Raw genomic sequence first — 43,032 nt, forward strand, 5'->3', positions numbered from 1 at the left:
TATCCCCACTTCCTCATCAACTGACAGTTGATATTGGTCGGGGGACGCAATCTTTTTGTCCGGCTATTCATCCCAACACTGACCTGAGTACAGGTACAGTGTGGGGCTTCTAGCCGTTCAAGCTAAAAATATTAATTTTCCGGCTATTGCTGATGAATAATGAATTTGGTAGCTGGCAAGAATGGCTGACAGTATTTACCTATCTAGGTTTTACGGTCTTTATTATCTGGCGCGTGTTTTCCACCCAGAAGAATTAAAAAAGCTGCATATCCTTTCACCAAGGCCTTTTTGCTCAAAGGGCAAAACAAGCGAGAAATAATATCATGTTCGCATAATTAGTTATGATTTCTACAGTCGTTGCACCCCACACGCTATCCGGCTCCACGCAGGTGAACCCCAAGACCGCACTGGCTCCCCAAAATCTCCCCTCCCCGCAAGCAGGAGGGGAGACGAAGCGACGATTGTCGGGGTGGGGTTCTTCGGGTTTAACAAGTAATCAAGCGAACATGATATAACTCCTGTACAGACGCGATTAATCGCGTCTCCTAACTCAGCACTTTTCAGATCCCTTTAAATCCCATACCTTGTTCTACTTGAGTTGCAACTTTACGAGAAATCTGAAAGCGAACACCAACTTGGCCTAGGAATATGCCAACTAAAATCAAGCTACCACCAATATATTGAGCTAAGGTAGGGACTTCACCCAGTACCAAATAAGCTGCCAAGATTCCCACAATTGGAGTAAAGGAGCTAGCTAAAGAAGCCGTTGAGACAGTAGAAGCTCTCAAGCCCTTGAGCCAAAATGATTGACCTACAACCACAATTACAGCAGCATAAACAAGCATCCACTGCCACAGGAAAGGTGAAAATACATCCATAAAATGGTCGCTGCCATAGAGAACTAAAGCACTAAAGAAAAATATTACAGTTCCTAGAGCAGTACGAAAGATACTAAAGATTCCCACTGGGATATCGGAAAGCCATTCTTTAACAATAATTGTTGAAACTACTGAAGCTATAGCTGCGATCGCCGCCAATAATTCCCCAATACCTAATCTTAAAACACTCATGTTGATCGTAGTCGTCTCTGAGGGTTGCAGGAAAATAGTTAGAGTAACGCCGACAAATGCAGCGATCGCTCCTACAACTTCCCAACGATTTACCCGTTCCCTGAGTAACCAGACTGATAAAGCCATAGCCAGAGGTGGTTCCAAGCGTCCAATCAAAATAATATTGTTGACCCCTGTTAATGCTAATGCCTGGAAAATTAAGCCAGGGACAAGCGCTCCTGATAAAATAGCGATCGCTATCAGTGCCAACCAATCTTTCTTTGACAGTTGGTGCAAAGCTTTTTTGTTCCACTGTCGCCTATAAATAGGTAACATAACTATCAAGGCACACAGATTCCCTACGAATAAAACATTACATAGAGAAATCGGATTTCGACCATCCATGAAATGTTGAGCGCCAATTTGTGTCAGCTTGCGGGTAACTGCACTAGAGGCTCCAAAAATCAAAATTGCTAGCCAGAGATAGGTTTGGCCGGGAATTTTATAGATAAAAGGATGCCATCTTCTCGGTCTGCTCATAATAATACTGCTGCAAAAAATACTCTTTACTATACTCAGCTGACTTGGGTAATTTAAGGTGAGATGAATCTGAGAAAACACTTAAAGCAGGCTGAGATTGAAAATATCAGAGTTTCCTGAGAATCTGCTGAGTCTAAACTAAATTTTTATAAGGAATAAATTCAGACAATTAGTAGATTAGTTTCACTTGAGCTTCAGTAGCAGATGAGATGCTTTAGTTCATCGGGAAACTTCAACACAAGGAAAAACAAATGAAAATTGCTTCTTCTCTGCTCACAGGTGTTGCTCTTGTTGGTATGCTAACAGTCTGGGATGTTCCACTTAAAATTGTGAGTCCTTCACTGGTGCAAGCATCAGCCGCAGAAAAGAAAGATGCTACAGGTTTGACTACTCAACAAAAGATTGATTTAGTCATCAAGCATAAGGGTCAGTTTGGTGGTGGTGATGAACTACGTCGTTTCTTTTTTGGCGATCTTGAACCGCTAGGTATTCAACCCGGTGGTGCAGGTATGGTGGTTAATCTTTACAATAAAGCCAATAATGTGACCTTTTCTTACTGTTCTACCTTTGATGTAGTAGTTGCGGTTAAAAAAGGTAAAGTAACAAAGTTTGAAGCTGATGAGGTCAAGTAATTCTTAGTTGTAAGTAGGTAGATAGGACTTACGCATTGACAATAAATACCAAATATGGATTAAGGTTAAAAACCATATCTTTCGTAAGGGCACAGCAAAAGCTTAGCCCCTACAGCATGGTCTATTTACGATCGCAGGATAATTAAGAAAAGCCTGAAAACTTCCTCAAGATAGGTAATGCACATCACGACGCATTTGTACAGTGCGTAAGTCCTAGTAGACATAAATAATTGAAGAAGAATTCAGTAGTCAGAATTAAGACGCTCTCTACGAGACGCGGACTCGCACTAAGTACAGTTTTGCGTAAAAGCGTAGCGTTTCCAATGCAGGGGAACGCATTGGCATTGCATTGAGATGTATTAACAATGCAAGCCGACGCATTAACAAGGCCGCCGACGCATTAACAAGGCCGCCCACGCATTAACAAGGCCGCCCACGCATTAACAATGCAAGCCGACGCATTAACAAGGCCGCCGACGCATTAACAAGGCCGCCCACGCATTAACAAGGCCGCCCACGCATTAACAATGCAAGCCGACGCATTAACAAGGCCGCCCACGCATTAACAAGGCCGCCCACGCATTAACAATGCAAGCCCACGCATTAACAAGGCCGCCGACGCATTCATTGCCATTGCAGGGTATTGCCAAATTTAATTCGCTACGAATTAAGGAAATGCTGTACTAAGCGATAGCGAGTGCGTCTCTAAGAGTTGCTATGCCGTTGGTTTTACGCTCCGCCTCCGGCTTTGCTCCTGACTCTTGAATTCTGTTCGATAAAAACTAATTTGTAACTTTTGACGAAAGGTCAGATATGGAATTTAGAGATGCTATCTTGTTGTTACATCCAGTGATCGCTGTCCTCGTAGTATTTCCTTTAATTGGCGTCATTGTCAACCGCGCTTTACAAGTCCGTCAACGCCGATTGCAAACTTTAGCCACAGGTAAGAGTAAAATTCCCGCCACTGTAGGACAAGAGCATACCCAGTTGGGTCGCTGGCTAACTGGATCAGTTGTAGGTATTATTTTAATAGCGTTTGCCTACGATATTTTTAGTAATATTTTAGACAATCAAGTTTGGATTAAAGCACCATTTCAGGTAGTCTTTATCGGGTTATTGTTTGTGGCTGCGATCGCTTCTCTGTATTTACTCTATCAGGCAAAGCAGAAAAACTGGCGTGGCATATTTGCAACCCTCACAGGAATTGCATTAGTAGTGCTTGGATGTCAAGATGGTATCTACCGCAAAACTGACCAATGGTATATCTCTCACTATTATTATGGGCTAACCTCTGCTCTGCTGATGATTTTTTCACTCTCCATTTTGCCAGACATTTATAAAGATAAGACCAATCGCTGGCGCAACGTTCACATTATTGTTAGTTGCCTCGCTCTCTTACTATTTATCGGGCAGGGGATAACAGGAACGCGCTCATTATTAGAAGTCCCACTCACTTGGCAAGAACGCTATATCAATATGCTTTATGAACAAAAATGTGATACTAAATCTTGTACAATCCAGCCACTATCTCTACCTAAAAATCAATAATGAATAGAACTAACAATATTTTCAATTCCCTAGACAAAACTAAAAGTGAAGCAACCCACAAAGATTTGGATAAATCTTGATCCTTTTTCATTGCAATTACGCCTAACCATTGGGATTGCTACATTTTCAACTTTAATATTAGGTAGTTTTGCTGCATGGACTAGTTGGAAAATGCAGCAAATTTTGATTGATAGTCGGAAGCATAATATAGAAGAAATCACTGAACGCTTGCCGCGCGATGTGCAACTTTACAGTGAAATGATGCAACCAGAAACTGGATTGCAAAAGGCTATTAATAACTTGGGAAATACCAATTTATTTTTATGGTTAAAAAGTCCTGATAATAAAATTTTGATAAAATCTGCTACTTTGGATTTCTTATCTAACTCTACGGTGACTGAGTTAATGTCCCTTAGTAATATGCAGATTAAACCACAAATTTACAAAGTTAATCAAAGGTACTTTGTTATGAGTAGTGGTTTTTTGCAAGTGCAGGGTAAGTATCTGGGTAAGCTATTTGTAGCACATGATATTACTCGTGAACAGACAATGTTTATGGCAATGCTGCAAAGTTTGAATATTAGCTGTATTTTGGCAATTATTGTAATAATAACTATAAGTGCATTTTATATTAGGCGTTCTCTACAACCACTGCGCCAGCTAAGTCAGATGACTTCTGTGATTTCTATAAAAGATTTAGGAAAAGCACAACTATATGTTGATAATGCACCCAGCGAAGTCAAAGAATTAGCTCAAACTTTAACCATGTTGTTATCGCGCCTCTCGCAATCTTGGGAGCAAGAACGAGAATTTGTGAGTAATGTTTCTCACGAGTTACGCACACCATTAACGATTGTACATGGTTACTTACAAAGCGTCTTGCGACGGCAGAATAACTTAACAGAAATTCAACAAGAAGCTTTAGAAACTGCTGCCTCAGAAGCCGAACGTACCATTCGCTTGCTACAAGATTTACTTGATTTAGCACGAGCAGATAGTGGGTATTTGAATTTTCAGATGAAATCTTATGTGTTGAATGATTTAGTTGAAGAAGTCGTGGTGATGGCGCAAAAATATAGCGCTCGCTTAATTACAATTGAATCAACAACTTATCCTATTGGCGTTAAAGTAGACTACAGCCGTTTTAAACAAATATTGCTCAATTTAATTAATAATGCTATTAATTATTCTGAAGCTAATACGCCTATAATTTTAAAGTTAAATCAGGTTCATAACAAAGCGATTATTCAAGTTTGTGACAAAGGTTATGGTATTCCTTTACAGCACCAAACACGTATTTTCGAGCGATTTTACCGCGTAGATGAATCCCGCTCTCATGCTACTGGCGGTTGTGGTTTGGGTTTATCCATTGTTAAGACTCTTGTAGAGGGTATGGGTGGTAGTGTATCTGTGCAATCAAAATTAGGAGAAGGGAGTGTGTTTACCATCACTCTACTTACATAGCTAGTCAAAGTCAGGTTAAAGTAGCACTTTGATTGTCATCCTATCCGCTTTAAAATTACAAATATGGCAGCAAATATCCTCTTAGTTGAAGATGAAGTTAAACTGGCGCGATTTGTTGAATTAGAACTAAGTAGCGAAGGTTACAATATAAACGTGGCACATGATGGCATCGCTGGTTTAACGTTAGCACGGGAGTTATCGCCAGATTTAGTCATTCTTGATTGGATGCTTCCAGGGCTGTCAGGTTTGGAAATCTGTCGTCGCTTGCGGGCAACTGGGATCTCCATACCAGTAATTTTACTGACAGCAAAAGATGAAGTTAACGATCGCGTTGCAGGTTTGGATGCAGGAGCTGATGATTATGTAGTTAAACCATTTAGTATAGAGGAACTGCTAGCTAGAATCCGCGCTCATCTACGCCGTACTCAAGAAACAGATCAGGATATTTTTCAGTTTGAAGACTTGAGTTTAAATCACCGGACTCGCCAAGTTTATCGGGGTAAACGGGCAATTGAGTTAACAGCTAAAGAGTTTGACTTGTTAGAATATATGCTCTCCCATCCCCGTCAGGTATTTACTAAAGACCAAATTCTACAAAAAGTTTGGGGTTACGACTTTATGGGTAATTCCAATATCATCGAAGTGTACATCCGCTACTTGCGCCTAAAACTAGAGGAAAATAATGAAAAACGCTTGGTTCATACGGTGCGTGGTGTGGGCTACGTACTTCGGGAATAGTCAAAGTCAAAACATTTTATTTTTATTCACATCCTTGGGTTAATATCATTTCCTCTTGCAGGAACGATATTAACCCAAGGATTTATTTAATGAAATCAATTTCTACACCAAAATACCAATTCGTAATACTCTACGTAATTGAGAAAGTTAAATTACATCTGGCTGGGTTTCCCCTTTTATATCTGTAGTCTTATTAGTCTTATTTTGGAGAATTGATATAAGATATGTGCAACAATTAGTCAGTCTTAAGGACGATAAAATTGCGAATAAAAACAAATTTTGAGCAATCTTGGATTGTACGCTGTTTTGTAGCAGTACTGCTTTTCGGTCAAGTGTGGCTACATTTCCTCCAAGGAAAAACGTACTATCGCAAGATTCTGCAACATCTCGTGACCGCAGGGCCAGATTCTATCTCTCCAGTTCTCCTTGTTAGCGGTTTTGCAGGGATGATTTTTACTATTCAGATGGCAAGAGAATTAGTCCAATTTGGAGCTATCAATGCTGTAGGAGGTGCTTTTGCCTTAGCTTTTTGTAAAGAATTGGCTCCAATTTTGACTGCTAGTATTATGGCGGCACAAGTAGGTTCTGCTTTTGCTTCAGAAATCGGTGCAATGCAAGTCACAGAGCAAATTGATGCACTTTATATGCTCAAAACTGATCCAATTGATTATCTAGTAGTTCCTAGAGTAATTGCTTGTAGTTTAATGGTGCCTTTGATGACGATTTTGGCTTTAGTTACGGGCATTTTTGGGGGAGCTTTTGCCGCATCATATTTTTACAAAATTATTCCTGAAACATTTTTAGAATCAGTCAGAAATTTTTTAGAACCGTCAGATTTGTTTATTATTTTGCTAAAAGGGTTTATTTTTGGTGTGCTGGTTGCGGTTATTGGCTGTAGTTGGGGATTAACTACTAAGGGGGGAGCAAAAGAAGTAGGAGAATCGGCAACAAAAGCAGTGGTTACTAGTTGGATATCAATTTTTGTGATGGATTTTTTCCTTTCTGTACTGCTGTTTGAACAGCCTACATTTTGAAGTATTAAATCAGTGAACAGTCAACAGTTATCAGTTATCATGGTCACAAGGCGGGGATTTAATCGTAACTTATGGAGAATTTAGAAAAAGTAAGTTTAGAGTCTAAAAGACTGATTTTACAAACGATTTCGTTGGAACATACAGAAGATGTATTTCGAGAATTTACAAGCGAAATTACTACCTTTATGTATCCGAAACCAGTCCAGAGTCTCAGTGAAACCGAAAAGATAATCAGAGATATGATTCTACAACGAGAAAATCACACTAATTTAGTGTTGGTAATTCTCAAGAAGGATCATTTAGAGTTTTTAGGGATTTGCGAGGTTGGGGCTATTGATACTCATACACCGGAGTTAGGAATTTGGCTCAAAAAATCCGCTCATGGTCATGGTTTTGGTAGAGAAGCAATTCATGCACTAAAAGACTGGGTGGATAAAAATTTGGAATACAATTATCTTTCCTACCCTGTTGATAAAAGAAATATCCCCAGTCGGAAAATTGCAGAAAGTCTTGGGGGTAAAGTATTTCGGGAGTTTCAACAGATTAACAAGAGTGGTTATCTTCTTGATGAGGTTGAATACAGGATTTATAAATAAACGGGGGCGTAGCCATCGCTAAAAAATAGTAGTTTACGATACCGTTTTTGGATAAATAGAAAAAAGCCGATGACTTAAGAAAATTAGCGAAATTCACGAATATATTAACTTATGGATTAGCGCACCCAAGGCCAAACCTGCTAATGAAAAGGTAGAGGCAGTCCAAAAGGCTAGCCCTTCCCTAAGACCTGCCATTTGAAAGTCTATCCTGACTAATATAGTTGCCGAAATGATCAGCAAAGTATCAAGAAATACCCGAAACCAGGCAATCATAATAAAGAATAAGAAAGCTCCTAAGACGGCAACGCCGAAAGACCTAGTATTTGATTTAAGCAAAACATTCAAATAATATGTCATTTTTAGCCAAGGAATGGTCAACGTTACTATTAAAAGCAAGATAGCAACCACAGTCGCCAGCCACACAAACAGAGGAGCGCGTGTTTCAGATATTACCCAGCCCAAACTACTGTAACTAAGCATTACTAGCGCCAGGGACACCCAAGGAACTCTTTTCAAAATTGACATGGGTTAATACTCCTAGTACAGGGTCAACAAGAGGAAAAGGGGCAGGGAGCTCTTAGCTTGGGGGGAAATTCTCATACATAAATTTAGGGCTGCTGAAAGTTTGGACGGATTATTTCTCGTGTTACACATCTCGAAACAAATATTTTTACTTTTGGGCATAAATAAATTTAGGGCTGTTGAAACCCTTGTGGCAGATGAATTACAGTATCTTTACCCCTGATCCCTTCCTCCTGCTCAAGAGCCTCTTAGGTCAAGGTCTTATTCCATTATTTAATCTTATATAAGGCAGATTCTTATAACTATTGACTAATAGCTAAACAATCATTTTCTGCCCACCAAGTGTAGATCGGTGTGTCGCGGTCTGCTAAAACGCCAAAAGTATTAGGTTGCAACACATTTATGCTAATGCCATTTGTTAATTCCACAACATAATTAACATGTGTGCCCAAATACATAACATTGATAAGCCGTCCTTCAAAGCAGTTAGTTGGCAAATTGGGTGGATAAAGCGAAAGCTGTATTTTTTCAGGCCGCACGCTGACTACCACCGCTTGTGATAATTCAGATGGTGTATCTTCAGCGCGGCTAATGATAATTGAGAGTCCCGTTTTTGTGGAAATTTTAATATTAGAGGAGTCTACGGCTACGATTTCACCACTGAATAAATTAGTATCACCAATAAAATCAGCAACAAAGGATGTGCAAGGACGTTCGTAAATTTGGCTGGGAGTGCCAACTTGTTCAATTTTGCCTTGGTTCATCACGGCAATGCGATCGCTCAAAGATAATGCTTCTTCTTGGTCGTGTGTCACCATCACAAAGGTCAATCCCAAGTCTTTGTGTAAATTTGATAACTCCACTTGCATTTCTTTACGTAGTTTTAAATCTAACGCCCCTAAAGGTTCATCTAGTAATACGACAGTGGGGTGATTGACTAGGGCCCTTGCTAAAGCGACTCGCTGCTGTTGACCACCAGAGAGTTGATTGGGAAAGCGCGATCGCAAACTTTCCATTTTTACTCTTCTTAAAGCTTCTTCGACTCTAGTTTCAATTTCCAATTTGGGGATTTTTTTTAACCGCAGTCCAAAGGCGATATTATTCCAAACATTCAGGTGGTTAAATAGAGCGTAACTTTGGAATACAGTATTGACGGGTCGGCGGTAAGGCGGCACATTAGTCATAGATTTACCCTGAATTAACACCTTACCAGCGTCAGCGATTTCAAACCCAGCAATTAAACGTAGTGTTGTTGTTTTACCACAACCGGAGGGGCCTAAAATACTAAAAAATTCTCCCTGTCTGACATCCAAATCTATTCCATGTACTGCTGGTTCTTGGTTAAAAAACTTGAATACATTACGCAGTTCAACATCAAGTGGCTGAAAAGTTGTTATCCCCCTTTGATTCTGCATGACAATTTGAGCCATAATCCTCAGTAGAATGCCGTGATATTACGTGATTTTGTCAGTAGTCTATTGGCAGACTAGATTTTACACTTTGGTTTATTGTATCCGCCAAAAACAATTGTTCAAGAATATACTTGCCCGATTCTTTTATACCCAGTACTGGGCGTGAGTTTAGGGTAATTGTATACAGATAATACCGCTATTGGAATCATTATTTGTCTTATGTCTTTATTCCCATCAATTGGCAGCAAAAAAGATACACGTATTGGCGGAAAACAAAATACACGTACAGTTGGACAGAGTTTCCAGCCGATATTTTTAATTATATTTACTCTATCAATGGTGACAGGAATCAGCGTTCGTTTGGCATATTTGCAAATTACAGAAGGCGAAAACCACCGCAAACGAGCCGAGTCAAATCGAATTCGGATGATCCCCAAACAACCAGAACGAGGCAATATCTTTGACCGCAACGGCAAACTTTTAGCCAGTACTCGCTATCCTCGCTCTGTATATTTGTGGCCGATGGCACATACCAAGCCAGCATGGTCAGTTGTGGGAGCGCGTCTATCTCAAATTCTCGACGTTCCCCAAGAAGAGATTGAAAAGAAACTAGAAGAGGCAGGTGCTAACTCTTCTTCACTCATACGGATTGCTCGTGACTTGAACGAAGCACAAATCACAGCATTAAAGGAGTATCAAAGCGAACTTAAAGATGTAGAAATTTCTACAGAAGCCGTTCGTTACTACCCCCACGGCAAAGAATTAGCTCATGTATTAGGCTATACGCGAGAACTGACCGCCGAGCAGTTAAAAGAAAAGAAGCAGGAAGGCTACAGATTGGGTGATGTGATTGGTCAAATGGGAGTTGAAAAAGCTTATGAGAAAAGTCTGCGGGGCGAATGGGGCGGACAGCAAGTAGAAGTGGATGGTGCAGGTCGGCCACTCCGGGTTTTGGGTGAGAAACAGGCAAAAGCTGGTAACGATTTGCACTTGACCATAGATTTAGATATGCAAAAAACAGCAGAAAAAGCTTTAGGCGATCGCAACGGTGCGATCGTGGCACTTGACCCAAAGAACGGTGCTGTTTTAGCAATGGTATCTCACCCTACCTTTGACCCAAATATTTTCTCGAAGCAGAAACTCACCCAAAAAGATTGGGAAACTGTACAAGGTGCAGATCATCCTTTGGTCAATCGCGCCCTCAGCGCTTTTCCACCCGCTAGCACCTTCAAAATTGTCACCACCACAGCCGGGTTAGAATCAGGTAAATTTTCTCCTAGCACAGTCTTGCAAACCTACGGTTCCTTAAACTTTGGCGGCACCCGATTTGGTGAATGGAATCACGCCGGATTCGGCCCATTGGGTTTTGTCGGCGCATTACAGTGGAGTAGTGATACCTTCTTCTATCAAATTGGTCGCAAAGTCGGCGGCCCAACTTTAATTGAATGGACTCGCAAGTATGGATTTGGTAAAAAAACCGGCTTTGAGTTTGCCAACGAAGAGGCAAAAGGTTTAGTTCCAGATGAGGCATGGAAGCAAAAAGCTTGGAAGATACCTTGGACTGTAGGCGATAGCATTAATATGTCAATTGGTCAAGGTGCTTTACAAACTACACCGTTGCAAGTTGCCATCATGTTTGCCGTGCCTGCTAATGGTGGCTACCGAGTCCAGCCGCATTTGCTTAAAGACAATGAAGAAGCAAAAAGCTGGCGAGAATCTTTAAATATGAAGCCGACAACCATAAGTATTCTCCGTCAGGGACTACGGAAAGTAGTAGCTGAAGGTACGGGTAAGGCTTTGAAGCAGCCAACAGTTCCCCCAGTCGCTGGTAAGAGTGGCACTGCTGAAGCGTGGAAGGGCCGTGTTAAGCAAAATCACGCTTGGTTTGGAGCCTATGCACCTGCTGAACAGCCAGAAGTTCTGATTGTGGCATTTGCTGAACATTCCGGCGGCGGTGGTGGTAGCATTGCTGCGCCGATGATCTTACAAATTATGGAAGAATATTTTCAGCGCAAATATCCAGGTAAGTATCAGAAACCAGCGCTTGATGAGTTAAAACAAAATACTCAAAATTCAGGAAACAGGCGCAGAAATTAGGAAGAGGGGAGATAAGGGTAATTCAAAAAAACTACCCTTACGGGTAATACTGAGATGCGATCGCACGTTATATCCTTGTGAAGGTTACCGAAAAACGATTTATTCAAGGGATATCAACTGAAATGAAAAATAAATTACTTGTATTAATTGCGATCGGACTCATCCTCATTGGAGGTATTATCTACAGTCCACAGCCATCATCTCAAGCTCGCTTGAACATCTGCCTTAATATTTTGCTGTACTCCCGGTTGATCTTTTTTTTCTTGTTTTTGTAGGTTTAGTGTATTTTGTGTTGGAATTTTTGCTTTTTCTCGGACATAGAGGGTAAGAACTTCCATGACTGTCCAATAGTCCTTTTGAGAATTATTAGCGATCCATTCCAGGGTATAAATACCACCTACAGAACCAACTAAATTCCTGTCGTTATTCTCTGCTGCCATTGCTTCAACTGCTTTTGAAAAACGCTCTGATACTAGTTTTTGTTTCTCTGAATTGTAGTTAAAATAAAGTCCAATACCTGCGAAAACTGTAGCTAACAAGCCTAAACCAGATATCCAAGTTTTGATAACCTCCAATCTATAGTTTTGTTTTTCAATGTCAAAGTTCTGATATTTAGTCAAGTCATCTTCAGTAGTATTATCTTTAGGCTGCTGATTAGACATATTAGACACTTTTTTAATCTACAAGACTGCCTCATCAAAATGTTGCTTTTATTGAGACACCTGAGTAGGCTTCAAATTTCTGGCTTTGTAGAACATTTCCAAACTGTCGCGATCGCCTACAAAACGCCAGTGCCACGGCTCATAACTCACACCTTGAACATTATCTTTAGGAAATGACATTTCAAAGCCAAAACGCGCTGCATTTGCTTGCAGCCACCGATAAGCTTTGGTATTGTCAAAGTTAGTTTGGAGATTAGTTGCTGGTACTGACCCGTCTCCAACATCCACAGCATACCCTGTGTGATGTTCGCTATGACCAGGAGGAGCGCTGAGGGCAGCTCGTTCTGCTGGCGTCTGATTTCGCTGGGCACCGACACCAAAAAACAATGGCTCCTGGTCTTTGACTGAGCGAAAGCCAGAAATTGGTACTAATATTACACCTGAACGCCGCGCTGCTGCTACCATCTCCTCAAACTTTTGGGCAGCAGCTTTTCGCATTTTAATGCCCCTATTTGCAAAGATGGTTACTAGTTCTGATTCAGGGGCTTCTGGGTATGCCAGATGCCCTAACAGAGTGTTGAAATTACCAGATTCTGTAGTTGGTGTGGGTGTAGAACTAGTGACCAAGGGTTGAGAATCGGCGGTTTTTTTGGGTGCAGTGGCGAAAAACAAAAAACCGCTAATTAAACCCAGCAAGACAAATCCCGCTACTCCCCCAATCAGCACAATTCGGGGTTGCAACCAAATTTTAGGTGTTGCATCAGGAGTATCGCGTACAGCCACTGGAATATCATCACCAAGGTCATTCGATGAGTTTTGCGGTTTTCCAGAAAACCCAGCCTTATTCAAGGGGAAACTCCTGTTTTTGTGGGATAACCATAACAGATTTTGCACTGGACAAAAGTAAACGTAACAGGTAGCATTTTACATCTGTGGTTCTTAGGCGCAATCTTGATAAACCTTTTAGAACTATACGTCAAGCTGGGAGGATTAGTCCTGGTAGGTTTTATTCTCGGACGCAAACTTCCTGTGACAGTTCCTACACGTTTGGGACAATTTATTTTTTGGGTGGGAGTACCCATAAGCATAGTATCGTTTTTGCGTCAATCTAGCTTGTCAGGGCAAATTTGGATTGCACCTGCGATCGCTTACTTAGCCATTTTACTAGGAGCATTTTTAGCTTGGGTGGGGATTAAAGCACAAGCCTATTTTAAAAATACCGTCCCTCAACCACCAACTCAGGCTAGCTTGATATTAGCAGCAATGTTGGGTAACACAGGTTATCTTGGCTTTCCCATTACCTTAGCAATGGTAGGCAAGGAACACTTTGCTTGGGCGTTATTCTACGATTTGCTAGGTTCATTCCCAGGAACTTATGGCTTGGGTGTGTTACTAGCAGCGCGTTTTGGCGGTGGTGTCCAGAATCATTGGCAGATTACTAGGGTCATTTTAATTAATCCTGCGCTGTGGGGTTTCGGATTTGGCTTGCTATTTCGGCAGGTGACAATTCCTACAGTCGCGGAATTCTGGTTAGAGAAATTTGCTTGGAGTGGTGTAGCTTTATCTCTGGTGTTAATTGGAATGCGATTGGCGCTGCTCAAATCTTGGGGTAGCCTACCACAAGTAGGGATGAGCTTGGGAATCAAAATGCTGCTAGTTCCCTTGATATTGGGTAGCATGTTACCACTGTTTGGAATAACTGGGGCGATCGCAAAGGTAATTGTCTTACAAATGGCCATGCCTCCAGCTTTCGCCACACTCGTAATTGCTGAGGCATTCAATCTCGATCGCGATTTGGCAGTTACTGCCTTAGCTGCTGGGGCTATACTATTGCTGCTTACTCTCCCACTTTGGCTGTGGCTATTTTGATTTTAGATTGATGGACTATGATGCGATTTTTTAATTTAATCGAAAAATATTTAAATTTTGGTCAATATTTTGATAAGCCCAATATTTATCATCACCCTGATGATTTACATTTTTAGTCCATTTTAATTCTGTCAAATTCATAAATTTACTTTGTGTTATAAAAATAGCTCTATTTGCTGTAGACACATAGCAATTATTTTCCACATCGTATTCTCTGCAAACTATTGCTATCATCCGAATGAAACGAGGGTTTTTGAAAAATAATATTAAGTTATTTCAGCGAATTTACTGAAGCATTCTCATTGAGAAGCTGTAATTTTTTCAACGAGTTTCCATAAAATCTCTGTTTTCCTCTCTGCGTTCTCTGTGCCTCTGCGGTTTAAAAGTAATTTCTTGAACCTTATTAGGCGCAGAGAACACAGAGAAAAGAGGAATTATTGTCCAAAAATTTTACCTAGCTTGAAATGGCTAGTCTTATGTTTATAAATAGTTTAGAAGCATTATGCATCCTGTACTGGATGCTGCCCATAATATGGCAAAGCCTCTGACCAATTAGGACACTTGCCCTCTTGCCAATCGAGATTAGCTAATTCCAAAATACTTGTCACCGTTGCTGCTAAACCAGATTGAGCTTGAATCAACTGATAATTAGTGTTCCAATTCGCTAAGGTTTCCTGCCATGCTTCTGGTGTGAATACTCTATCTGACAAACACACTCTTAGTTTAGAAACATCTAGCTCAAACTGATAAATAGCAGCAAAAATTTGACCTCGTTGTGCTGGCATTTCCACAGCAATAGTTTTTGGATTTTGACTTTTGCCTGCTTCTGACCAAGCTACCGCAGCCAAAGTTGAAATCGCAAATACAGGAATATCTAACTGTTGCCCTAAAGTGCGAGCAGTTACAACGCCAATCCGAGTTCCCGTAAAGCCGCCAGGGCCTTTTGCAACTGCGATAAAGGACAAATCTGCCCAAGTTTGCGGTTTGATAAATTCAATTAAATATTGATGCACTAAGCTAGATAAATCACGCCCCAAATTCCAAATTTTAGAGCGATTTTCACCAGCAAAGTTACTAATTGCCAAACCTAATTCTGGTGTGGTGGTATGTAGTGCCAAAGCGTATTTATTTATTGCAAAGTCTTTTAGTTCCGTTGTCAAAGTTACTTAAAATATCTATTTTTATAGAGTTAACGTGATTTATTTAAGCATATAACATAGCGGTTCTTAATTGAATAGACTACGGACAAAAGTCTCAGGGCAAAGGTTTTGCTGTTTCAACAAAATCAGAATGCGATGGCGCTGTTTCTCCCGCCGTAGGCGATCGCAAATATTCGCTTGCTGTTCACTCTCTAAAAGCGATCGCTTTCCTGACATCTCCTCTCTATACCATGAATTCGCGATCGTTGATAAATAAAATCTCATTACAGCAGAAATCATGTATTTGAACCACATCTGATGTAAGGGCACAGCATTGCTGTGCCCCTACCGCCTGGTCTGTTTACCTGAAAATAGCTGTAAGATACACCAATCATTTTCTATCAAGTGGGCACTAATTCACCAGGACGCAATTTCGACCATTTACCCGTTTCTCGCTTAAAGCTTAGACAACCAACAACATCCCATTCCATTTCAATTACATCATCTTTAGTCCGAATGTTGACATTGATAGAAGGTTCATTCGGATCAAAATTTGGTGTTTCTGTCAAGTGAGGCTGTTGGTGCTGCCCTTCTACAGCATGATAGGTAACACATCGGTCTACATAGTGGCAATTCACGCAAATACACATAATAGAACCAACTCCAGGGGCCTTTATTGTTAATCTAACTTAAGCCCAACTGTTATTCATGAGTTGCTGGGTTGATTTTTATTACAATGCTTGAATCGATTCCTTCTACTCTAGCTCCCGAAAATTGGCCTTTCAGCTTGGAATTATTGCCACAACCCGCTTACATGGTAGGTGGCGCTGTACGGGATGCTATTCTTGGCAGAACCCGCGAATATCTGGATTTAGATTTTGTTATACCATCTAAGGCGGTAAAGGTAGCGAGAGCGATCGCTCATCATTACAAAGCTGGTTTTGTGTTACTCGATGCAGAACGACAAATTGCTCGTGTGGTTTTTCCCCACGCCACGGCTGACTTTGCCCAACAGGAAGGAGATAGTTTAGAAGTTGACTTGCACAGACGGGATTTTACAGTAAATGCGATCGCTTATAATCCCCATACGCAAGAAATCATCGATCCTCTGCAAGGTTATGCAGACTTACAACAGGGCATTTTGCGAATGGTATCACCTGCGAACCTAGAAGATGACCCTTTACGGTTAATGCGAGGTTATCGCCAAGCCGCCCAACTAGGTTTTACTATTGAGCCAGCTACCCAAGCCGCAATTCGTTCTTTGGCATCACATATCAGCAAAGTTGCAGCCGAACGAGTTAGGGTAGAAATTGGCTATCTGCTGGCAAATTCTCAGGGTACTCCTTGGATTACAAGTGCTTGGGAAGATGGTTTACTTGCCCCTTTCTTCAAAAACGCCACCCGTGAAAGCTTGCTCAAATTAGCAGCAGTTGACGAAGCAGCTGCCTTACTTACCCAAAATTGGCAACAATTAGGGGCACAACTGCAAGAATATGTCCGCGATAGTATTAAAACTACTTGGTTAGGTATTGCCAAACTTGCTTGTCTTGTCAACCCAGATCCAGAATTAGCAGAAATAGAACTACAGGAACTGACTTATAGTCGTGCCGAAATCCGGTGTGTAACCACTGCCTTGAAACTGTTACCGCAGCTTCAAGTAGTCGATATGTCCTTGCGAGAACAATACTTTTTCTTCCATGACGCAGATATTGTGTTTCCTGCTATGGCAGTCTTAGCTGTAGCACTTGATATTTTGGTAGAGGCGATGTCTGGTGACAAGCCACTACACACAGCAGTGGAAACCAAAGCAAAACGCTGCCTTATTTGGGCACCTTTAATCAACCGCTACCTGAACCCTGATGATCTGGTCGCTCATCCCACTCCACTAGTGAGCGGGAAGGAGTTGATTATAGCATTAGATATTCCAGCTTCGCCAATTATCGGCCAACTGTTGAGAGAAATTGGCGTAGCACAAGCTGAGGGGAAAGTTTCAACACCAACAGAGGCGATCGCTTATGCACGTCAGTTATGTAAACTACCCCACCTGCCTAGCGGCTGAGGTGCGATCGCCTCTGTTGCCCTGAGAATATCAAATAACGTTAGTTGCACCGACCGCCATAACTTCAGACCATTGACTCACATGGTTGTCATCTAAGATTGCTCGCACTCGATAACCAAGCTGAATTTTATGCATCAACAAGATTAATTCACGGTTGAGAAGTCCTTGTGATTTTTGGTTTTCATTAGATGCAGTTTGTATACGAAAGCAGCGATCGCTTTGACGTCGCAATTTTGGAGACTTGCCTTCCATAAGCACCGCTTGTAGTTCGTATTCTTTAGCTTCGGGATATGGTTGCCAGCAAAGTTGCCAGTAAGTTGACCAGCGAATTAACTCTGTAGGTAATTCCTTGATCTCATCCGACAATGTAGAAGTAAGTCCGGTGACTGGAGGTTCTACCACCTGAAGCTGATTGGAAGTGATGTCAGCATTTACAGGGTCTATAAATCCAGGTTTCCCAACCTTCTGTGCGGCACAAGATGAACTGTCATCAAGACTTAGCATCAGTCCGAATATCAAAGTAAACAGCAGAATCAATCGTAGGCATTGTAATTGCACTAGCGGCAAGATTTTCAGATTCATAATTATGCAAAAGTTATTCCTTACCACTCCACAGATGAAATCATGTTGCCGTTGTCAGCATAGATTGTTCGAGAACCGATAGCCGTTCTGGGAGCTACTGTAGAATTAAAGACTGCGCTTTTTTGCCCAACTGCTGATCTCCTGCCAATGATTGAGCGGAATACAACGGAGTTCGGTGCTAGCCCTACCAAATCATCTATCCTGGTTTCAGGGCCATTAGCAACACCATTGACAACTTGTCTACCGCCATGAACTAGAACACGAGGCCCATAGCCAATATTATTACCAAGAGTCAGGCTAGTTGTTTTTAAAGCGTGAAAGACAACATCGTTTGCCATACCAGCAATTTCTCCGACATTAAAAGGTTGACCCTCATCAGCACGCAGGGAAATTCTATTACCTATTTTGTTGGTGAGGGTTGCTAAAGAATCTTCCAGAACGACATTACCGATGATGCGGTTACGGAAGCTCGGATCGCGAGTGACACTCCCACCTATCTGCGGCAGACCTCCGGGGTTAAAAAATGTGACTGGAGCGTAATTTATGCCTTGTACATTTGACAAGTCTGCTCTGGCCAATTCTGTGTAACCTTTGGCCAATGCATCATTGACTTCAATGATGCCTTCAAGCAATGCAACATCGGCTTCTGTCAGGTTTGCCACCTTCCCCAAACTGCCGCTAGTAGCTTCTAGGTTAGTTGTGACGTTTTTACCTGGCAGGACAACTTTACCAGCAGGTAAGGTAACACCAGGGCCAACCCGCGAGAGAAAGTTAACTACCGTGTTTCTTTCTATATTTGCACCATCTATTTCACAGTTGAAGCTGAGAAATGTCTCTGGAATATTGTTGTTGAACTGAGTATGGGTAATCGGGTCGCTAAAAGGCCCGGTTGAGCCTTGAGTCCCGATTTTGGCTGCACCTTTGATAGTGGCCATGTGTGCCATAATTACTCGCGGCCCAATCTTCACTCCCGTTCCCGAAGCTATAATTCTCACTTGGTCTTGGACGTTAGAATCTTCCGCAATGCTAATGGGGGCAATAGTAGCGTTTAACTCGGCAAATGGCGCGACGTAGACTTTTTCACCCAAGCGAATATTTCTTGGATTGCTGATTCTCGCAGTTGGGTCAAGGAAACTAGCTGACTTTGACGGTGCTGTGCTTGGGCATATAGGTAGGTTATGTAAAGTTGGATTACACACCCCAAAAGAAGCAACTGCGGGTTGTTTATGCACCTGTGTACCTATGACAAGCGCTAGGATAATTGCAGCTAAGGCGCTAAAAATTGCGCGAGGTTTGAACATAAAAAACTCCTCACGGTGTTTGAAATATTTGGCTATGGCAGAATCGGAGTTAACGAGTTAGAGATATAGTCAGGTGGGGAGCAGCGCAGGAATTACCAAAAAATCACAATTCCTTGCTCTTGATTCTCAAGATAAGTCTACTCAGAACTTTTTCTAGCCAGAGGTCTAAGCATTCCAAAAACCCGCCAAGTTGAAAAATTTTAGCGGGCTATAAAAGTCGAAGCTGTAACTGTCGTTGTTGCCGAGGCAACCGCCTCCTTGTAGACTGTCTGCCAAGCTTCTGGCCCAGCAGTGGATTGTCCATAGACTTGTGTGCTAAATGCTAACGTTAAGCCAAGTGCAATTAGACCGAATAATATCGTGCGACGTTTAAACATTATTCCTCCATACCTAATAGTTCACCAAGTTAGTTTGGCAAGGTAAACCGAAAAGATAAAGGAATAAACCTTTAACTTTTCCTTTTGCCTATAACCGTCAATTTTGGCTTGATGAAATATTCTTGCTATCAACTAGCATTCTACTATACTACTACTTGCTGTTTAATGCTAGAGCTTTTGATATTGATAAAAATTATGTTGAGCATAAGACTCTTACCCAAGATTAATGAGAAGAAGACAGAATTCAGAATACCCCATACGGGGAGACCGCAAAAAAAGATACCAGCTGTGTTTTAGGATTATTCGTTATATGGCGTTATTCAGCAGTATGGCAGAAGTCGTCAGCAATCCCATAACACCTCATTGCAGGGCGATGTCTATCACGGGCTACGCCTACACAACTTAGCATTTTTATGATACAATTGTACTATAAAGAAATATCCCATGAGTATGCAACGCAAAGTTTCCCAGGCGATGCCCAAAGTTTGTAGTAAATAAATGCGATCTTAGCTAGTTCGTGAATGCAATCATGAACACACAATAGTTGTGTGGTATATGCCAACTTTAGCATTTTGGCATCAATTTATTGTGTGTTTGCTCTTCAATTATCCACGGTTTAACAGTTTACTTTTAATTTTAAAGAGTAATAAACCTCAATCACCGTGGCTTTAAAAGATTCTTGACCTTGATATGGAAGGTAGCAATATGACGAAGAATAAAATTTCTATCGTAGAACTAATCCAAATTCTTGCACAATATCGCAACAATATTATCGTCAATATCAAGCACCTGCAAAAAGATTATCAAAGAACAGGTATCAAGCGCGTTAAAGGTGTGAGAAACGAAAATGGAGAACTGCTTCAGCCTTGGTTGCGAACAGAAAATATAGATAATGCTGAGTATATTGGTATGGGCGAGTTTCAGTTTAATCGCAATACTGCTACTATCAATATGCTTATCAAACGTAAAGTCAAACTTGCCAAATTTGAAGACCAAACCCCCACTATTGAGGTAGCGGGTTTGCTAGTAAATGACCTCAATAGCTTTAATAATTACACAATTGTTAGCGACGGCAAAATCAACGTCAAGTCCTTACAAATCAAAATCAGCAGTAAAAAAGCCTTTGACTTGCTCAAAGAAAAGGGTGTGTTGGATGCAGAAGATTTTGATTTCCGTGCTGAACATACCATTCAATTAGATAACTTGCCGCTTGTCGCTGCAAATAGTAGTTATAGCAGCATTGATGGACTATTCAATGAACTCGCAGAAATTAAAGTACTTACTAGTATTATTTCTGCTCACTTAAGAAAGGAATCAGATGTATTTGTAGCAGGGCAGTTAGATGAGTTGAAAAAGCACTATCTATCTAAAAATGTTTACATCAACTTCCCTACAACTAATGAATACACAGACATCCATGAAGCGCTAGTTAATGGTACTCTTGACTCAAGATTGAGTTATAAAATTGACATCGGTAGTCAAGATATTCTTAACCTCAGCAAGTTTCATTCTGCTAACAAATTTCTGAATAGAATGTATCGTCTTTATGATAAAATCACTGGAGAAATTATCATCAAGCCTACTTTTGCGATCGCATTGAATGAAAATATTGCTTTTAGGCACAGGCTACTATCATCACGCACCAACATTACAAAAGTTGACGAGTTGATGAAACCAATTTGTGATGATTTTCTTGGGCTTGAGCAAAATGGCATAGTCGTAGGTATTCTTAAGAAAGTTGGTGCTGATAGTTTGGCGCAGTTGTTGCAGCATAAACAAGCTGGTAAGCAGATCAGCAAAGAGGAAATGATTGCAGCTTTGACGGCAGCGAATACCAAGTTAGAAGAATATGTAGAGAATATCTACCAACACAGGATATCTCCCTTAGTATTTTACATTGGTTGTAATGGAGTATTGCCAGAAGAAATGAAAGTAAAACCCATGACTGCTGAAGAAGCTGCTGCTAAATACCCAAATTTGCAATTCTCTAAAGATGAGCAACAAGGTACTTTTTTTGCAGTTGGTGATAGTATTATCAGCATCTATGCCAAGACTGAATATTACAGTAAAAAGGTAGCTATCCTAAATCCTTCGTGAACAACAAGAACCCCGACTTCTCAAAAAAGCCGGGGTTCTGTGGTTTTCAATTATCACAAATCAAATAGGATTACTATATAAATAATCTATTTTTGCTTAAAAAACTGGTGATTCTCCCCCGAGCGCCGACTGGATAACTAAATGAGCAATGTCACTAAGCCCCGTCCCAAATTCTGGAATTATAAATAGAAGCATCATTGCAAAAACTCCGAATTGGCTATATTGCAGTGGCTTTAGCTGAGGAAAAATTTCACTGAAAACATGAAAACCATCCAGTGGTGGAATTGGCAGCAGATTAAACAAAAATAAGGTCAAATTGATTTGAGCTGCTAAGTAAAGAAATTCCCCACTCAAAAGTTCTGAAAGACTCGGATTAGAGAGAAATTTAAGCATCCCAATAAATAGAATACCTAAAGCAAGATTCGACAATGGGCCTGCGGCTGATACCAAAATATTACCTAGCTTGCCAGAGCGAAACTTAGATGGGTTGACGGGCATTTGTCCCCAAGCTATACCCATGAGACAGAGAAAAATGATCGATTCCTTACCCATGTGAACTACAGGATTGAGCGTGAGATGACCAGTTTGTTGGGGAGTGTTATCTCCCTGACTCATCGCAGCCAAGCCGTGAGCAAGTTCATGCAAAGTGATGGAGAATATGACAATTACAACGATTCTGAAAAAATGAATCGGGTCTGTGATTAGTGTTTGGATAAACATATATTCTGGCTTGTGGTAGGATTAAAGCTGAAATCTGCACTTTCTGAAGACACGCACGAAAAAGTTATCCAATTTAAAAACTGCAAACCTTGAGAATAAAGGTTGCTCACAAATAAATTAGATAAGTTATTTTTGCGCGGCTTCTAAAACTAGTTAAAAAATCTATGGAGATGCTGGTTGTTGAGAATGAAGCGAATCAGTTGGTTGAAATCAGCTTTTTCTCACCATGATGATAAAATTTATCATCTATACCCATTGCAATACATCGGAAAGCTAGGTAAGACAGTAGTTGTATAATAATTTACTATATTTTGGTGATGCCCCATGTCTGTAATAACAAGCTCGTTATACAAATGTTATTAAACTTACTCAGTAAAAGTCTATAGTAATTATTCGTATATTTTAAAAATTAACTTTATTTATTTTTAGGAGCTTCAATTGCTTGTATAGCTGCAAAATTTCAATATATAGTATAGCATTTTAGGGTGTAAATTTTCTAAAAAATAATACGTAGTCTACATTAAAGTCTTTGTATATAAATTTATTATATTACTAATGATTTATGAGATATTTCAGCTTCATAAACCAACATTTATTTACCACAAACTTTCTAAAATAAATATTACTTAGTTCTTTTTAATACTTAAGTAGCAAATATTATTTACTAAATAATTTAAAAATTAATACAGTCATTAGGCAGGATATCAACGGCTTATTGGTATTATTTTGATGCACTAACGCAATGATGAACAACGATGGATGAGGATCAGCGCCGTTCTTATTGGCGTGCTAATACTGCTTTAATTCGTAATCTTTTAATTGTCTGGGCATTGGTTTCCCTAGTTTTTAGTATTTTGTTGGTTCAACCTTTGAATGCGATACGGTTTTTTGGCGTACCCTTTGGCTTTTGGATGGCGCAACAAGGATCAATCCTGGTATTTGTGGCCTTAATTTTCATTTATGCCTTTCAAATGGACAAACTAGACCAAAAATACAATATTAAGAAGTGAGGAAAAACCGTGTCAGTTGAAATTTGGACTATTGTATTAGTTGGACTTTCCTTCCTCGCCTACATTTATATTGGTTGGCAATCACGAGTCGAAAATAGTAAAGACTTCTTTATAGCAGGTCAAGGGATACCTTCAATTGCTAATGGTGCGGCTACCGCCGCCGATTGGATGTCCGCAGCTTCGTTTATTTCAATGGCGGGGCTAATTTCTTTTTTAGGCTACGACGGTTCTATTTATTTAATGGGCTGGACGGGTGGCTATGTACTGCTGGCTTTATTGCTGGCTCCTTACCTACGGAAATTTGGTAAATATACAGTGCCAGATTTCGTAGGCGATCGCTACTACTCTAATATCGCTCGTCTGGTGGCAGTAGTTGCAGCCATTTTTATCTCCCTCACCTACGTTGCTGGACAAATGCGGGGCGTGGGCATTGTTTTTAGCCGCTTCTTACAAGTAGATATCAATACAGGCGTAATCATCGGTATGGTGATTGTCGGCTTTTTCTCTGTGTTGGGGGGGATGAAAGGCATTACCTGGACACAAGTAGCACAGTACTGTGTGTTGATTTTTGCTTACCTGATTCCAGCGATCGCGATCGCCTGGTTTCTCACTGGTAATCCTGTTCCTCAGCTAGCATTTCCCTTCAGTGATATTGCTGACAAACTCAATAAAATCCAAGTTGACCTGGGGTTTAAGCAGTACACTGAGCCATTTGTAAACAAGTCGATGCTAGATGTGCTGTTCACCACCATTGCTTTGATGGTAGGCACGGCTGGCTTACCCCATATTATTGTCCGCTTTTACACAGTACCGAGTGTGCGTGCAGCTCGCTTTTCTGCTGGTTGGGCACTACTATTTATTGCCATTCTTTATACAACTGCTCCAGCCCTCTCCATGTTTGCCCGCTACAACCTGATTGATTCCCTGCACAATCGTACAGTTGCAGAAGTGCAGCAGCTAGACTGGGCGACCAAGTGGGAAAAAACTAAACTTTTGGGTTTTGATGACATAAATAAGGATGGGCGTCTCCAGTTAACTCCAAATAAAGACACTAATGAAATAAAGATCGACCCAGATATCATCGTGCTTTCCACCCCAGAGGTAGCTAACCTCCCTCCGTGGGTGATTGGCTTGGTAGCGGCTGGCGGTTTGGCAGCTGCTTTGTCTACAGCATCAGGTTTATTGCTGGTAATTTCCAGTTCCATCGCCCACGATATCTACTACCGGATCATAGATTCATCAGCCTCAGAACAAAAACGGGTGTTTGTCGGGCGGATCATGGTAGGCTTTTCCCTCGTCCTCGCCGGATATTTTGGGGTGAATCCGCCAGGATTTGTTAGTCAGGTGGTGGCTTTTGCCTTTGGTTTAGCCGCCGCTAGTTTCTTTCCGGTGATTTTTCTGGGGATTTTCGACAAGCGCACCAATTCTGAAGGTGCGATCGCCGGCATGTTGACGGGTTTAATTTTTACGATAATCTACATTATCGGTGTCAAGTTTGGGGGTATGCAACCCTGGTTTTTTGGTGTTTCTCCCGAAGGAATTGGTACTTTGGGTATGCTAATCAACTTCGCTGTTACCCTAGTGGTTTCGCGCCTAACGCCACCTCCTCCAGCAGAAATTCAAGCGCTGGTAGAAGACCTCCGCAGCCCGATTATTGAAGAATAGGGAATAGGGAATTGGGCATTGGGCATTGGGCATTGGGCATTGGGCATTGGGCATTGGGCATTCATTGCTTATTTCTTCCCCTGCCTCCCCTGCCTCCCCTGCCTCCCCTGCCTCTCCTGCTCCCCCTGCTCCCCCTGCTCCCTCATCCCAGTACAGACGCGATTAATCGCGTCTCTCCCACTCCCTACTGCCCAAGTTCTTTAATATTTTTCATCACTTGTTCATATAAGTCGTTGTTACCCTGACTTTGAAAAATGCTTGCTGCTTGTTGTAAGTCCTTCAATGCTCCCTGCTTGTCTCCATTGGTGGCGCGGGCATTTCCTCGGTTATTGTAGGCAGAGGCAAAGTTAGGGTTGAGGCGAATGGCTTGATTGTAATCTTCGATCGCACCCTGTGGCTCTCCATTGGCAGCACGGGCATTTCCTCGGTTATTATAGGCGATCGCATATTTGGGGTTGAGGAGAATCGCTTGGTCAAAATCATCTAGCGCCCCTCTTCTTTCTCCCAAGGTGGCGCGGGCATTTCCCCGGTTATTGTAGGCTTCGGCATAGTTGGGATTAAGGCGAATCGCTTCACTGTAATCTTTAACTGCTTCTCTGTTATTTCCTAGTGAGGCGCGGGCATTTCCCAGGTTATTGTAGGCTTCGGCGTCGTTAGGGTTGATGCGGAGGGCTTGATTGTAATCTGCGATCGCTTTTTCCTTGTCTCCCAAATCAAAGTAGGCTAATCCCCGGCCGTTGTAGGCAGCGCCATATTGAGAATTTTGCTCAATTGCCTTACCATAAGAAGCGATCGCAGCTTGTAAATCGCCGTTTAAATGCTGATTCTTTCCCTGAAGATAGAATTCCCCACCAATGGAAGCTGTAGCTGAACGACGGCTAGGTTGACTGACTCCTATTTCTGTCACCAAAACATTGTCATTCCTACTACAAGAAACACTGCTAATTGCTGTCAAGGTAGTAAAAATAGCTATGGTAAATACTTGATTTACCCTTGTTCGCTTTTGTTTAAATAAACGCCGTCTCATAATTTAATATAAACTGCCATAATACCTGAACGCAATTAGTACCAAAATCTAGATTTTCATTCTTTAACTCAATAGTTATTCTCACTTTTGATAGACATTTCCAGTCAATTAATTAATTCCCCTGATATTCAATAGATTTATTTAATAGTTATATTAAGGAAAAATCAGAAAATATAAAGTATAAAACTTGTCAATTTGGGCTTTTGCTATTGTCATATTTGTAATTTTTGACAATGGCTCTATGAGCAGTAACCTACTGTTGCTAGTGTTTTTTAGAATACTTTTTTTAAGAATTAAATATTAAGATTTATTCTAAATAATAACTCCAGAAATTCTGGCATTTGTAGCCAACTAAACAATTTAATCATCCTCAATATCACTTTCTTGAGTTTTGTAATTTAGCCGCCAAGAGGTTGTTTTTTCAATATCGACAGAGAGTTGTTCTAGATTTTGCCCTAAATCTTTTTGGAGTTTCTGAGTTAGTGTGATTGGAAAATCTAAATTAATACCTTCACTTTGTGCTAGCCTTGCCAATTCTGTAAAAGTAGCTTTGACTGTAGTACGCTCATAACTAGTCAGCTTATAATAGGCAGTTTCAGATATATCCTGAGCTTGCATGGCTTTTTTCATGCGTTCTTGTAAATGCTCAAATTCTGAATTCAACAACTTGTATTGTTGCTCAAGTTGCGAGTATCTGGTACTTAGTGATATTAAGTCTTCCGTTGCGGGATCGGGGCTGGCTTGGGCTTGTAAATCTAATAAATTTGAGTGGATTTGAGCCAGATAAATACAATCTAAGTAAGCATACTCTATCTGTTCTTCAGTCAGGGGGCGTTTTCCCCAATCGCTTGTTTGTTCTTGTTTATCGATATTGTTAAACCTACAAAGTGATCTAGCTATGGTTTTGAGTTGGTAATTAGGTAATGGTAAAAGATAGTAGGGAATTTTTTTTGCCATTTCCAAAGTACAAGTAATATTTTTGGCTTTCTTGTTACCGAGAAATTTTAGATCATAACTAGCGTTGTGAAAAACTTTTTCAATAGCAGAATTTATCATAATTTCTTCAATAAATTCAGCTATAATATTAGGCTGAACTAGAACATCTAAAAGGTAGACGCGATCGCCACTCATATCTTTGGGATTATCTAATACCTGAATCAGCGATAGTCGGGGATTACGACTTTTATAGTCAGCTACTTCTGTATCTATCCACAGCGTTTTAGCGTTAGTATATTCAGCGACAATGGCACTAATTTCGCGGGCGGAAGTAAGGTACGGCATTGGCTAATATTTCCTGATATTTGGGGCATTGATAAGTAAGGCATAGTTTTCTAAAGTAACATTTTGTTGGTAATTTTGCTGCCACAGGATTGCAAAAATGCTGAAGTTTTGAGTTGCATAGGCTTAGACATCGCCAAACTGACTTAAATCTGATAACATCGAGTCACTACTGTAAGGCTGCACAGTCTACCATTGAAAGAGCTACTGGACATCTACATTAAATTCATAGAGAGCTACAGACTGTATGCAGAGGCATCCTGGTTAGCAACCGTCGGGAAAATTGAATTGGCGCTTCTCAGAAATGGCTGCAAAATCTTAGCCTCAAGAAATCGTCTAAGTTTCAATTTCCAGTAACCTGAGCAATTGCTTGGGAACTTTTGCTACTTCACATTTAATTGCTTTTTAACATCTGCTCCTCACCACGAACAAATAATTACTAATTCGTAATTCGTAATTCGTAATTAAAAAGATACAGAACCAACACTAAATTTTCAATTTAGTGGTCAAAAAGACAGTGGAGGGTACAAACTCCCGAAAAGTGGAACTACGAATTACGAATTATCAATTACGAATTATTTGGACACACCTCAATTAATCGCTTCTAGTATTCAATTCGGAGAAGATAATGAAAAAGCTAATTCTATTGCTAGTTAGTAGCATTTTGGTAGTTGGTACTTTTGGCTGCCAAGAGGCTCCTAAAACTGGTTCGGAAACTTCTAGCACTACTAATGAAGCCGCTCAAGCACCAGCAACACCAGCTTCTCAGATAAATCAAACTGCCGATAAAACTATTGCCAAAATTCCCGGAATACAAACGACTCCTTTAGCAGTTAGCACAGATACTAAAGTTAAAAGCGATTTTGGAAAAACGGCAGCAACAAAAGCTAAGAGCAACTTAAAAACTGAAGTTAGTGAAAAGTTGAATAAAGGCTTACCAGGCAATAAGCTACAAGTTGAAAACAAAGAGGGTGAAATTATCCTCAAAGGCACAGCAACTTCTGCTGAAGAACTCCAGAAAGCTGAAACCTTGGCTAGAGAAGTTCAAGGTGTGAAGACAGTGAAAGTGGAAGCAAAAGTTGAAGCTATGAAAAAGTCATAAAAGAATAACTGAAGTTTTCAGTTAACCGTGGACTAGCTAAATCAGCTTACATCATCAAAAAATTTAAACAGGACTTACATCTGCGTAAGCCCTGTTTTTTTGCTTAAATAAGGGTGAGTTAATTAGTAGTCACGCCCCAAAGAATAGTTATCATGAGTTTATTTATCTATCGGGAAGTGCTTGTTGGAGGATACCTTCTACAATCTGTAACATCGTTATTAAAGTAGTGGTAAATTAATAATTTTGTTTTGATATTCATCATTAAAAGATGCTTGAGCAATTAGACTTAATTCACTAATAGTCTGACCGATGGTTAATTTCTCATTCAAAATAAAAATACCTGGTATATTACGCCCTTGCGCGATATGTTCAGCTAAATGTCCAGGCATAGATGTACGGTTATTTGTGACTAAAATAAAGTTATATTCCTCACACCAGGATAATATTTCTGGATCTAATGTGCCTCTGGGAGGAGCGCCAGGATCACCAACCACCCACATCATTAAGTTAGGGTTGCGTTGGAGAAATTGGCGGTTATAGACTTTATCAACATTTTCATCAAGAAGATATTTGAGAGTCATGTATTTTTTTCATTGCTTCTCTTTCAGCTTTCAGTTTTAGCAATTTGGTTACAACTGGCGGTGGATTGCGGCGCTGTTCTTCTCGCATTCGGTGACTATGTTCTAGCCAATTAGCTATGTAAGCACTGACTGCTTCCTTGTTATGCAGGTAATAGAGAATAGTTGCATATACTTGCTCTAAAGTTACTGATGGATAACTTTGGGAAATTTCTTCTGGAGTCCGACACCGATGGATGAAATCATAGAGTATAGTTTCAATTCCTACTCTTGTACCTTTGAGTCGAATATCATCAGGTCGCTGAAAGTCGAAGTAATCTTCTAGTTGCATAATTTACTTTATTATATTTGCCTATAAAATTATCTTATACCATTTCTTTGTGAGGCTGCGCCAAACCCTTTTAACTTCTTTCTTTCTTTGTGTCCTTTGCGTCCTTTGCGGTTCGTTTCTCTTTCTTGTTTCTTGTACTTAAATATGGTTTAGCGCATCTTCATACAGAATTGGTATTACATACTTGTAAAATATTCTTGCAATAAATAGTAATAAATTGATAGCGATCGCTTTGCCAACAACAACTTGTTACATTAGTTGCTCGTCTTGGCAGTTAGTTATCTCAACTAAAACTGGAATGATTTGATATAGTTGCTTTTGAGCGCCTGCAATGAAATCTCGTGCTTGTGCTAACTCTATCAGTATTGTGTTTTCTCTGAACCACAATTCTCCTTCCCCTCTCTGCGTTCTTTGCGCCTCTGTGGTTCGATAATCCCTAATTTTCCCCCTACCCTCTTGCGAATTTTTAATTAGTTGATACACTTGTTCTTCATTAGCCCAATGAACCAGCGCCTATGGTGCATATCAAGCGCGTGGAACTTACGAACTTCAAATCCTTCGGTGGCACTACCTCAGTCCCTTTGCTACCGGGGTGTACTGTCATATCTGGGCCAAATGGTTCAGGTAAGTCTAATATTCTAGATGCACTGCTATTTTGCCTCGGACTCTCCAGTTCTAAGGGAATGCGAGCCGATCGCCTCCCGGATTTGGTAAATAACACTCAAACGGCTAAAGGACGTGCTTCTATTGAGGCTAGCGTCACCGTAACGTTTGATTTGTCAGGAGAGGACTCACCCAAAGCCGCAAAAGCTCAGAGTGAGGAAGGCACAAAAGAAGTAGATGAAGATCAAAAAAATTCCCACTCCCCACTCCCCACTCCCCACTCCCCAAGCGAATGGAGTGTCACTAGAAGGCTGCGAGTCACTCACCAAGGAAGTTACACGTCGAATTACTATATCAATGGTGTACCTTGCACGCTGACGGAATTGCATGAACAACTAAGTAACCTGCGGGTTTATCCTGAAGGTTATAACGTGGTGCTGCAAGGGGATGTCACCAGTATTATCTCGATGAATGCGCGGGAACGGCGGGAAATTATTGATGAATTGGCTGGGGTGGCGGCATTCGATCGCAAAATCATCCAAGCTAAATCAACTTTAGATGAGGTGAAGGAAAAGGAAGATAGCTGTCGGATTATTGAGACGGAATTAACTGCACAACGCGATCGCCTTTCCCAAGATCGTGCTAAAGCTGAGAAATATCAAAAACTCCGCACGGAATTTCTAGCTAAACAATCTTGGGAAGCTGTTTTATCATGGCGATCGCTACAAGCACAACAAGAAAAGTTAGTTAACGAAATTCAAACAGGCGATCGCAATTTTAATGAACTCACTACCCAACTCACAAACCTAAATTCCCAAATCGTCCAAAAAACGGCTGAACTTGAACAACTCAATGCCCATGTAAAAGCATTGGGAGAAGAGGAACTTTTGGCAGTACAATCTACCCTCGCCACCCAAGAAGCTGAACGGAAACAACTCCAGCGTCAGTTAACGGAATTAGAAACAGCTTCTCAAGAAACTGCCAAACGTCTGACTCAAACTCAGCAAGAAATTCAAAAACACCGTCATTCCTTAGAAGAAATTGCCGAAACACAGATTGTAGAGACGCGATTCATCGCCTCTTCCCAGCAACAAAGAAATGAGGCGCAGCAAGCGCTACAAACTTCCCGCGAAGCCGCCGCAGAAATCGCCTCGGCTTCGGAAGCGTGGGTGCAGCAACAAACTGCATTCAACCGTCAAATTGAAACTCTGCTGCAAACTTTGGAACCGCAACGCACAGAACAAGCACAACTCAGGGAACGCAATAATCAGTTACAGCAGTTAATCCAAGAGCAAACCCAGTTAATTGAACGCGACGAACCGCTATTAGCCCAAAAACAAACTGAGTGTAGTCAAATTGAAACGGAATTTAACGCCTCTAGCGAACCCATCCAAAATTTAGCCCAAAATCTCTCAGCCACAGAACAAGAACTGCAAATCCAACAGGAAACTCAAAAACGCTTACTTTCTGAACAACGAGAAAAACAACGCCAGTTGGATAAAATAGAGGCGCAAGCGCAAGCACAGCAAGAAGTCCAAGGAACCCAAGCGAGTAAAGTCATTTTACAATCGGGAATGCCTGGACTTTGTGGCTTAGTTGTGCAGTTAGGAAAGGTGGAACCGCGCCATCAGCTAGCTTTAGAAATGGCTGCCGGTGGACGTTTGGGACATATTGTGGTGGAAGATGACAGCATCGCCGCCGCAGGGATTGAATTGCTCAAACAGAAACGTGCAGGGAGAGCGACTTTTTTACCACTGAATAAAATTCACGCTCCCAAATTTACTCAAGATGCAACGCTGCGTTTTGCTAGCGGTTTCGTTAATTATGCTGTGAACTTAGTCGATTGCGATCGCCGTTACAAAGATGTATTTAGCTATGTTTTCGGCAACACGGTAATTTTTGCCAACCTTGAGGCGGCGCGGAAAAATTTAGGATTGTATCGCATCGTCACCTTAGACGGGGAACTTCTGGAAACTAGCGGTGCAATGACTGGTGGTAGTAACAGCCAGCGTTCCGCGTTGCGGTTTGGCAATGCGGAAGCAGCAGAATCTGATGAAGCGATCGCTTTAAGAAGTCGCTTGCTGGATATTGAGCGAGTTTTAGAGCGTTGTACTGAAGCGATCGCTACTTTGTCAACCAGAACCAAAAAACTCACCCAGGAACTCACAGAAGCGCGTCAGGCGCGGCGCGAACAGCAGTTGCAATTGGAACAATTGCAAAAAGATATTAAGAATTTAACAGCGCAATTAGAAGGGACGCGATCGCAACTCGCACAAAACAGCGAAAAATTAGCCACAGCTCAATCCCGATTAGAAATTTTGGAGCGTGAATTACCGGGACAAGAAAATCAGTTGCAACAATTGCGACACGCTTTAGCAGAGTTGGAAGCATCCCAAACGCCCAGCGAATGGCAACAAATCCAGGCGAAAATTAAAATTCAAGAGCAACAATTGCAACAACGGGAGACAGCGTTACGCGAAGCTGAACAAAGATTAAAAAATTTAGAAAATCAGCAACAACGTTTGCAAGAAAAAATCCAAGAAGCAGAAACGCGAATCACCGAATATGAAACCCAACAAACCTCTTGTAGAGACGCGATTCATCGCGTCTCCACACAAATCACAACGATAGACAACCAAATCACCCAAACCCGTTTATTGTTGAGTCAAATGGAACAAAATTTGGGAGAAGAGAAACAAAAACGCGACGCTACAGAACAAGAAGTGCGATCGCATCTTTTGCGCCAACAACAATTGCAATGGGAAATCCAAAAACTCCAAGAAACCCAAGAGAAACGGCGCGAAGAACTAATTGCATTACAAAGCCAGTTGCGAGATGTGGGAGCAGAATTACCAAATCCCTTGCCGGAAGTTCCAGATAAGGTAGATTTGGAGGAATTGCAGAAAGAATTGCGATCGCTTACCAAACGCTTACAGGCAATGGAACCTGTTAATATGCTGGCGTTAGAAGAATACGAACGCACCCAAAACCGTCTCCAAGAACTGACGCAAAAATTAGAAACACTAGAAGGGGAACGCACCGAACTACTTTTGCGGATTGAAAACTTTACAACATTGCGGCAACTTGCCTTTAGAGAAGCTTTCGATGCTGTCAATGAAAACTTTCAATCAATTTTCGCTATTCTGTCCGACGGTGACGGCTTCCTGCAACTCGAAAATCCCGAAGATCCCTTTAGCAGTGGACTGAATTTAGTCGCACATCCCAAAGGTAAACCCGTACAGCGCCTAGCTTCCATGTCTGGGGGAGAAAAATCACTTACAGCCTTGAGCTTTATCTTTGCCCTGCAACGCTACCGCCCATCGCCATTTTACGCCTTTGACGAAGTAGATATGTTCCTAGATGGGGCAAACGTAGAACGATTAGCTAGAATGATTAAACAACAGTCACAACAAGCGCAATTTATAGTTGTGAGTTTGCGTCGTCCGATGATAGAATCAGCCGAACGCACAATTGGTGTTACTCAAGCACGAGGAGCTTATACTCAAGTTTTGGGGATTAAGTTACAATCATCCAATACATCTGCTTGAGTTTTTGTTAATAATAGTGTATGGATAATAAACCGGATTGGAGATCAGGACTCGGTATAGAATGACCTCTGAACAGATAATTAGGCGTTCCGACATATTAAATACCCAGGTGATTACCCGCGACAACGGCAAGCGGCTAGGCATCATCAGTCAAGTCTGGGTTGATATTGATCAACGAGAGGTTGTGGCTCTTGGTTTGCGAGACAGCCTGATCTCTATTTCGGGCATACCGCGCTATATGTACCTCAACAACATCAGCCAGATTGGTGATGTCATCCTGGTTGATAACGAAGATGTAATAGAAGATATCGAAGTTGAATCTCTGAGTAATCTGATTAACTGGGAAGTAATTACAGAAACAGGTGAAGTCTTAGGCAAGGTTCGGGGCTTCAAGTTCAACGGCGAAACCGGGAAGCTTAACTCCATAGTCATTGCTTCTTTAGGATTGCCCCAAATTCCCGATCAATTTCTGAGTACTTACGAGTTCTCAGTAGATGAAATTGTCAGCACTGGCCCCAATCGGTTGATTGTGTTTGAGGGAGCCGAAGAACGGGTAAACCAGTTGACAGTTGGTTTACTAGAGCGCCTGGGTATCGGCAAAGCCCCGTGGGAGCGCGATGCAGAAGAAGAATACGGCTATACTCCACCGCGCCAAGTTGCACCAGCTAATCAACTGCCTAGTGGAGTGCCATTACAGCCACCCAGGCAAAAAGTTCGCGCCCCCGAACCCGTAGCGCGAGAAGAGGAATGGACAGAAGACTATGTGGAAGAAGAAAGGCCACAGCGTCAGGTAATGAAGGCGCGGCAGTATGAATCTATTCAATACGAAGAAGATGAGGAAGAAGATAACTGGAGCGAGGCAACAGGCAGCGACAGGTATCAACAACCGCAGCCGCTAAAATATGAAGCCAAGCCTTATGTTGATGAATACGATGATTATGACGATGTAGAAGGCGATGCTTGGGAAGATGCGCCGAAGCCTGTGAATATTCCCAAGAAAGTCAAGGAAAGACAGCCAGAATACGAAGAAGAAGGCGGATATTAATTCGTAATTCGTAATGACGCTCCTACGTCGCTAACGCTGCGCTAACGTAATTCGTAATTCAACCGGAAAATTAGGAAGTATTTTAAGATTAATTCAGCCCTCTCCTTACTTACAAGGATAGGGCTAATTTTTTAGAACGCAGTAGGGTGTAGGGTGTGTTAGCGACAGCGTAACGCACCGTCTAAACTAGAGGGTAATTTGAGTAAGATTATCTTGTTGCTTGATATGTAGTGAGCTGTTGAAATACTCTTCTAGTTTCATAAAGCAAGACCCCTCGAATGAACATTCCACTTCAATCATAGAAGAACGCTAAAACAGTTTGTAACTAATTAGTTAAGTGTTCAGAAACTCACCAAAAACTGCTAGCGTCAAACAAAGTAAAATATCGTTGTGGATCTTCGAGCTTGAAAACGCGTTCTAATTACTGGCAACTGCTGCCTTATATCCGACTCCAGTGGCGAACCATCACCAAGGGACTTATTGGTATCTTGGGATACGTGCTGGCGACATTAGTGTTGATAAATCTTGCCGGGAAATTGGCAACTCCCTTTGCCCAAGGTAATGTAGTAGCGATCGCTCAAATAACTGGCAGCTGTGCTTTAGTATTTCTTGTTAGAGGCTTGTTTCAGTCTATACAAGATATGTACATGGCAAAAGCTGCTTTGAGAGTTGCTTTTCATCTCCGTCAGCAAGTCTACGCACATCTTCAAAAGCTAAATCTCAGCTATTTTGAAACGGCAAAAGCAGGTGATTTATCTTACCGCCTCACCGAAGATGTTGACCGCGTTGGCGAAGTGGTAAATAAAGTATTTCACGACTTTATCCCCTGCATTTTGCAGTTGCTAGCAATTCCGATTTACATGATTTATCTGAATTGGCAACTCACATTAGCAACGGTGATAGTTGCACCGTTGATGGGTATTTTAGTTGGCTGGTTTGGTGAACGGTTACGCAAATATTCCTTAAAAAGTCAAAATCGCGTGTCGGGTTTATCAGCCATCCTCGCGGAAGTTTTCAACGGTATTCGTTTGGTACAGGCTTTTGCTGCCGAAAATTACGAAATCGCCCGCTTTGGCCATGAAGCAGAACGCAGTCTCAAAGCAAAATACTCAGCCGAACGCCTGAAAGCGATTCAGATTCCCATTGTCGGATTTCTGGAAGCTTTAAGTGCATTATCGTTACTGATTGTGGGAGCGTGGCAAATTTCCCAAGGTAACTTAACAGTGGCGAATTTTTTCAGTTATTTGGCGGCGGCGGCGCTGTTAATTGATCCCATTGGTCATACTACTAACAACTACAACGAATTTAAGCAGGGTGAAGCATCTGTTGACCGCGTTTTTGAATTGATGGCAATTCAGCCGACAGTGATAGAAAAGGTAAATGCGATCGCTCTCCCCCCAGTCAAAGGCAAAGTAGAATATCGTCATATTTCCTTCGCCTATAAACCAGGTGAACCTGTATTAAAAGATATCAGTTTATTAGTATCGCCAGGCGAAGCGATCGCTCTTGTGGGTGCTTCTGGTGCTGGTAAAACCACATTTGTCAATCTTCTCCCCCGTTTTTACGACCCCGAAGTTGGTGAAATATTAATTGACGGTGTTGATATTCGAGATGTCAAGCTGCATAGTCTGCGGCGACAAATTGGGATTGTTCCTCAAGAAACCATCATGTTTTCCGGGACAATTGCCCAAAATATCGCTTTTGGACAAGATGTTTTTGATATGGAAGCAGTTAAAGAGGCGGCGAAAATTGCTAATGCCGATCAGTTTATTAGCCAACTGCCAGAAGGTTATCAAACTTGGGTGGGTGAACGTGGGGTAAACTTATCTGGTGGACAAAGACAAAGAATTGCGATCGCTCGTGCTGTTCTGCTCAATCCCCAAATATTGATTCTCGATGAAGCGACATCAGCATTAGATTCTGAGTCAGAAGCGCTGGTACAGGAAGCCCTGGAAAGATTGATGGAAAAACGGACAGTATTTATTATTGCTCACCGTTTATCGACAGTTAGGAGGTGCGATCGTATTTTAGTTCTCGAACAAGGTCAAATTGTCGAATCGGGAACCCATGAAGAATTATTAGCCTTAGAACGTCGCTATGCGCGGTTTTATGCCCAGCAGTTTAGTTAGCCAGATTAAATATAATGCTCATAGGACTTACGCACAGGTAACGGAAAACGAACCACAGAGGGCGCAGAGAAGCCAGTGCGTTGGGCGGGTTCCCCGACTTGAAGCAACTGGCGCGTCACGGAGGAATGAGAGTTTGAGAGGGTTTTTGCGTAAGTCCTAGCTCATTAGCTTATTACCCACATCTGACAATCCCCGCTTCGTTGCTATCCCGCCTCGGAATAGAATTCCAAGGCTAATAGCGAAAGTCCTCTAAAGCGGACTGAGTAGTTGATTTTAGTCCACTTGAGTGGACTTAAGCTATCAGCCTGGAACTTCAGTTCCGGGCGGGATGTCTGTAAACACGACTATTTAACTTTGACTACCCCCTAGACTGAATTGCCTTAATTAAGTCATAAAAAGGTTGCCAATTATCTTCCTGAGCAATTGGTTCCCAAATAGATTCAATCACAGGTCTTAATAATGCCGTTTTGGGATTATGAACAGCTAGAGTTTGAGCAATTACATCGGTGCTATCGCTATCAAAATCATTCAAAATTTTATGATACAGTATGCACCAATCATCAAAAACTCCTGACGCACCCGGTACTGGCACAATATCTGAATTATTTAGCACAAAACCTGGATCATCTCGCCATTTAGATGAAAAAGTCCGAGCCATTTCATCAAAAAACTGGTGATAACCAACTTGGCTATCTTTCAAAAATTCAACCGTTAGATTCAACAGTTCCCCAGCTTCTGGATGTGGCAAATCCTCAAAACCTAACTTTTTCAACATCAAAGAACTGTATTCAGCTTGATAATACTCAGCAAACATTGCTAATCCAGCTTCCATTTCGTCTTTATCGATAATCGCCTTTAAAGGTTCCTGAAGCATTTGTAAATTCAACTGACAAATACTTGGTTGATTACCGTAACAGTAGCGTCCATAATAGTCAAAATATGCAGCTATAAAGGATGGGTTATAAGTTGGGATAAACGCATAAGGTCCATAGTCAAAACTCTCTCCCGTAATCGACATATTGTCAGTATTTAGGACTGCATGACAAAAGCCAGCCGCCATCCACTGCGCTACTAGTTCTGCAACTCGTTTCACTAATTCGGCGTAAAACAAGACATATTTATTTTGTTCAGCATTTAAGTGTCGATAATACTGCTCAATTACGTGGTCTAATAACTTCTTAGTTAAATCTGGACGCTGGAAATAATGCAGTCGCTCAAAAGTGCCAAACCGAATATGAGAACTGCTCATTCTAATCATCACACATGAGCGGGTAGGCGAAGGTTCATCGCCTCGCCAGAGGGGTAAACCTGTTTCAATCATGCTCAGACAGCGCGAGGTACGTACACCCAATTGGTGTAGTGCTTCCGCAGCCAGAACTTCCCGCACCCCACCTTTGAGCGTCAGCATACCATCGCCACCACGGGAGTAAGGTGTTCTTCCAGAACCTTTTGTGCCAAAATCGTACAATTCGCCATCAGTGGCGCGTACTTGTCCGTAGAGGAAGCCTCTACCATCACCTAACTGTCTGTTATATTCACCAAATTGATAGCCGTGGTAACGTAGTGCCAACAAGGGTTTACGCCCCTGAAATTTGCCAAAGGCTGTGATAAAATCTTCATCTTTGACTAGTTGGGGGTCTAAACCCAAGCGGGGTAGTAGTGCATCGTTACGCCAACGCAAGAGGTGTTGAGGAAATTCCTCTGCTGCAACCTCGTCGTAGTAGTCGTCGCCTAGAGATTCCAAGGCGCTTTCGTAGTTGAGGGAGAGAAAAGGATTGCTAGAATTTTTGTAGTTTGGAGTTTCAGCCAGAGTCATTACGAGCAAAGCTTAATTCATTCTTCCCTTAATACTACCTCTGGCTTTGGCATCAGCATAGACGCAAAAAGCGACCCATATCTAAAATATGGCAGCGCCCCCATCAAAATCTAGACCGCATAATGGATAAAGTTTTGCAATTAAAGAAAAATTTAACTCAATTAGCTATTTTAGACGCTACATTTGAGGTTTTTGGCTCAGAATCACACCAATATCAATTCAAACCTTGCTTGAGTGACAAGGATATTCAAGTGTTTGAATCTAGATACAATATTACGCTACCAAGTGAATATCGAAACTTTCTCTTAGAAATTGGTAATGGTGGTGCGGGGCCAGGATACGGCTTATCTGGACTATCAGGAATTGAATCTGAAGATGTCATTCCAGAAAAAGTATACCCAGAGAACTATGAAATTCTTTCTAAACCATTTCCCTTGAGAGAAGCATGGAATGATTTGGATTTAATTGTCAAGAATAATACGGGTTTGGTTCCCAACAATGATGACTACTTCGACGATAAATTTATCCAGGGTACTCTCACCATTACAAATTATGGTTGTGGAATTTATGCGATGTTAGTCGTTACTGGGGAGCAGTCAGGAAAAATCTGGATAGATGACCGTACTAATGATAATGGGATATATCCTGCTTCTTTGAGTTTTTGTCATGCTTTCCATGACATCAACCCTGATGATTCTTATCCAAATAGCAATGAGGAGCAGCCTTTAAGTTTTTATGATTGGTATGAAGACTGGCTCAACCGAAGTTTGGAGCAAATACGTCAGTCTTTGTAATTCGTAATTCGTAATTCGTAATTTGTAATTTTAGGCGAAACACTACACCATAATGAAAAATATATGAGCTAGAGTTAGTTCGGAATTTATAAATCTAATAATTCAATTAAGAATTGTTTTAAAATTTAGGTACTTGCCAATTAGGATTGATCAGACTTGTCATAATATGATCTTCCCATTGCCCATTAATTAACAAATAATCTCTAGCATATCCTTCAATAACAAAACCTAGTCTTTTGAGTACATTGCCACTGCGCCGATTGTGAGGCATATAATTAGCCATGACTCGGTGAAAATTTAACTCTTCAAAAAGATATTGAATAGCGGCTTTTAGCCCTTCTGTCATATATCCTTTACCTTGTTTACTTTCAGCAAGGCTATATCCCACATAGCAAAAATGAGCGGCTCCTCGGACAAAATTACTAAAATTTACAGTTCCAATAATTACGGTAGGATTTTTTTTGGTAAAAATAAATAACTTTAACGATTGACCATTAATAAATTCCAGAAAATTGTTCTCTATCTGATACTGCCAATACTCTTGGGTGAAAAAACCATCAGCCCAAAGAGGGTAAAATGGAGTGAGATAGGTTTTGTTATGAATGAAGTATTTGAGAATTTGGGGTATATCTTCATGGATAGCCGCTCGTAAGAACAGGCGATCGCTTGTAATTAGTGGCAGTTCGGATATCATAAATTACTTAATCGGCGCGATCTCTTCCTAAAACATTCTCTAGATTTTGTAAATTCTCTCATACCGGGGTTTAGCAGCAGTGAGATGAGTTGTATTATTATGTTCCAATTTGGATAATCAGTGGTGTAGGTATGGGTTCTTTGGCGAAAACGTCATGCTTTCGCTTTAGTTGCAACAGATAGGCTGAGTATTTTGGCTGGTAATCTGCCATTCAACCAAAATCTTGATAAGCTGATGTCTAATATCTAGAGCCAAAGGATTGAGAGCCAATGGGTGACAAAGCATAGTGCGCGGCATAACTTCGATAAAATCGCTTTGCCCAAACGCTGTACCGCAGGAAATTCAACCAAAAGCCAGCTCAAGATTTAACCCAGTCTACAAGAAGGATAATTAACAGCAACCAATAAGCTAACAATTACTCACTTTTCCTCACTTTCCTTGACAGCCCAGGAATAAACTTACGTAACACATCAGTCTTACTCCTTGATGAATGCTTGCAGTATGCTTCAAGGACTTGTAGTTCTTGGTCTGGAATCCTGATTGTTAGCAATATTCATCTAGCATTGTATGGCATTTGTCTGTAGAATAATTCTATGATAATAGGATTTAAAACAGAACTAAAGCTCAACAATAAACAGCGCACAGAATTACTAAAGCACTGTGGCGTAGCCCGTCATGCGTGGAATTGGGGGCTAGCTTTAACCAAGCAGATACTAGACCACAACAAATCAAACCCAGAGGGAAAGATTAAATTTCCCTCCGCTATTGATTTGCACAAATGGTTGGTGGCTTTGGTTAAGCCGCAAAACCCCTGGTACTTTGAATCATCAAAGTGTGCGCCACAGTATGCATTACGTAATTTGCGAACAGCTTGGGATAGGTGCTTTAAAAAAGTGTCTGGCGTTCCTAAGTTTAAGAAGAAAGGGCAGAGTGACTCATTTGAATTAGACGGAAAAATCTGGATTCGGGGGACTGGCAAGATTCAGCTTCCTCGGTTAGGGGTACTCAAGACCTATGAGAACTTACCGCAAGTTCAGCCAAAATCTGTCACTATCAGTCGCACTGCTAATCGCTGGTATATCTCATTTCGGATTGAGGTAGAACCAACTAATACACCTAAAGCTGTTGACGTTATTGGTGTTGATCTCGGCGTTAAGTCCCTTGCCACGCTCTCAACTGGAGAAGTGTTTGACGGCGCGAAATCATACCGCAAACTGGAGGCAAAACTGTCTCGACTTCAATGGCTAAACCGTCATAAACAAATCGGTTCAGTTAATTTCAAGAAAGCACAAATTAAGATTGCACGACTGCACCAACGTATTGCTGAGATCCGCGCATATTCATTGCATAAACTCACTACTTATCTAGCCAAGAACCACAGCGTGATAGTGATTGAGAATTTAAATGTGTCGGGAATGATGGCAAATCATAGGCTATCTAAAGCGATCGCTGATATGGGATTTTATGAGTTTCGTCGTCAGCTAGAGTACAAAACCAATCTCTATGGAAGTGAATTGGTAGTTGTGGATAGGTTTTACCCCAGCAGTAAGACTTGTTCTAGATGTGGAGTGAAGAAAGAATCTCTTGCGCTCAGTGAACGTATTTTTAAATGCGAATACTGCTCTTTTGAATGTGAGAGAGATTTAAATGCGTCAATCAATTTGAAAAACACGGCGAGTCACGTCGTGTCAGCCTGTGGATCGGGTGAAGCCGACTTCTCCGAGGTGAAGCAGGAAGATTTCAGTTTGTTAGCAAACGTTAGTAAATTATGAACGGAATACGCTACGATTGGCAGGAATTAGAGATTCGGGCGATATACAACACGCCATTGCTAGAGCTTATTTATCAAGCTGCTAGCGTGCATCGCCAATATCATGACCCAACAAAAATACAAGTTTGTAAGCTCATATCTATTAAAACGGGAGGTTGCCCAGAAGATTGCAGTTACTGTGCCCAATCTTCCCGCTATAAAACAGAGGTAAAGGCGGAAGCACTTCTACAAAAGGAAACGGTAGTTAACATCGCTCAGAAAGCGAAAGAAACTGGTGTTAGTCGCATCTGCATGGGTGCTGCTTGGCGCGAAGTGCGGGATAACTCACAATTTGAGGAAGTCTTGGAAATGGTCAAGGATGTAACCGCAATGGGTTTAGAAGTGTGCTGCACTCTGGGTATGTTGACGGCAAATCAAGCCAAGAAATTGGAAGAAGCGGGACTTTACGCCTACAACCATAACTTAGATACCTCGCAGGAATATTACAGCACAATTATTACCACGAGAACTTATAGCGATCGCTTGAACACAATTGAGAATGTCCGTCAGACAAATGTTACTGTCTGTTCCGGCGGTATCCTTGGTTTGGGCGAAACTGTCGATGACCGGGTTGGGATGTTACAAACTCTGGCAAACTTACATCCGCATCCAGAGTCCGTACCAATTAATATTCTTTCACAAGTACCAGGCACACCCTTAGAAAATCAGCCTGATGTTCCCATTTGGGATATTGTGCGGATGATTGCCACAGCCAGAATTTTAATGCCAGCTTCCGATGTGCGTCTGAGTGCCGGTAGGGCTAGACTTTCTCAAGTTGAACAAGCTTTCTGTTTTATGGCAGGAGCCAATTCTATCTTTTCTAGCGATGACAACAAAATGTTGACAGTGACAACTCCCTGTCCAGATTATGATAGCGATCGAGAAATGCTCAATTTACTTGGTTTGGGAATGCGATCGCCTTCCCAAAGGCAAGAGAAAGTGACAAGTCCGGCTGTTGTATGCGAGGAGAGGAATGAGGATTAGTGATGCGTTAGCTAACCAGGAATGTATATTTGTCATTAGTCATTTGTCATTAGCAATACCTTTGCCAAAATAAGAGCATGAAGAGGTAGGGCGCTTTGTAGTAGAGTTATTGTCTCTCACAACGACAACTCAAAAACTACAAGCCACCCATGCCAGACATCTTATCACTCTTACAATGCT

38 protein-coding genes are annotated in these 43,032 nt (G+C 41.4%); 19 read left to right on the forward strand and 19 right to left on the reverse strand.

From position 1 onward, the window contains the following. Window positions 1-560 precede the first annotated feature (560 nt). The gene (locus tag LC586_RS26885) at window positions 561-1,589 is read right to left on the reverse strand and encodes a DMT family transporter (protein ID WP_229488288.1); all 1,029 of its coding nucleotides are present in this window, start codon (window positions 1,587-1,589) and stop codon (window positions 561-563) included. A gap of 251 nt (window positions 1,590-1,840) precedes the next feature. Here LC586_RS26885 and LC586_RS26890 point away from each other — a divergent pair, with 251 nt between their 5' ends. The 6 genes from LC586_RS26890 (at window position 1,841) to LC586_RS26915 (ending at window position 7,601) form a co-directional block, all read left to right on the forward strand. Then, complete coding sequence (locus tag LC586_RS26890; protein ID WP_229488289.1) at window positions 1,841-2,221, forward strand: hypothetical protein; 381 nt, start codon at window positions 1,841-1,843, stop codon at window positions 2,219-2,221. A gap of 813 nt (window positions 2,222-3,034) precedes the next feature. Continuing rightward, the gene (locus LC586_RS26895; RefSeq protein ID WP_229488290.1) at window positions 3,035-3,769 is read left to right on the forward strand and encodes a DUF4079 domain-containing protein; all 735 of its coding nucleotides are present in this window, start codon (window positions 3,035-3,037) and stop codon (window positions 3,767-3,769) included. 45 nt (window positions 3,770-3,814) lie between these two features. After that, entirely contained in the window at window positions 3,815-5,233 is a 1,419-nt protein-coding gene (locus LC586_RS26900) for a sensor histidine kinase (protein WP_229488291.1), read from the forward strand. Between the two features lie 63 nt (window positions 5,234-5,296). Beyond that, window positions 5,297-5,971, forward strand: coding sequence for a response regulator transcription factor (locus LC586_RS26905; protein WP_229488292.1), 675 nt, complete (start codon window positions 5,297-5,299; stop codon window positions 5,969-5,971). Between the two features lie 260 nt (window positions 5,972-6,231). Then, entirely contained in the window at window positions 6,232-7,005 is a 774-nt protein-coding gene (locus tag LC586_RS26910) for an MlaE family ABC transporter permease (protein ID WP_229488293.1), read from the forward strand. Window positions 7,006-7,076: 71 nt separating this feature from the next. Beyond that, window positions 7,077-7,601, forward strand: coding sequence for a GNAT family N-acetyltransferase (locus tag LC586_RS26915; protein WP_229488294.1), 525 nt, complete (start codon window positions 7,077-7,079; stop codon window positions 7,599-7,601). 93 nt (window positions 7,602-7,694) lie between these two features. Here the strand turns inward: LC586_RS26915 and LC586_RS26920 are convergent, their stop codons facing one another. Beyond that, complete coding sequence (locus LC586_RS26920; protein WP_229488295.1) at window positions 7,695-8,126, reverse strand: hypothetical protein; 432 nt, start codon at window positions 8,124-8,126, stop codon at window positions 7,695-7,697. Window positions 8,127-8,425: 299 nt separating this feature from the next. Then, entirely contained in the window at window positions 8,426-9,553 is a 1,128-nt protein-coding gene (locus LC586_RS26925; protein ID WP_229488296.1) for an ABC transporter ATP-binding protein, read from the reverse strand. 201 nt (window positions 9,554-9,754) lie between these two features. Here LC586_RS26925 and mrdA point away from each other — a divergent pair, with 201 nt between their 5' ends. Next, window positions 9,755-11,632, forward strand: coding sequence for a penicillin-binding protein 2 (gene mrdA, locus LC586_RS26930; RefSeq protein WP_229488297.1), 1,878 nt, complete (start codon window positions 9,755-9,757; stop codon window positions 11,630-11,632). A 197-nt stretch (window positions 11,633-11,829) separates the two neighbouring features. On the opposite strand, the gene LC586_RS26935 is transcribed toward mrdA, so the two are convergent. After that, entirely contained in the window at window positions 11,830-12,294 is a 465-nt protein-coding gene (locus tag LC586_RS26935) for a hypothetical protein (RefSeq protein ID WP_229488298.1), read from the reverse strand. A 48-nt stretch (window positions 12,295-12,342) separates the two neighbouring features. Further along, window positions 12,343-13,143, reverse strand: a complete 801-nt coding sequence (locus LC586_RS26940) for a M15 family metallopeptidase (RefSeq protein WP_229488299.1) — start codon at window positions 13,141-13,143, stop codon at window positions 12,343-12,345. A gap of 102 nt (window positions 13,144-13,245) precedes the next feature. On the opposite strand from LC586_RS26940, the gene LC586_RS26945 reads away from it, so the two are divergent. After that, window positions 13,246-14,163: an AEC family transporter gene (locus LC586_RS26945; RefSeq protein WP_229488323.1), complete on the forward strand. Its 918-nt coding sequence runs from the start codon at window positions 13,246-13,248 to the stop codon at window positions 14,161-14,163. Between the two features lie 500 nt (window positions 14,164-14,663). Here the strand turns inward: LC586_RS26945 and tsaB are convergent, their stop codons facing one another. From tsaB to LC586_RS26960, 3 genes are all read right to left on the reverse strand, one after another. Continuing rightward, entirely contained in the window at window positions 14,664-15,323 is a 660-nt protein-coding gene (gene tsaB / locus LC586_RS26950) for a tRNA (adenosine(37)-N6)-threonylcarbamoyltransferase complex dimerization subunit type 1 TsaB (protein WP_229488300.1), read from the reverse strand. Between the two features lie 66 nt (window positions 15,324-15,389). Beyond that, complete coding sequence (locus tag LC586_RS26955) at window positions 15,390-15,602, reverse strand: hypothetical protein (protein WP_229488301.1); 213 nt, start codon at window positions 15,600-15,602, stop codon at window positions 15,390-15,392. Between the two features lie 101 nt (window positions 15,603-15,703). Then, window positions 15,704-15,952 (reverse strand): Ycf34 family protein, encoded by a 249-nt coding sequence (locus tag LC586_RS26960; protein WP_100899275.1) that lies wholly within the window; start codon window positions 15,950-15,952, stop codon window positions 15,704-15,706. Between the two features lie 86 nt (window positions 15,953-16,038). Here LC586_RS26960 and LC586_RS26965 point away from each other — a divergent pair, with 86 nt between their 5' ends. Continuing rightward, window positions 16,039-17,361, forward strand: a complete 1,323-nt coding sequence (locus LC586_RS26965) for a tRNA nucleotidyltransferase/poly(A) polymerase-related protein (protein ID WP_229488302.1) — start codon at window positions 16,039-16,041, stop codon at window positions 17,359-17,361. A 30-nt stretch (window positions 17,362-17,391) separates the two neighbouring features. Here LC586_RS26965 and LC586_RS26970 read toward each other — a convergent pair whose 3' ends face one another. From LC586_RS26970 to LC586_RS26980, 3 genes are all read right to left on the reverse strand, one after another. Continuing rightward, on the reverse strand, window positions 17,392-17,943 hold the full coding sequence (locus LC586_RS26970; protein ID WP_229488303.1) for a hypothetical protein: 552 nt from the start codon (window positions 17,941-17,943) through the stop codon (window positions 17,392-17,394). Window positions 17,944-17,963: 20 nt separating this feature from the next. Then, window positions 17,964-19,244 carry an LbetaH domain-containing protein gene (locus tag LC586_RS26975; protein ID WP_229488304.1) on the reverse strand — a complete coding sequence of 427 codons (1,281 nt, stop codon included), beginning with the start codon at window positions 19,242-19,244 and terminating at the stop codon, window positions 17,964-17,966. A 200-nt stretch (window positions 19,245-19,444) separates the two neighbouring features. Continuing rightward, window positions 19,445-19,621 (reverse strand): hypothetical protein, encoded by a 177-nt coding sequence (locus tag LC586_RS26980; RefSeq protein ID WP_229488305.1) that lies wholly within the window; start codon window positions 19,619-19,621, stop codon window positions 19,445-19,447. A gap of 705 nt (window positions 19,622-20,326) precedes the next feature. Between LC586_RS26980 and LC586_RS26985 the strand changes: the two genes are divergently transcribed. Further along, entirely contained in the window at window positions 20,327-21,718 is a 1,392-nt protein-coding gene (locus LC586_RS26985; protein WP_229488306.1) for a hypothetical protein, read from the forward strand. A 96-nt stretch (window positions 21,719-21,814) separates the two neighbouring features. Here the strand turns inward: LC586_RS26985 and LC586_RS26990 are convergent, their stop codons facing one another. Next, window positions 21,815-22,438: a site-2 protease family protein gene (locus tag LC586_RS26990; RefSeq protein WP_229488307.1), complete on the reverse strand. Its 624-nt coding sequence runs from the start codon at window positions 22,436-22,438 to the stop codon at window positions 21,815-21,817. A gap of 755 nt (window positions 22,439-23,193) precedes the next feature. On the opposite strand from LC586_RS26990, the gene LC586_RS26995 reads away from it, so the two are divergent. Both LC586_RS26995 and LC586_RS27000 read left to right on the forward strand, forming a co-directional pair. Next, a complete protein-coding gene (locus LC586_RS26995) occupies window positions 23,194-23,448 on the forward strand; it encodes a DUF4212 domain-containing protein (RefSeq protein ID WP_100899281.1) in 255 nt (84 codons plus the stop codon). 9 nt (window positions 23,449-23,457) lie between these two features. Then, entirely contained in the window at window positions 23,458-25,113 is a 1,656-nt protein-coding gene (locus tag LC586_RS27000; protein ID WP_229488308.1) for a sodium:solute symporter family protein, read from the forward strand. A 184-nt stretch (window positions 25,114-25,297) separates the two neighbouring features. On the opposite strand, the gene LC586_RS27005 is transcribed toward LC586_RS27000, so the two are convergent. Further along, window positions 25,298-26,140, reverse strand: coding sequence for a tetratricopeptide repeat protein (locus LC586_RS27005; protein ID WP_229488309.1), 843 nt, complete (start codon window positions 26,138-26,140; stop codon window positions 25,298-25,300). A 360-nt stretch (window positions 26,141-26,500) separates the two neighbouring features. Beyond that, a complete protein-coding gene (locus LC586_RS27010) occupies window positions 26,501-27,421 on the reverse strand; it encodes a ribonuclease D (protein WP_229488310.1) in 921 nt (306 codons plus the stop codon). Between the two features lie 625 nt (window positions 27,422-28,046). On the opposite strand from LC586_RS27010, the gene LC586_RS27015 reads away from it, so the two are divergent. Continuing rightward, window positions 28,047-28,520 carry a BON domain-containing protein gene (locus LC586_RS27015; RefSeq protein ID WP_229488311.1) on the forward strand — a complete coding sequence of 158 codons (474 nt, stop codon included), beginning with the start codon at window positions 28,047-28,049 and terminating at the stop codon, window positions 28,518-28,520. 218 nt (window positions 28,521-28,738) lie between these two features. Here the strand turns inward: LC586_RS27015 and LC586_RS27020 are convergent, their stop codons facing one another. The 3 genes from LC586_RS27020 to LC586_RS27030 form a co-directional block, all read right to left on the reverse strand. Next, window positions 28,739-29,101 carry a DUF5615 family PIN-like protein gene (locus tag LC586_RS27020; protein ID WP_229488312.1) on the reverse strand — a complete coding sequence of 121 codons (363 nt, stop codon included), beginning with the start codon at window positions 29,099-29,101 and terminating at the stop codon, window positions 28,739-28,741. Further along, a complete protein-coding gene (locus LC586_RS27025) occupies window positions 29,079-29,429 on the reverse strand; it encodes a DUF433 domain-containing protein (protein WP_229488313.1) in 351 nt (116 codons plus the stop codon). Before LC586_RS27025 ends, LC586_RS27020 begins: the two co-directional genes overlap by 23 nt. A gap of 249 nt (window positions 29,430-29,678) precedes the next feature. Continuing rightward, the gene (locus tag LC586_RS27030) at window positions 29,679-29,912 is read right to left on the reverse strand and encodes a hypothetical protein (RefSeq protein ID WP_229488314.1); all 234 of its coding nucleotides are present in this window, start codon (window positions 29,910-29,912) and stop codon (window positions 29,679-29,681) included. A gap of 32 nt (window positions 29,913-29,944) precedes the next feature. Here LC586_RS27030 and smc point away from each other — a divergent pair, with 32 nt between their 5' ends. The 3 genes from smc to LC586_RS27045 all read left to right on the forward strand — a co-directional run bounded on the left by smc (window position 29,945) and on the right by LC586_RS27045 (window position 36,754). Further along, window positions 29,945-33,580, forward strand: a complete 3,636-nt coding sequence (gene smc, locus LC586_RS27035) for a chromosome segregation protein SMC (RefSeq protein WP_229488315.1) — start codon at window positions 29,945-29,947, stop codon at window positions 33,578-33,580. 61 nt (window positions 33,581-33,641) lie between these two features. Further along, entirely contained in the window at window positions 33,642-34,625 is a 984-nt protein-coding gene (locus LC586_RS27040) for a PRC-barrel domain-containing protein (protein ID WP_229488316.1), read from the forward strand. Window positions 34,626-35,029: 404 nt separating this feature from the next. Continuing rightward, window positions 35,030-36,754 (forward strand): ABC transporter ATP-binding protein, encoded by a 1,725-nt coding sequence (locus LC586_RS27045; protein WP_229488317.1) that lies wholly within the window; start codon window positions 35,030-35,032, stop codon window positions 36,752-36,754. A 358-nt stretch (window positions 36,755-37,112) separates the two neighbouring features. Here LC586_RS27045 and LC586_RS27050 read toward each other — a convergent pair whose 3' ends face one another. Continuing rightward, complete coding sequence (locus LC586_RS27050; protein WP_229488318.1) at window positions 37,113-38,570, reverse strand: protein adenylyltransferase SelO; 1,458 nt, start codon at window positions 38,568-38,570, stop codon at window positions 37,113-37,115. Between the two features lie 122 nt (window positions 38,571-38,692). Here LC586_RS27050 and LC586_RS27055 point away from each other — a divergent pair, with 122 nt between their 5' ends. After that, window positions 38,693-39,364, forward strand: a complete 672-nt coding sequence (locus LC586_RS27055; RefSeq protein WP_229488319.1) for an SMI1/KNR4 family protein — start codon at window positions 38,693-38,695, stop codon at window positions 39,362-39,364. A 118-nt stretch (window positions 39,365-39,482) separates the two neighbouring features. On the opposite strand, the gene LC586_RS27060 is transcribed toward LC586_RS27055, so the two are convergent. Next, window positions 39,483-40,058, reverse strand: a complete 576-nt coding sequence (locus tag LC586_RS27060; RefSeq protein ID WP_229488320.1) for a GNAT family N-acetyltransferase — start codon at window positions 40,056-40,058, stop codon at window positions 39,483-39,485. 593 nt (window positions 40,059-40,651) lie between these two features. Here LC586_RS27060 and LC586_RS27065 point away from each other — a divergent pair. Continuing rightward, window positions 40,652-41,830, forward strand: coding sequence for an RNA-guided endonuclease InsQ/TnpB family protein (locus LC586_RS27065; protein ID WP_229488321.1), 1,179 nt, complete (start codon window positions 40,652-40,654; stop codon window positions 41,828-41,830). Then, window positions 41,827-42,852 (forward strand): biotin synthase BioB, encoded by a 1,026-nt coding sequence (gene bioB / locus LC586_RS27070; RefSeq protein ID WP_229488322.1) that lies wholly within the window; start codon window positions 41,827-41,829, stop codon window positions 42,850-42,852. The genes LC586_RS27065 and bioB overlap by 4 nt, the downstream gene beginning before the upstream one ends. Window positions 42,853-43,032 lie beyond the last annotated feature (180 nt).

Source organism: Nostoc favosum CHAB5714, assembly GCF_020829495.1.
GTDB lineage: Bacteria > Cyanobacteriota > Cyanobacteriia > Cyanobacteriales > Nostocaceae > Nostoc > Nostoc favosum.

Bases quoted from the DNA above. Each gene is read 5' to 3' on its own strand.
- LC586_RS26970 (WP_229488303.1), bottom strand. From the start codon at position 17,943: ATGAATCTGAAAATCTTGCCGCTAGTGCAATTACAATGCCTACGATTG.
- LC586_RS26895 (WP_229488290.1), top strand. From the start codon at position 3,035: ATGGAATTTAGAGATGCTATCTTGTTGTTACATCCAGTGATCGCTGTC.
- LC586_RS27015 (WP_229488311.1), top strand. From the start codon at position 28,047: ATGAAAAAGCTAATTCTATTGCTAGTTAGTAGCATTTTGGTAGTTGGT.
- LC586_RS27055 (WP_229488319.1), top strand. From the start codon at position 38,693: ATGGATAAAGTTTTGCAATTAAAGAAAAATTTAACTCAATTAGCTATT.
- smc (WP_229488315.1), top strand. From the start codon at position 29,945: ATGGTGCATATCAAGCGCGTGGAACTTACGAACTTCAAATCCTTCGGT.
- LC586_RS26960 (WP_100899275.1), bottom strand. From the start codon at position 15,952: ATGTGTATTTGCGTGAATTGCCACTATGTAGACCGATGTGTTACCTAT.
- LC586_RS26975 (WP_229488304.1), bottom strand. From the start codon at position 19,244: ATGTTCAAACCTCGCGCAATTTTTAGCGCCTTAGCTGCAATTATCCTA.
- LC586_RS27005 (WP_229488309.1), bottom strand. From the start codon at position 26,140: ATGAGACGGCGTTTATTTAAACAAAAGCGAACAAGGGTAAATCAAGTA.
- LC586_RS26995 (WP_100899281.1), top strand. From the start codon at position 23,194: ATGGATGAGGATCAGCGCCGTTCTTATTGGCGTGCTAATACTGCTTTA.
- LC586_RS26985 (WP_229488306.1), top strand. From the start codon at position 20,327: ATGACGAAGAATAAAATTTCTATCGTAGAACTAATCCAAATTCTTGCA.
- LC586_RS27025 (WP_229488313.1), bottom strand. From the start codon at position 29,429: ATGCAACTAGAAGATTACTTCGACTTTCAGCGACCTGATGATATTCGA.
- LC586_RS26955 (WP_229488301.1), bottom strand. From the start codon at position 15,602: ATGATTTCTGCTGTAATGAGATTTTATTTATCAACGATCGCGAATTCA.
- LC586_RS27065 (WP_229488321.1), top strand. From the start codon at position 40,652: ATGATAATAGGATTTAAAACAGAACTAAAGCTCAACAATAAACAGCGC.
- LC586_RS26965 (WP_229488302.1), top strand. From the start codon at position 16,039: ATGCTTGAATCGATTCCTTCTACTCTAGCTCCCGAAAATTGGCCTTTC.
- LC586_RS27050 (WP_229488318.1), bottom strand. From the start codon at position 38,570: ATGACTCTGGCTGAAACTCCAAACTACAAAAATTCTAGCAATCCTTTT.
- LC586_RS26990 (WP_229488307.1), bottom strand. From the start codon at position 22,438: ATGTTTATCCAAACACTAATCACAGACCCGATTCATTTTTTCAGAATC.
- LC586_RS26885 (WP_229488288.1), bottom strand. From the start codon at position 1,589: ATGAGCAGACCGAGAAGATGGCATCCTTTTATCTATAAAATTCCCGGC.
- LC586_RS26980 (WP_229488305.1), bottom strand. From the start codon at position 19,621: ATGTTTAAACGTCGCACGATATTATTCGGTCTAATTGCACTTGGCTTA.
- LC586_RS27020 (WP_229488312.1), bottom strand. From the start codon at position 29,101: ATGACTCTCAAATATCTTCTTGATGAAAATGTTGATAAAGTCTATAAC.
- LC586_RS26905 (WP_229488292.1), top strand. From the start codon at position 5,297: ATGGCAGCAAATATCCTCTTAGTTGAAGATGAAGTTAAACTGGCGCGA.
- LC586_RS27060 (WP_229488320.1), bottom strand. From the start codon at position 40,058: ATGATATCCGAACTGCCACTAATTACAAGCGATCGCCTGTTCTTACGA.
- LC586_RS26925 (WP_229488296.1), bottom strand. From the start codon at position 9,553: ATGGCTCAAATTGTCATGCAGAATCAAAGGGGGATAACAACTTTTCAG.
- LC586_RS26915 (WP_229488294.1), top strand. From the start codon at position 7,077: ATGGAGAATTTAGAAAAAGTAAGTTTAGAGTCTAAAAGACTGATTTTA.
- LC586_RS26890 (WP_229488289.1), top strand. From the start codon at position 1,841: ATGAAAATTGCTTCTTCTCTGCTCACAGGTGTTGCTCTTGTTGGTATG.
- LC586_RS27040 (WP_229488316.1), top strand. From the start codon at position 33,642: ATGACCTCTGAACAGATAATTAGGCGTTCCGACATATTAAATACCCAG.
- mrdA (WP_229488297.1), top strand. From the start codon at position 9,755: ATGTCTTTATTCCCATCAATTGGCAGCAAAAAAGATACACGTATTGGC.
- LC586_RS26935 (WP_229488298.1), bottom strand. From the start codon at position 12,294: ATGTCTAATCAGCAGCCTAAAGATAATACTACTGAAGATGACTTGACT.
- LC586_RS27010 (WP_229488310.1), bottom strand. From the start codon at position 27,421: ATGCCGTACCTTACTTCCGCCCGCGAAATTAGTGCCATTGTCGCTGAA.
- bioB (WP_229488322.1), top strand. From the start codon at position 41,827: ATGAACGGAATACGCTACGATTGGCAGGAATTAGAGATTCGGGCGATA.
- LC586_RS26920 (WP_229488295.1), bottom strand. From the start codon at position 8,126: ATGTCAATTTTGAAAAGAGTTCCTTGGGTGTCCCTGGCGCTAGTAATG.